General features: G+C 38.7%; 45 protein-coding genes and 1 pseudogene (1 of these 46 cut by a window edge). 21 read left to right on the top strand and 25 right to left on the bottom strand.

Translation table 11 applies throughout. The features are described 5' to 3' along the window. Positions 1 to 568, top strand: partial view of a hypothetical protein gene (locus ABMA79_RS04035; RefSeq protein WP_393090490.1) — the 3' end only. Its footprint begins 1,343 nt before the window's first position; the window shows 568 of its 1,911 coding nt (coding positions 1,344–1,911); its start codon lies off the left edge, out of view; its stop codon occupies positions 566 to 568. Between the two features lie 14 nt (positions 569 to 582). After that, a complete protein-coding gene (locus tag ABMA79_RS04030; protein WP_393090487.1) occupies positions 583 to 1,281 on the top strand; it encodes a M15 family metallopeptidase in 699 nt (232 codons plus the stop codon). On the opposite strand, the gene ABMA79_RS04025 is transcribed toward ABMA79_RS04030, so the two are convergent. Next, on the bottom strand, positions 1,265 to 1,726 hold the full coding sequence (locus ABMA79_RS04025) for an acyl-CoA thioesterase (RefSeq protein WP_393090484.1): 462 nt from the start codon (positions 1,724 to 1,726) through the stop codon (positions 1,265 to 1,267). The genes ABMA79_RS04030 and ABMA79_RS04025 overlap by 17 nt on opposite strands. 227 nt (positions 1,727 to 1,953) lie before the next feature. Between ABMA79_RS04025 and ABMA79_RS04020 the strand changes: the two genes are divergently transcribed. From ABMA79_RS04020 to ABMA79_RS04010, 3 genes are all read left to right on the top strand, one after another. After that, entirely contained in the window at positions 1,954 to 4,023 is a 2,070-nt protein-coding gene (locus tag ABMA79_RS04020; RefSeq protein ID WP_393090481.1) for a hypothetical protein, read from the top strand. A 242-nt stretch (positions 4,024 to 4,265) separates the two neighbouring features. Then, entirely contained in the window at positions 4,266 to 5,465 is a 1,200-nt protein-coding gene (locus ABMA79_RS04015) for a tetratricopeptide repeat protein (RefSeq protein WP_393090478.1), read from the top strand. Between the two features lie 23 nt (positions 5,466 to 5,488). Further along, a complete protein-coding gene (locus ABMA79_RS04010) occupies positions 5,489 to 6,256 on the top strand; it encodes a Nif3-like dinuclear metal center hexameric protein (protein WP_392856103.1) in 768 nt (255 codons plus the stop codon). A gap of 138 nt (positions 6,257 to 6,394) precedes the next feature. On the opposite strand, the gene ABMA79_RS04005 is transcribed toward ABMA79_RS04010, so the two are convergent. From ABMA79_RS04005 to ABMA79_RS03995, 3 genes are read right to left on the bottom strand one after another with little or no spacing between them, the layout of a single operon-like run. Further along, positions 6,395 to 6,886 (bottom strand): PaaI family thioesterase, encoded by a 492-nt coding sequence (locus ABMA79_RS04005; RefSeq protein ID WP_393090475.1) that lies wholly within the window; start codon positions 6,884 to 6,886, stop codon positions 6,395 to 6,397. Further along, entirely contained in the window at positions 6,886 to 7,692 is an 807-nt protein-coding gene (locus tag ABMA79_RS04000) for a pyrroline-5-carboxylate reductase family protein (protein ID WP_392856107.1), read from the bottom strand. The genes ABMA79_RS04005 and ABMA79_RS04000 overlap by 1 nt, the downstream gene beginning before the upstream one ends. After that, on the bottom strand, positions 7,692 to 11,798 hold the full coding sequence (locus tag ABMA79_RS03995; RefSeq protein WP_393090472.1) for a proline dehydrogenase family protein: 4,107 nt from the start codon (positions 11,796 to 11,798) through the stop codon (positions 7,692 to 7,694). Before ABMA79_RS03995 ends, ABMA79_RS04000 begins: the two co-directional genes overlap by 1 nt. A gap of 179 nt (positions 11,799 to 11,977) precedes the next feature. Between ABMA79_RS03995 and ABMA79_RS03990 the strand changes: the two genes are divergently transcribed. The 3 genes from ABMA79_RS03990 (at position 11,978) to ABMA79_RS03980 (ending at position 14,150) form a co-directional block, all read left to right on the top strand. Next, positions 11,978 to 12,337, top strand: coding sequence for a response regulator (locus ABMA79_RS03990; protein ID WP_392856111.1), 360 nt, complete (start codon positions 11,978 to 11,980; stop codon positions 12,335 to 12,337). Beyond that, positions 12,338 to 13,465, top strand: a complete 1,128-nt coding sequence (locus tag ABMA79_RS03985) for a hypothetical protein (protein ID WP_393090469.1) — start codon at positions 12,338 to 12,340, stop codon at positions 13,463 to 13,465. It begins immediately after the preceding gene. Positions 13,466 to 13,568: 103 nt separating this feature from the next. Further along, positions 13,569 to 14,150, top strand: a complete 582-nt coding sequence (locus ABMA79_RS03980) for a hypothetical protein (protein WP_393090466.1) — start codon at positions 13,569 to 13,571, stop codon at positions 14,148 to 14,150. A gap of 61 nt (positions 14,151 to 14,211) precedes the next feature. On the opposite strand, the gene ABMA79_RS03975 is transcribed toward ABMA79_RS03980, so the two are convergent. From ABMA79_RS03975 to ABMA79_RS03950, 6 genes and pseudogenes are all read right to left on the bottom strand, one after another. Continuing rightward, the gene (locus ABMA79_RS03975) at positions 14,212 to 16,350 is read right to left on the bottom strand and encodes a hypothetical protein (RefSeq protein WP_393090463.1); all 2,139 of its coding nucleotides are present in this window, start codon (positions 16,348 to 16,350) and stop codon (positions 14,212 to 14,214) included. 8 nt (positions 16,351 to 16,358) lie between these two features. After that, positions 16,359 to 17,072: a hypothetical protein gene (locus ABMA79_RS03970; protein WP_393090460.1), complete on the bottom strand. Its 714-nt coding sequence runs from the start codon at positions 17,070 to 17,072 to the stop codon at positions 16,359 to 16,361. A 249-nt stretch (positions 17,073 to 17,321) separates the two neighbouring features. Continuing rightward, on the bottom strand, positions 17,322 to 18,044 hold the full coding sequence (locus tag ABMA79_RS03965; protein ID WP_393090457.1) for a hypothetical protein: 723 nt from the start codon (positions 18,042 to 18,044) through the stop codon (positions 17,322 to 17,324). Between the two features lie 100 nt (positions 18,045 to 18,144). Continuing rightward, the gene (locus ABMA79_RS03960) at positions 18,145 to 20,076 is read right to left on the bottom strand and encodes an acetoacetate--CoA ligase (RefSeq protein WP_393090454.1); all 1,932 of its coding nucleotides are present in this window, start codon (positions 20,074 to 20,076) and stop codon (positions 18,145 to 18,147) included. Between the two features lie 30 nt (positions 20,077 to 20,106). Then, positions 20,107 to 21,621: pseudogene (locus ABMA79_RS03955) on the bottom strand (FumA C-terminus/TtdB family hydratase beta subunit). 358 nt (positions 21,622 to 21,979) lie between these two features. Then, positions 21,980 to 23,002 (bottom strand): C1 family peptidase, encoded by a 1,023-nt coding sequence (locus tag ABMA79_RS03950; RefSeq protein WP_393090451.1) that lies wholly within the window; start codon positions 23,000 to 23,002, stop codon positions 21,980 to 21,982. Between the two features lie 144 nt (positions 23,003 to 23,146). Here ABMA79_RS03950 and ABMA79_RS03945 point away from each other — a divergent pair, with 144 nt between their 5' ends. Further along, positions 23,147 to 25,192 (top strand): ATP-dependent helicase, encoded by a 2,046-nt coding sequence (locus ABMA79_RS03945; protein ID WP_392856126.1) that lies wholly within the window; start codon positions 23,147 to 23,149, stop codon positions 25,190 to 25,192. Here ABMA79_RS03945 and ABMA79_RS03940 read toward each other — a convergent pair. The 12 genes from ABMA79_RS03940 to ABMA79_RS03885 form a co-directional block, all read right to left on the bottom strand. Beyond that, positions 25,173 to 25,511, bottom strand: coding sequence for a hypothetical protein (locus ABMA79_RS03940; RefSeq protein ID WP_392856128.1), 339 nt, complete (start codon positions 25,509 to 25,511; stop codon positions 25,173 to 25,175). The two genes, ABMA79_RS03945 and ABMA79_RS03940, sit on opposite strands and share 20 nt — an antisense overlap. Beyond that, entirely contained in the window at positions 25,498 to 25,779 is a 282-nt protein-coding gene (locus tag ABMA79_RS03935) for a hypothetical protein (RefSeq protein ID WP_392856129.1), read from the bottom strand. The genes ABMA79_RS03940 and ABMA79_RS03935 overlap by 14 nt, the downstream gene beginning before the upstream one ends. An 85-nt stretch (positions 25,780 to 25,864) precedes the next feature. After that, on the bottom strand, positions 25,865 to 26,680 hold the full coding sequence (locus tag ABMA79_RS03930; protein WP_392856131.1) for an enoyl-CoA hydratase-related protein: 816 nt from the start codon (positions 26,678 to 26,680) through the stop codon (positions 25,865 to 25,867). Further along, a complete protein-coding gene (locus ABMA79_RS03925; protein ID WP_392856133.1) occupies positions 26,680 to 27,585 on the bottom strand; it encodes a hydroxymethylglutaryl-CoA lyase in 906 nt (301 codons plus the stop codon). The genes ABMA79_RS03930 and ABMA79_RS03925 overlap by 1 nt, the downstream gene beginning before the upstream one ends. A gap of 12 nt (positions 27,586 to 27,597) precedes the next feature. Then, on the bottom strand, positions 27,598 to 29,502 hold the full coding sequence (locus ABMA79_RS03920) for an acetyl/propionyl/methylcrotonyl-CoA carboxylase subunit alpha (protein WP_393090448.1): 1,905 nt from the start codon (positions 29,500 to 29,502) through the stop codon (positions 27,598 to 27,600). A gap of 5 nt (positions 29,503 to 29,507) precedes the next feature. Then, positions 29,508 to 30,299 (bottom strand): enoyl-CoA hydratase-related protein, encoded by a 792-nt coding sequence (locus ABMA79_RS03915; protein ID WP_393090445.1) that lies wholly within the window; start codon positions 30,297 to 30,299, stop codon positions 29,508 to 29,510. A 20-nt stretch (positions 30,300 to 30,319) separates the two neighbouring features. Next, positions 30,320 to 31,939 carry a carboxyl transferase domain-containing protein gene (locus ABMA79_RS03910; protein WP_392856140.1) on the bottom strand — a complete coding sequence of 540 codons (1,620 nt, stop codon included), beginning with the start codon at positions 31,937 to 31,939 and terminating at the stop codon, positions 30,320 to 30,322. Positions 31,940 to 32,051: 112 nt separating this feature from the next. Next, positions 32,052 to 34,703 carry a hypothetical protein gene (locus tag ABMA79_RS03905; protein ID WP_393090442.1) on the bottom strand — a complete coding sequence of 884 codons (2,652 nt, stop codon included), beginning with the start codon at positions 34,701 to 34,703 and terminating at the stop codon, positions 32,052 to 32,054. A gap of 350 nt (positions 34,704 to 35,053) precedes the next feature. Then, positions 35,054 to 38,059 (bottom strand): coiled-coil domain-containing protein, encoded by a 3,006-nt coding sequence (locus ABMA79_RS03900; RefSeq protein WP_393090439.1) that lies wholly within the window; start codon positions 38,057 to 38,059, stop codon positions 35,054 to 35,056. Between the two features lie 256 nt (positions 38,060 to 38,315). Continuing rightward, positions 38,316 to 39,653, bottom strand: a complete 1,338-nt coding sequence (locus ABMA79_RS03895; protein WP_393056098.1) for an MBL fold metallo-hydrolase — start codon at positions 39,651 to 39,653, stop codon at positions 38,316 to 38,318. Continuing rightward, positions 39,650 to 43,087, bottom strand: coding sequence for a thiamine pyrophosphate-dependent enzyme (locus ABMA79_RS03890; RefSeq protein ID WP_393090436.1), 3,438 nt, complete (start codon positions 43,085 to 43,087; stop codon positions 39,650 to 39,652). The genes ABMA79_RS03895 and ABMA79_RS03890 overlap by 4 nt, the downstream gene beginning before the upstream one ends. Before the next feature lie 70 nt (positions 43,088 to 43,157). Further along, positions 43,158 to 43,673 (bottom strand): energy transducer TonB, encoded by a 516-nt coding sequence (locus tag ABMA79_RS03885; RefSeq protein WP_392856151.1) that lies wholly within the window; start codon positions 43,671 to 43,673, stop codon positions 43,158 to 43,160. 94 nt (positions 43,674 to 43,767) lie between these two features. Between ABMA79_RS03885 and hppD the strand changes: the two genes are divergently transcribed. After that, complete coding sequence (gene hppD, locus ABMA79_RS03880) at positions 43,768 to 44,841, top strand: 4-hydroxyphenylpyruvate dioxygenase (RefSeq protein ID WP_392856154.1); 1,074 nt, start codon at positions 43,768 to 43,770, stop codon at positions 44,839 to 44,841. A 5-nt stretch (positions 44,842 to 44,846) separates the two neighbouring features. Here hppD and ABMA79_RS03875 read toward each other — a convergent pair whose 3' ends face one another. After that, a complete protein-coding gene (locus ABMA79_RS03875) occupies positions 44,847 to 45,206 on the bottom strand; it encodes a hypothetical protein (RefSeq protein ID WP_393090434.1) in 360 nt (119 codons plus the stop codon). A gap of 272 nt (positions 45,207 to 45,478) precedes the next feature. On the opposite strand from ABMA79_RS03875, the gene ABMA79_RS03870 reads away from it, so the two are divergent. The 8 genes from ABMA79_RS03870 to ABMA79_RS03835 are packed head-to-tail and all read left to right on the top strand — an operon-like array spanning position 45,479 to position 52,440. Next, a complete protein-coding gene (locus ABMA79_RS03870; RefSeq protein WP_392856158.1) occupies positions 45,479 to 45,790 on the top strand; it encodes an EthD family reductase in 312 nt (103 codons plus the stop codon). A gap of 14 nt (positions 45,791 to 45,804) precedes the next feature. After that, positions 45,805 to 46,584, top strand: coding sequence for an enoyl-CoA hydratase-related protein (locus ABMA79_RS03865; RefSeq protein WP_393090431.1), 780 nt, complete (start codon positions 45,805 to 45,807; stop codon positions 46,582 to 46,584). 1 nt (position 46,585) lies between these two features. Then, positions 46,586 to 47,374 (top strand): enoyl-CoA hydratase/isomerase family protein, encoded by a 789-nt coding sequence (locus ABMA79_RS03860; protein ID WP_393090428.1) that lies wholly within the window; start codon positions 46,586 to 46,588, stop codon positions 47,372 to 47,374. A gap of 25 nt (positions 47,375 to 47,399) precedes the next feature. Continuing rightward, positions 47,400 to 48,212 carry a Phenylacetic acid catabolic protein gene (locus ABMA79_RS03855; RefSeq protein ID WP_393090426.1) on the top strand — a complete coding sequence of 271 codons (813 nt, stop codon included), beginning with the start codon at positions 47,400 to 47,402 and terminating at the stop codon, positions 48,210 to 48,212. 4 nt (positions 48,213 to 48,216) lie between these two features. Then, positions 48,217 to 49,080 (top strand): 3-hydroxyacyl-CoA dehydrogenase NAD-binding domain-containing protein, encoded by an 864-nt coding sequence (locus ABMA79_RS03850; RefSeq protein WP_393090423.1) that lies wholly within the window; start codon positions 48,217 to 48,219, stop codon positions 49,078 to 49,080. After that, the gene (locus ABMA79_RS03845; protein WP_392856170.1) at positions 49,073 to 49,732 is read left to right on the top strand and encodes a 3-hydroxyacyl-CoA dehydrogenase family protein; all 660 of its coding nucleotides are present in this window, start codon (positions 49,073 to 49,075) and stop codon (positions 49,730 to 49,732) included. Before ABMA79_RS03850 ends, ABMA79_RS03845 begins: the two co-directional genes overlap by 8 nt. Then, positions 49,729 to 50,940: a thiolase family protein gene (locus tag ABMA79_RS03840; RefSeq protein WP_393090421.1), complete on the top strand. Its 1,212-nt coding sequence runs from the start codon at positions 49,729 to 49,731 to the stop codon at positions 50,938 to 50,940. The genes ABMA79_RS03845 and ABMA79_RS03840 overlap by 4 nt, the downstream gene beginning before the upstream one ends. Positions 50,941 to 50,949: 9 nt before the next feature. Further along, positions 50,950 to 52,440 (top strand): aldehyde dehydrogenase family protein, encoded by a 1,491-nt coding sequence (locus tag ABMA79_RS03835; RefSeq protein ID WP_392856175.1) that lies wholly within the window; start codon positions 50,950 to 50,952, stop codon positions 52,438 to 52,440. A gap of 44 nt (positions 52,441 to 52,484) precedes the next feature. Here ABMA79_RS03835 and ABMA79_RS03830 read toward each other — a convergent pair whose 3' ends face one another. After that, positions 52,485 to 53,666 carry a hypothetical protein gene (locus ABMA79_RS03830; protein ID WP_392856177.1) on the bottom strand — a complete coding sequence of 394 codons (1,182 nt, stop codon included), beginning with the start codon at positions 53,664 to 53,666 and terminating at the stop codon, positions 52,485 to 52,487. 134 nt (positions 53,667 to 53,800) lie between these two features. Here ABMA79_RS03830 and ABMA79_RS03825 point away from each other — a divergent pair, with 134 nt between their 5' ends. Then, positions 53,801 to 54,208, top strand: a complete 408-nt coding sequence (locus ABMA79_RS03825) for a DUF523 domain-containing protein (RefSeq protein WP_393090418.1) — start codon at positions 53,801 to 53,803, stop codon at positions 54,206 to 54,208. Between the two features lie 89 nt (positions 54,209 to 54,297). Further along, a complete protein-coding gene (locus tag ABMA79_RS03820; protein ID WP_392856179.1) occupies positions 54,298 to 54,642 on the top strand; it encodes a hypothetical protein in 345 nt (114 codons plus the stop codon). Positions 54,643 to 54,710: 68 nt separating this feature from the next. On the opposite strand, the gene ABMA79_RS03815 is transcribed toward ABMA79_RS03820, so the two are convergent. Next, a complete protein-coding gene (locus tag ABMA79_RS03815; protein WP_392856180.1) occupies positions 54,711 to 55,544 on the bottom strand; it encodes a flagellin in 834 nt (277 codons plus the stop codon). 287 nt (positions 55,545 to 55,831) lie between these two features. Here ABMA79_RS03815 and ABMA79_RS03810 point away from each other — a divergent pair. After that, positions 55,832 to 57,671: hypothetical protein (locus tag ABMA79_RS03810; RefSeq protein WP_393090415.1), on the top strand; the 1,840-nt coding region annotated here is incomplete at its 3' end.

Raw genomic sequence — 57,671 nt, 5'->3', positions numbered from 1 at the left:
GGCCATTAGAGCGGCAAATGCAGCAACTCAAGGAAACGGTGGAACTTACAATGCTTCAACAACTGATGCACAAGCGGCCATGGCGGCCAAGGCAATGGATGCAATAAAGAAGAAGCTAGAGAATCCATTTAAGAAGAACACAGGACTTGGGCTTAGCAAGATCAGTGATGAACTTGCAAAACAAGCTGGTAAATATGGTGACAATAACAATGTTTCAATCTTTAATGGAAGTGGTGCAAGTGAGGCCTTTGCTCGTCTAAGACCAACAGAGCCTTCTTTTCAAAATGCAGTTGAAAGTGTTTCAGCAAAACTTCCGGCGAAGGGACTTGCAGCACCGGCAAAGAAAACAGTTAGAAAAACAACAAATAACAACACTAATCGTTGGAAGTTTGATGACAGCTCAAGCTCACAAGTTTTAAGCTTTGGAGCAGGCGCAGGTGACGGTGACTCTAAAAAGAAATATGACTATGGTGATAACGATATTATCAAAGACAAGTCGGTTTCTATTTTCAAAGTGATCTCTCATCGTTACGTTCAGTCAGGACTGAAAAAATTATTCTCTGAATAATAATTGGAATTTATATGAGTAAGAAGATAGACAAGGAAGTTCTATTCGGTATGACCAAAGAACACCTCATTTATGATGAGAGTATCAATCGCTACTTCCACAAAGATTCATTTGAAGACTTTAAAAGATTTAAAGAAGATGCGCTAAAAGAAGGAATCGACTTCTATGTCACAAGCTCCTTTCGCTCATTTGATGACCAGTTAAGAATTTGGAATGAAAAGTGCGCCGGCAAACGCCCTATCTATGATCGCACGGGAAATGAACTAGATCACACAAAACTCTCCCCTTCAGAAATTGTAAGCGCTATTATCAACTGGTCGGCACTACCTGGAACTTCCCGTCACCACTGGGGAACAGAGCTTGATGTTGTCGATGGCAATAGTTGGCCTGAAGGCTATCATATTCAACTCGTACCAGAAGAGTTTTCAGAAGGTGGGCCATTTTTTGAATTTAATAAATGGTTGAATGCAAAGATTGAAGATAAGTGTAGCTATTCTTATTATAGGCCATATGTTGAGGATCTCGGTGGAGTTGCGCCAGAAGCATGGCATATAAGCTACAATAAGGTTTCATCTGAGTATCATCAAGAATATACTTACGATTTATTTTGTGAGCTACTGGAGCATCCGAAGATGAATGAGCTTACTTACTTGAAGGAAGTTAAAGCAAGCTCACAAGAAATTTATCACCACTTCTTTAAGCTTTTAAAGTAAGTCCTACGGCCTTTAGCCATTCAGGATCGTGGCCCATTAGTTTTCTTTCTTTAAGATCAAATAGACCTGCAGTCATTTTGAATTTAGTGTAAACCTTTCCACTATCATCAAACATTTCCTGCTCGTAAGTAAGAACCTTGCTATTCACAAAACTCGTGGCTTTTGAGCGAATCTTAACCATTTGTCTTAGGCGTAGTTCTGATTTAAAAGTGATATTTATATCTAAAACGACTGGCCCTCTTTTCTCACGCATAATGCGATCCATACCCCAACCATTCTTCGTGATCATATCCCAACGGGCCTGCTCAAAAATCGTCAGGTAGGTTGCATTATTCATATGGCCAAAAGTATCAAGATGAGTCTCTTGAACTTGAAACTCATAGATTGCTTCTTCAATATTAAAATCGTCGATCGTCAGTGCTCTTTTTGCTATTTGTGAAGTCATATGTCCTACCTCTAAGTTATTAAATTCCCTTAAATGGCCACAATCATGGGCATTCGTAAAATTTAATTTTACATGGCCGGCCCTCAAAAATGAACATATTTTTAAGGACTTATCTTGTGCAACACCCCTCAAATGCCTAAAACATGCTTAAATACTCAACTTTTCAAAGAAATTAACCGATTAGATCTTATAATTTAAGTAAGGAAAACCTAACTTTCGAGTCACTTATGAGCAAGAAAACAACTTTATTAAACACATTTACCTTAACTCTTCTCGCGGCTGCACCGCTTAGTATGAGCTACGCTGACACTGTGAATATTGAGTGTCTTGATGTAAATACTGGTCAGAGCTTGTCATTCGATATGCCAGCAAATGGTAGACAAGAAATACCACAGCCCGAGATTGATAGCTTCTGTATCCAAAAGCAGGCAGAGTTAAAAAAAGAAAGAGAGCTTGCCAATGGACTGGCCAATGATCCAGAACCTCCGCAAGATCCAGGGAGAGAATCTGACAATGGTTCGGATGATCCAAAGCATGCAAACTGGGATGCTTGTTTACAAGAAATGATGACTAAAGAGAATAAGTCACATATCGAGGCCTTTAAGGCTTGTGCAAAATCTGTTTCAAAACTTAGCTTCCAAAATGTTGAACCTGACTTTACAGGTAGTAGTGGTGCTATAAAGTGTCAGCGTGCTTTTAAAGTTTCGGGAAAAAATGGTAATGCAAATTGGCAGGATGTTGCCCAAGAAGTTTACCGCAATGGTAGCTCGTCATCTATTGACTACACTAAGGCCGTCGCTGTTTTCATTTATGCAGCTAACCCTGATGAAGTTGATGGTAATGCAATCTCAGCTGCCGTTAAGAATGTTACAGCATGTAACCAAGTTGCAGCTGCATTTGGTGAAAACTTTGCAGAAGATCGCCAATCTGAAGATCAATACTCTAACCCAGAAAAACTTACTTCAATTGATGGGCGTATCACTTGTAAGCTTTCAGGTCTTGAGACAATCGACTATGACGAATGTTCAAATCTAGTTCTAGCTCACAACGCTGCCCAACTTGGAAAGACTGCCAATGCAACTTTTCAACAATTTCAAGCGCAGGACTTTAGTAATAAACAACAAAATAAACTAATGAATATGGATGCGTCAGAAAACGTAACAACAACGGCCCTAAAATCACAAAAAGATGGGCTAGCAAAGCAACAATCAATGGCCGAAACACGTCGTACTATTGAAGTTGCAAGACTTGGTACAATCTTAACAATGACTTCAAGTATTCCAACAAGTGAAACTTATTTCGAGTCAAGTGAACTATGTACTAAGCCAGTTGAACAAGCATTATTAGGTATTCAAGGATATGTGACAAACGACGGTGGAGGAGGCTCAGTTGGTTCTCCAGCACAATTATGTCGTATCAATTTTAAAAAGTTTGCTATCTTAAAGAATGGTGGCGCTAAGAGAGCTGGTAACCAAATCGCAGCTGAAGCTGGGGTTGATGTGGCCAAAGAACAAATGGCCGTAAGCCAACTTGGAAAGCAACAAAAGATGATTTCAAATGCCATTGGTAAAATTGAAGGAATGGATACAATGGAACTTCCAGAGGACTTCTTTGAAAACCAAGATGTCTATATGGAGTTTTGCCAGGCCCACCCAACACATGCACAATGTCAGTCAGGTTGGGCAAATACAGTTAATGTTCCATCATTTGGGGACTACTCTGTCGGTGGCTTTGGTACAAACCAGGCCTATCAACATACAGAACAAGATCAGGCAGTAGCAGCAACGGCCGCAAGTACTGATGACCCAACATCAGCTGGTGTGGATACATCAACTGTTGTTAACAAAGCAAAAACAGGTGGTGGACTTAAAGGTAATTTTGGTCCAGTTGCAACAGTATCTGAAGGTGGACAACTTGCACAAGGTGCCGGAGGTGGAGGAAGCTCACCTGGCGGCGGTGGCGGTGGCGGAGGCTCATCGGCAGGTGGCGCAGGTCAACCGGAGGCCCTTTCTGGAAATGCGGGAAGTGGTTTAAAAGGTATCAGCTACGTTGGTGGCCGCGGTCCAAGCTTTGTCGGTGGACGAGGAACTGCTTCAGTTAAAAAGAAGAATAATGGTAACCCATTTAGCAATATGTTTAAGAAGAACCAAAACCGTAACCTAAGTTCACTTAACTTTAAGGGTAAGTCAGCAATTGGTTCAAAATCGGACAATATCTTCCAAAGAATCTCAACGGCATATGATAAGGCCAATGATGCTGGAAACCTTCTTAAGTACGAAACAAAAGCTCTTGAATAATGAACACTTAGAGCACACGAAAAAGAGATAAATTATAGACACTGGGGCCAATATTTTGGCCCCATCTTATTTTCACCTATCAAATATCAGACAGTTACAATTAAGAATTTTGGCACGTAATGTGTATATGTATAAAGTAACATGTCAACGACTTGTTGATGCGTCACAACGTAGACAAGATGAATCATAGAGTGCATATTTCAGGGACGAAATATGAATATTCAAGGGAAGAAATCACTAAGATGAATACTATTCAAGAAATTTTATTAAGCGAACTCACACAATCAAGAAGCTACCTAGATAGGATTCTACATGCTGTTTGTGAATTAAGCGAGACTCACTTCGATGCTAAGGCACGCCTTATTATTGAAGAGTTTAGTACTGAATACGATAAGTTAGTAAGTGAATTACTAATTCCATCTCACTTTGGTGATCTTAGTCTTCTCCACCAAAATAATTTTCGTCAAGGGCGTGAAAACTTAAGGCTCATGAATAACTTTATCGAAAGCTTTATTGCTCTCGCTCCAAAAAATGATGATGAAGTTGTTGGCGTTATCACTCGCCTCATCAACCTTTCATATAAGTACACAAGAGAACTTCACCTAATCTTAATCGAGCGCTCATCACTTGATGTTGCCACTCCGAGAATGGGGCTTTTAAAAGCAATCGATATTAAGGAAAAGAAAGAAGTCGTTGTTGCAAAAGAAATCATTAAGAAAGGTCCATTCACACTTATTGAAGGTGGACGAGTGGATGAAGATGATGAAGATATGGAGCACGAAGAAGACTTCACTCCTCCACTATACTTCCTAGAATCCCTTGAGATCCTAAATCTTGCTCACTCTAAAACGGCACCAATTCTTGGAATGAATGCAAAAAGAGAAGAAAAGTACGAGCAATATATTTCAGATGCCCATGTGCTAGTTTCTAAAAAAGACCTGGCCGGAGCACTGGAGTTATTTAATAAGGCCCGTGGCCATAAAGAAACAGCGGAAGTTCTAACTCTTATGGGTTGGGTAACTTCACAAATGGGAAATATTGAAGATGCGAAATCACTTTGCCTAAAGGCAATTGAAATCGATCCAGAATATGGTGCTCCTTATAATGATCTAGGAACACTTCTTTTAAATGAAGGTCATATCAATGAGTCAATCAAATGGTATGAGCTTGCAAAAAAAGCACCTAAGTACACAAATCGCGAATATCCATATATCAATGCAGGCCGCGCCTATATGCAGCTTAATAATTTTGATAAGGCCATGGAAGAATTCGAGGTTGCTCTAAAACTAGTCCCAGAAAATCAGGAACTACGCCACACAGTAAGTAAAATCCGCTCAAGTGTAACAAAACCAGAGAATACGGATAAGACTCGTGGATTTGAGAAGTTCAAAGTTGATTTCTCTGGCCGCCAAGGGGATAATGATAACCAACCAACACAATAATTTTAACGGTATGGATATCATTTATGACAAAAATCTCAGCAAGTGAGCTTGGAAAGTTCTTAGCAAAACACCTTAATACTTACGAGTATAACGACTACGGCCCAAATGGCTTACAAATCGAAGGCCGACCGGAGATTTCAAAAATAGCATTTGCTGTTTCAGCACAAAGAGACTCTATTGCAAAGGCCTGTGAATTTGGCGCAGATGCCATGATTGTTCACCATGGGCTTTTTTGGAAGTTCCACGGTGTCAGAACAATTACAGGAAGCTTCGCAAAGAGAGTAAAGCCTCTTATTCAAAATGATATCAATCTATTCGGCTACCACTTACCTCTTGATGCCCATCTTGAAGATGGAAATGCAGCAGGAATTGCCAAAGAGTTAGGCCTAAAAGATCTCAAACCATATGGAGACTACAAAGGAATGCCAACAGGTGTTCAAGGTAGCTTTGAAAAACCATTAAAACCAAAAGAACTAAAAGAACTATTAAAGAAAGTTCTAAATCACGAAATTATTCATAGTGAACCTAGTGATGATGAGATTTCATCAATGGGCATCATCACAGGTGGTGCAAATTCAGACTGGCGCTACTGTGTTCGCGAAGGACTTGATGCTTATCTTACAGGTGAAATGAGTGAGCATGACTGGCACGAGTCTCGTGAAGAAGGAATTCACTTCTTTGCAGGTGGCCACAATGCAACAGAAAGATTTGGTGTACTTGCCCTTAAGAAATTAATTGAAGAAACTTACGGGCTAGAGTGTATCTTTATCGATTCAGACAATCCAGCTTAAGCATCCGCGAAATTGTTTGCCCAATGGCAAACTATAGTTCGCGGTGCTAGCTCCCCACTCTTTAGCGAGAAAACTAATCGAGAGCGAGGGTCCAAGCCCGAGCGGTTCGCCTCAGGAGCCTAAGGCTCCAGCAGACTTTTATTTTCTCTTTAAACTTAAAGTGATCGTAAACTTTGCGACAGGTTCATCCCCAGATACATCAGGGCAAGTTGCAATGATATCCAGTGGAAGATTGTGACGCTCATCACTTGATAAAACTTTTTCAACAAAGGCATCAATCTCCTTACCTTGTGTACAAGTAAAGACCGTGTCACCTTCTGCTCTTTTTAAGAATTCAGCGTGAAACTCTTTGAAAGCAAGAGACACTCTCTTCCCCTTATCCATCGTCTTCTTCATTGCTGCAAATCCACCTGCAAGGTCGGCCCCACAAGCAAGAGCACCAAAGTACATACTATTTAAATGGTTTTTAGAACGACGTGAAAGTGGGATTTTAATGGCCGTTACTTCATCACTTAATTCAACAACTGTTGGCCTAAGCCAAAAAATCATTGGAACTTTTGTTAGGCCAAAAAGTCTTACAAAGGCCGTATTTCTTAAACCTTCTGGTAATTTATCTAAAACTTTCTTCATTACTTACTTCCTTTTAATTCAAGTGTTCTCTGGTATGCGCGCTCAATTGCACGATTAAACATCTCCTCCATCCCCGATTCTTTAAAAGATTCAAGGGCCTCATAAGTTACACCATTTTTTGATGTGACATTATTGCGAAGAGTTTCAGCATCAGAGTTTTGAGATAGCATGCGACCAGCACCTTCTATTGTACCTGCAACCATTTGATGTGCAAGGGCACCATCAATGCCGCGTGCTTTCATATCCTCAATTAAGATACGTGCAATTTCAAAGAAGTATGCGGGGCCTGAACCTGAAAAAGGAGTGATGGTATCAATATCGTCTTCATTTTCAAAAACTGTATTAATTCCACTTGTATTAAATGCCTGCCAAAAAGCGCCCCACTTATCTTGGTGAACAGTCTTTGTTTTATAAAGAGCATTAACTCCAAGGCCAACTTGCGCCGGCGTATTTGGCATAATTCGAATAATTTGATCAGTTGTTAGATACTCTGTTAATGCCTTAGCGTCACTTCCCGCAAGAAGTGAAACAATTGTTAAATATGGGTGCGTAAGAAAATCAATTTCTAGCGCGACTTGTTTTAACTGTTGCGGCTTAAAGCAGGCCCAGAGGTAATCAATATGAGTATTACGTAACTCTTCAAGATCCTTAACCCAAATCGCACCAAAATCATCAGCAAAGCTTTTTGCTTTATCTCCACTTGGAGTAAAAACTAAGAACTCACAATCTTGCGAGTTTTGGATGAAACCAGGGATTAAAGCGCGGGCCATATTGCCCGCTCCTAAGATTAAGTGACGATACTTCATTATGAGTCTAACTCCATCGGTGCTCCGTGCCTCATGATATTAACAGCGTAGCTTCGCTCACATGAGAACATATGGAATAGGTCAAAGTAAGACCCACTAATATAGTCTTCAAGTGGTGAAATAAATGACGTCATAACAAATTGCCCATTCTGCTCACCAACTGCACTATTGAATTCTTTTATTGATTCAAGATCACCATCACAGATAACCACATCAAAGTTCTCACTTAAAAGTGTGTGCATCTTTTCCTTGCTTACGTGGTAGCAATCGATATTCTTCTTAGAGAAACGATTCTTCTTTAAAATATCAATTAGGTAATTCCACCAACGATAAGCTTCAGCATTTGAACAAAGGATTGTAACACCTGTTCCAGTTGTTAAAGACATCAGTACCGCAAAGAATGTTTGCATATTAATTTCTTCATTTAAGCTTAAATAAAGAGCACGGTCTTTATTGCAATCAAAAACAGAGTAATTGATTTGTCCTGGGATATAGCGATTATCACGCCCCTTATTTAAGAACTCTAGATAATCAACCTCAAGCCACTTCTTAAGTTCCTTAAGAGCATGTCTCTGCTCTCCGAAAGTTCCTGGGAATAATGGGCCAAAGTTACTAATAATCTCATCTAGCGCTGAAAGCATTTTTTCACGTCTTACAAAGTGATCAGAAGAAGAACTACGAGATACAACTGGTTCATAATCACTTCCATCATCAAATTTCGAAGAATTCAGCTCTTGCGAACTATTACGAACAAAGAGGCTTCTTAGGTAGTCAGCACCACCGGCCTTAGGGCCTGTTCCAGACATTTTAAATCCACCAAAAGGCTCGATAGCAACACGAGCACCTGTGATCGGACGGTTGATATAATTATTTCCGATATACATCTCTTTCGTTAAGAAATCGATATCATCTTGAGATTGAGAGAAGACTCCACCAGTTAATCCGTACTCAACACTATTGAAGATATTTAATGCATCTTCATAATCATCATAAGCAACGATATGGATAACAGGAGCAAAGAGTTCACGTGATGCAAAACTATCTTTTTCTAAAGCACGTGACTTTGGAAGTTCAATAATTGTAGGTCCTACGCAATAACCTGGAAGATTTTCTTCTGAACGATTAACGTGAACCACTCCACCGTACTTCTTCGCTTCTTCACTAGCTTCTTTAACCTGAGCAATTAAACGATCTTTCTCTTCTTGACTCACAAGAGGATTGATAAAGCTAGCAAAGTCTGTAGCAGGCCCAACATAGATATCATTAGCAGCTTGCTTAAGACGAGCAACTAATTTGTCCTTTACTTCTTTATGAACAAGGACACGAGAAGCAGCAGAACACTTCTGCCCAGCATGAGCAAAAGCAGAGTAAAGAATTCCTGAAACTGTTTCATCAAGCTCAGCATTATTTGTGACGATCACAGCATTCTTTCCACCCATTTCAGTAATAACTCGAACTGGATAGCTCTTGCCTGTGTTGCGATTCTCATAAAGTCTCTTGGCACAAGTTTTAGCAATATGAACACCAACTGGTTTTGATCCCGTAAAGATCACACCAGCGATACGCTTATCTTCAATAAGCTTTTGCCCAACAGTCTCACCCACACCTGGAAGGTGAATTAGAGCATCCTTAGGTACACCTGCCTCATGGAATAAATTCACGAGTTCGCATGTAATGAGAGGTGTTTGCTCAGCAGGTTTTAGGATAACTGTAGATCCTGTTAAAAGTGCCGAGGCCGTCATTCCACATGGAATAGCAAGTGGGAAGTTCCAAGGTGCAATAATAGCAAATGGGCCACGGGCCTTGTACTCTTCGTTATCACCTACTTCTGCTAATTTTCTAATATAGAAGTTTAAGAAATCAATTGCTTCATCAACGTCCGCAAGAGCTTCGCCAATTGCCTTACCAGACTCATGCATAATAAGTGCAGAGTAGTAATTACGGCGAAGATACATGATCTCAGCAGCACGGGCCATAACAGCAGCTCTTTCTTGCCATGCAGACTTTGACCACTCACCTTCATAGAAAGACTCATCAATTGTAGCAATTGCTTTTTGCGTATCATCTAGGTTTGCAAAAGTTATTTTTCCAACGACACTCTTTCCATCAGACGGAGAAAGTACTGATTCCGACTCTCCTGCTAGAGAAAAGTCTGTTGCATAATCCTTTCCTGATTCAAATTTTTCAAACTCACTTCTAAAATACTTAAGCTCTTTTTCAAGATAAGTTTTTAGTGGAGGACAGTTACTAAATTGTCCGTGAACCTGAGTTAATGTTGAGTCTAAATTTAGAAGCCCTTCGCTTTGGTGTTTTTCAAAAATCTCATTCGGTGCCATAAGTTTTGCATTCTTCTTATGACTTCTCATGATTGTTAGGACTCCAACTTGAGAAGAGTTTTCCATAATACGACGAACAAGATAGGCCATTCCAACAATTAGAGATCCAATTGGAACGTAATTTCTTACGGCCCATCCCATCTTTGCCATCGCAGTCGATAGGGCCTCATAAGTCATATGTAGACACTGGTGCTCAATTTCATCAATGTCACTAAATTTCATTTCTCTTAGTGCTTCAGCGTATGCATGGTCTGCAAAGTTATGAGAAGCAATACAAAGCTTGATATGTGGAAATGCTTTATACATTTCATAGATCATTTGTCTGAAGTTAATATCTGTTTCTTCTTTATTTAAGAATTCAGGAGCATTGTGACCATGGGCCTCGGCCTCAACAGTCTCAGCATCCCAATAGGCTCCCTTAACAAGACGAACAGGCATAATCATGCCACGCTCTTTTGCCAGCTCGACAACATCTTGAAGGTGGTCGTAACAGTCACGTAGATATGCTTGTACAACAATACCTGTATCGGCATAGTCTTTTAGCTCTTCGGTTTCAAGAAGGGCCTTCTTATAAATTTCAAAAACGATATCACGATAGTGGTAATGTTCAGCATCGATATTGATAAAGACTTGCTGCTCTTTTGCAGTTTTTAGGATTTTAATAAGTCTTGGGGCAACTAACTTGTAAGTATAATCAAATGCCTCAGGTTTGAAGTCAGAACAAAGGGCCGAAACTTTAATTGAAACGTGCGCTCTTAAGATCCCCGCCTTATTGCGACTTCCAGGTGTAATGTGCATGCTAAAACCATTAACGAGTTTTAGAACTTCATTCATATAATTATCAGCTTCTGACTCTGAAACAACGAGTTCTCCAAGCTGGTCTAGAGTAACATCTCTTCCCGTATTAAAGATTGCTGCAAAATTCTTTTGTGCACTTTCAATTGTTTCACCAGCAATAAATCTCTTTGCCATAAAGCGAACTTTAAAACGCACGATATTAGCAAGTGCCTTAGCAGGAAAAATACGTACAATTAAAAGAACAAAGTAAAAGAGAACAACTAGTTGCGGTGGTAGTGGTTGACGATCTCCTTTCAGATCTAATCGTTTTGCTTTTTTAGAATCGAGAATAAGACGTCTTAGTGACTCTCTTAAAATACGCTTAACTTCCTTTCCCTCTTTATCGTGATCAAGAGATGGTAAGATTGCTAAGAATTTTAATAAGTGAATTCTAAGAAGTGCATAATTTGCAGTAAGACCTAGAGCAAAGTCAGAGATCTTTTCAAAGAAGACTGGTTTATAATCATTAAGAAATGTAAGAAGTTTCTTTGTGATTGTATCAGACATCTCACTTACAGACTGGTCCTCGATTTCATCGAGCTTCTTTAGTCCATAGCGATGACTAATGATATTACTTACACCAGGAAAGTCTGCAATCTTCACACTCATAACATTTGTTACGTGTGCTTTGAATTTCTTATAATCTTCACTTTCCTCTCCAACATAGTTATCAAGAAGAAAGATCTCATTGGCCATTTTTATATTACAAAGGCGTAGTACTTTTTCGTCCTTATCAATTCCTAATAAAAATTGAACACCTTCAAGACCTATTTGAAATTTGAATGAAGAATCAAACTCCGTCCAAAATAGTAAATCTTTTTTAATAGACTCTTTAATTTGCGAACCATCAAATAAAAGAGATTCAAAATGATCATAGTAATCTAAGCGAAATGAATCATTTAATTGTGCGCTTTTAACCACAGGTAACTTCACATTAACTCCAATTAAAGTGTGTTTCTCAACGAAAAGTTGATTTCTTTTGTCATTTAATTATCAGCGGGTATAATAAACTAAAGTGAAGGTTTAAAAAACAAAATTCACACATCTAACTCACAGCAATAAATAACTAAAAATTACTTTTGATATTAATTAAGATTTGAGAAAATATATTTATGAATGAAGAGATCCTATTTATCGATGACGATGAGAATATTGCTGAGCTCTTTGCTCTTACCCTAAGCCAAGAAGGCCATGAGACATTGGCCCTTAGCGGTGAAGTTGACGTGGAGCACTACTTCGACAATATTAGCGACAACCTCAAGGTAGTCATTGCCGATAAGAATATGCCAGTTATTAGTGGCGCAGAAGTTGTGCGTCGATTCGAGAATAGCTCGAAAGCAGGTACATTGAAGTATATCATCATCTCCGGTGACGAAGAGCTAGACAATGAGGAACTTCGAGACAAGGTTCACTTCATTAAAAAGCCTTTTAAAAAAGAAACTCTCTTCTCTGTGATTGAGGACATTATTTAAATGCGCATAATGGTTTGTCTATTTATATCACTCCTAGCAGTAAAGGTATCGGCCATCACCTATACGATGGATGACTTGCGTGTGCTCTATAAAGACAAATCTCATCGTGAATATATGAAGCACTTCCTAGATGTTAGGCCTTCTCAAAGAGATTTTGAATGGAAGAAGATGACGCGAGAGATGGCAACTTCGTATGTCGAAGATCTTATCAATAAAAATGAGATTAATAAGGCGCAGTTCTCAAAAATAACAAAGTACATTGAGAATAAGAATCTTAAGGCCTATGCCTTTTTCACTCTTGCCTACTCTAAATACGCTAGACTCTACTTTCAAAAGTGTTCAAACTGTCAAAAAGACTTAGATACTTATATTTCTCATTCGGCCCGCTATCCTGATATCGACTTTGATATCTATAAGGTGCTAGCAGCACCACTCCAGAGCAAGTATGACAACTTAGTCAAGGCACCTTTAAAAAGTAACGATTCAATCTACTACTGTCGCGAAGATCAGGGGCAGAAGGCCTTCCTACAAATTATTGTCAAAGAGATTTCTCGCACAGACACTAAGGCCTCAATCATCAACAAGGCCAAGGATATCTTTAATCCAGATTGTCTAAATGGTTTTGCCAAGGCCGACATTGAGTCACTTCTTAGGCCAAGTGATTATAATAGCGAAATCATTTTTCTAACATTCAATGCATTTGATAAAATTGATGAACAAACGAAATCTGTTTTCCTTACTAACTACCTTTTAACCAATCCAATCCCTGGGCCTGTGATGAATATGGCCTGGAATAAAATGGAAGAATTATCGGCCAATTATGACAGCAGAAAAAAAGTGTTGGACGATCTTCTTAAGTATCACCCTCTAAGAGGAGAGATCTTTCATCGCCGAAACGGTAAGGCCAGCACAAAAACGAAGGTTATTATCAAGAGGTTTGCTAAGAACTTTCCAGAATATATCGAAAGTTACGCTCAAACTTGCCTGAGCTTCTACGATGGTAAGAAGAAGTTTCCACGCGGAAATCCGGCCCGTTATTGCGATGATTTCATGGCAGAAGACGTTGCTGGCCAATGGTTAAGTGACGAAGTCCGTTTACGCTATTCTGGCGCTAAGAAAATCAAGTAGTTACATCCAGTACATTATACAACTCGCCGCACAAAGGCTTGCCTGATAAGCTCAACTATGGGAGGATGCCCGTATCAACAAATAATATTAGGGAATTAGGGAAATGAAAAAAACAATACTAGCATTACTACTTGCTCTACCAGTGTTTGCAAATACTGGGGATCATGGTCAAGAACCTACACCAAAGCCTTGTCTTGAGTTAACTCAAGAAAAACTAATAGGCCTAGAGAGTAAGCCGGCAAACGAGTTAGTATTTATCTCTAATAAATGTTCATACGCTGATTTTTCAAAAGAGCTAAAAGAAGGTCTGCAAAAAGCAATTCTTGGTGCCGATGACAGCAGACTACAACTACTTTTAAAAGACGAAAAGATCAATGTTATCATGGATACACTTGCCACAGATCACGTTGGTTCAACTCGTTTCTCATATGAAGACACAAAGAAGATTGAAGACTTCTACTCTTCAACTAAAGCTGATTCTCTAAAACAATCAGGAAACCTAGAGTCTTTTAGAGAAGAACAATCTGATGATTTCTACTTAGTACTATTTTTTAATGCTGAAAAAGATCGTCTAATTGTTATCTACAAGAGACTTACAGAGGCACCAGTTAGGCCAGAACCTACAGAGCCTTCTGGGCCAAATGATGGTTCATCAGACGACCTTCCTTCTGAAGAGGTTCAATAAATCAAAGGCCCTTGAAGTCATTTTAAGGGCATAAAGTTTCATAATATAAATTTGAATAGAATTATAGAATTAAAAATTTCTTGGCATAAAGACTCGCGGCCAAGTCAGCATTTTTGCGATTTCGATTTTCAACTCGGTAACCGATGAAGACACGCTTTCCAGCTTGAAAGCGATAAGCAGGAGTAAGCCTTACAAACTTATCCATATCACCTTTGTAGACAATAAATTCTTCACCAGGCTTTAAGTCTTTGGCGTTAATAAGAAGTGAGCCTAGGTCGATACTCTCAGCACCCCAAGAAACCTTAATCTTTTTAACCTCACCTTTTTCACTTGCAATACTTCTGCCCTTTTCATCTTTCTCATAGGCAAGGCCATTGAACATTTTTGAAATCTCAGATGCATCTGGGTGATTTGTAATCGAAGCCGGTAAAGTTGCTCCAGAACTTTGAAGATTATTTAAATCAATATTTGGTGCCGAACGCCCCGTGATATCAACTACTGTTGCCTTCTTCTCAGGTTGCGTAAATGTTGAACTTCCAGTTGAAGAAGACCCACCGCCACCTGTGGCAAAGTTTGATCCACCACCAGATCCAGTACTGGCAACATTTGCGATCGGATAATTAGCAGATCCGTTTGAACCTCTTCCTCTTCTACCTCTTTGGATTGGCTCAAGAGTTTCAGCATCATAACGTTGGTACTTATCTTGATTTTCACGTGCTATCTTTTCTCTTTCTCTTTTAAGTCTCTTCTTTTGTGCATCTAGAGCACTTGCAAGAGAGCTCCCCGCTTCTCTTAACGCCTTAACAGAAGCAACGATATCTTTTGTTGCCCTTGAAGCATTATTAGACTTTCCACGGCGTCCAAAAGTTAAAGCACGATTTTGACTCGGTCCCATGGACTGAGTTGAAGTATTCATAGCCGCCTGTTGCTCAGGCACGGCATCCATCATTTGTTGTTGAATTTGTTGCACTGACTGCTCTTGCGGAGCAGCTGTAGATTGAGCAGGAGCAGGTCTTGTCTTGTCGCTAGAGGCAAGACTTGTTGACACAGCTTCGGATTTTTCCGTTGCAAAGAACTGAGAAACTAGTGAGTCTTGTTGATTCACAGATGCCTGATTTCTTCCCGTTTTTACAATTTGAACGATATTATTGTAATCATCGTCATCAAGGTTTTTCTTAAAATACGCTAGATCATCGTCATTGATTTTACCTTCAATAACATCATTGGAAACTTGATTTCCAATAATTTCTTTTAAAAAAGTTATTTCCTCATTATTAACATTTTCACTAGCGATTAATCTTTTAAGAGCTACAATAGCTTTTTGAGTATCAACTTGGCAGCCTCTAACAGAGTATGGTGCTTCATCAATACAGACTTCTTTACATAAAGGAGACACTTCTTCGTCTTTCTTCTCATAAGCTAAGAATAGATTTGATAATGTATTATTATCGGTATTGATATCTTTTATTGGACGATCTTTTATTTTACAAAAGTAATTAAAAGAATCGACATTTTCTAATGTTGGTAAATCGAAATCAAAATTATCATATTCAACACCTGTTAATGATTCATTTTGACATAGACCAATAACTTGGTTCGTAAACTGTTCACACGATTTATCTAGTTCTGCCTGAACACTTGCTGTATTACCTTCAATTGAGCTCTTTCGAACAAAAGTGGACGAGCACGAATTTGAGCGAAAGTGATCAATTGTTTTCTTTCCACCACCTGAATTTACATTAAAGATTTCTAAGTAATCCGCAAACATTTCTTGTGAAAAATTTGTTCCCTCATATTCAGGAAACATTTCACTAATCATTTGCGCATCACAATTATTGACTAAGGTGTCATGAAGTTTACAATTAAGTGTAAGATCTGGATTATCATTTACTGCAATAGTTTCAGCAAGATCAAAAATAATACTTTTTAAAGCTTTCCCATTTTTCTGGCGAAACATCTTACGACTAACATCAAAGTCAGTGTCTTGATTTTTTGAAATACATTCACAATACGAATCAGAGTTTAATTCTAATCCGATTGAGTTCTTGCAAGACTCACCTACCTTTGCCTTCACTCCGCCAATGCTTTGTGAAATTTCCTCAATAGTGCTTGATTTAAAAATAGCGACAATTCCGCTTCGACACTCACTGTGAGCATTAAGAGAAAATAAGAATATTAAAATAATTCTAAATATTTTCAATGTCTATATCACCTTATCGATATCGGCATATTTGGTTCTTCTTTCTTTATCTGATTAAGTGATTTAACTGGATATAATTGATAGCGAGAAGACTTTAGTCTTTTCATTGCAGCTATATATTCATTCGAAGACTCAGATTTATTTTTATAATTCTTCTCTAAATATTCATAAACATGATACATTGGCCCCTCAAAGACTCGACCTTCTCTTTCAATTCGAATAAATGCATTTGGATCAAGCCCACCATATGGAGACTTCATAATATTTCCCATCGCATGACCAACATTTCCACCTTTAATCATATAGGCGAAGAAGTTCTCACGAAATGGCCAACAGTTCATAGATAAAACGTATCTAAAAAAGAAATCTTTATGATCACCATCTTTATAAGTCTTATCAATATGTTTCATAACTGAACGATAGGATGGATCGATTTCGTTCGGAACTGCATAGGCATCGCAAACCGTTCGTTTATCTGGCTTTAAAATTTCATCGATATTATCAGGAAATTTAGGATAATTAGGATTTGCTCCATGACTTCTTACGTTTTGTAACTCGACAATTTGTTCAATATTATTCGAGTTCTTAGAATCAAGAGTACTTGGAATAGCATTCTCTAAGCAATCGGGTGTTGCCTCATTTGCAGAGTCCTTTCCACTTGCAGCAAATATACTTAACTGCGTTGAAAGTGCTAAAATAGAAAATAAAATCAACTTCCTCATAAACTAATCCTTTGTGAACTAATCGGAAGCAAAATATTTGACTTTAGGGTTTAGTTCACAAAATTTCGCATAATTTCAATAACTTACTTGAGTGAACCTATTCACTAAGTAGTTGAAAACACGTCATTACCAGAGGTAACGCCTCAGCTATTATTATAAATGAACTAGAAATTAAGAACAAAGAGAGGCCGTAAGCACTTGATTGCTTATAAAGTAGGCCCCAATAAAATTTGGCAATAGAGATTGCCTCTACGGCATTGGTAGCGTGATTGGCATATCAGGTTCTTCTTTTTTAATCAGTTCTAGAGACTTTTTTGGAAACTTTGCAATATACCTAGGGTGTTTAAGTCGTTTCACAATAGGTAGATATTCAATTTTAAAGCGCTCAGATTTTGAGTAATTTTTTAGAAGATGATCATAGACAATATACATTGGCCCTTCAAACATCTTCCCTTCACGCCAGATACGAATAAAAGTATTTGGATCAGCTCCACCAAATAATGGGTGCATCATATCACCAAACAAGAGTCCGATACCTGCCCTAGCATTAGCATCATTACCAGACGTAAAGTAATCAAACATATTTTTAGAATAATGCCAGCAAGGAAGAACTAAAAGGTATTTGAAGAAAAAATCTGTATCATCGCCATCTTTGTATTTTTCAGTAATATTATCGCGAATGTCTTGAAAAAATGGATCAGTAGGATTGGCCTTAGCATAGAAATCACAAACAGTTCTTAAATCAGGACTTAGAATCTCTTTTATATTTCTAGGTAGCTTTGGATAGTTATAATCATAATTGATAATAGGCCCAATCGATTGAGACTTTGATGAAGCAAGTTTTCGAACATTCTTAACATTTACAGGGTCAAGTGTTTCGAAACTTCCGCCTAAACATTCAACAGAATTCGTGCTTTTAGCTTGAATAAAAGCACAATTAAGCGCAAGGAATAGGTAGATAAAATTTCGCATGACATGTTCCCTCTTTGAACTATCTATACTCATCGGGTGTTATCCCAATGGCCAAAGAAGAAACCCATGAATATCAAATAAAATCAATTGCCTAGAGAGCTTAGATATTTGAGAAATAATCTAATGTCTCAGGATTTGCCACGGCCTGAACATTATCAAGAGCACGGCCATTGATAAGACGACTTACGGCCATCTCCATCTTCTTTCCAGAGCGAGTATATGGAATTCCCTTAACTTGGATTACACGTCTTGGCATATGTCTTGGCGTCGTATTTTCGCGAATACGCGCTTTAATAAACTTACAGTCTTCTTTAGTTAGCTCGTGACCATCTTTAGTTACAACAAAGAGCCATACCTCAACATCGCCATCGACATTCTTTCCAACGCAAACTGAGTCTTCAATAAAGTCGATCGTCTCTGTTTGACGATAAATTTCGGCCGTACCGATTCGTACACCTCCAGGATTTAGAGTAGCATCAGAGCGGCCAAGAACCATAGCTCCACCACCTTCAGTGATCTTAATAAAGTCACCGTGGTGCCACACTCCCTTAAACTCCGAGAAGTATGCCTTATTGATACGCTCACCATCATCATCGTTTAAGAAGTAGATTGGGCGCGAAGGGAAACTTTGAAGACAAACTAACTCACCTTCTTCACCTGTTTCAACTTTCTTTCCTTGTGAATCAAAGCAGGTTACGTCCATACCAAGGCCCGCACACTGAAGCTCACCTCTAAAGACAGGAAGAATTGGGTTTCCTAAGAAGAAACAACCAATAATATCTGTTCCACCAGAGATGCTTGAGAGTTGAATGTCTTTTTTAAACTTCGAATATACATAGTCAAACTGCTCAGGTAGCAGCGGTGCTCCTGTTGAAAGAATTGTTTCAAGTGATGACATATCATACTTAGAAAGATCCATATTTGAATCTTCTAAGGCCTTTAAGAATTTTGGACTTGTCCCAAAAATATTAAGCTGTTCTTTTTCAATTAGTGAAACAAAATCGCCAAAAGTAGGATAACCAGGAGAGCCTTCATAGAGCACAACTGTTGATCCGAAATAAAGAGAAGAAACAAGCCAGTTCCACATCATCCACCCACAAGTCGTGAAGAAGAAGATTGATTTATCTTCTTTAAGATCTGAGTGAAGGCCAAGTTCCTTAATATGATTAACAAGTGTTCCACCAACACTATGAACAATACACTTAGGTTTTCCAGTTGTTCCAGACGAGTACATAATATAGAGAGGGTCGACAAATTCACACTCTGTATATTCGATCTCTTTATCGACTGGTTTTACAACTTCACTCCAGCTAACTCCCTTATGAATAGAGCTTGCATCAAACCCCTCACCTTTGAAGTCAACAACGATGACTTTCTCAATAGAGTCAACTGCCTGGACAACAGCATTAATCTTATCTGTTAAATCAAAGTACTTACCACCGTACTCGTAACCACTAACTGTTACAAGAATTTTAGGCCTTGATTGCCCAAAACGATCAATAACACCTTCGATACCAAAGTCACATGAAGTTGATGTAAAGACACCGCCAAGAGATGTTGTCGCTAACATTGAAACGACTGTTTCAGCGATATTTGGCATATAGCCAGCAAGAACATCACCCTTTGAAATATGAGGTGCGATAACTTCTTGAAGGCCAGCAACCGTATTTTTTAAGTCTTTATATGAAATTTTTTGAGCCTGGCCGTTTTCTCTAATGCTATTTAAAGCAATGGATACGTCACGGCCATTTTTTAGAAGGTTCTTTGCGAAGTTTAATTTTACCTTTGGAAACCATCCATAAGTATCAAAGCTTAAATCTGTGCACACTGGCTCTAAATCACCAGTATAATCAACGTCAAAGAACTTCACGAGTTCTTTCCAAAAGCTTTTAGGATTATCCACCGAGTACTTATGTAGCGAGTGATAAGACTTACAATCGAGTCCTTGGGACTTATTAATTTGTCTTATAAACTCCATCATATTTGATGACTGAATTCGCTCTCTACTTGGCGTATATAAAATCTTATTCACTTCTTCTAACCTCAAATTGCTTAGTTAAAACTAAACTAGTCCCTTTAGAATTTCAGCACTCTCCGCTTCAACTTTTGAGTGCAGAGAATTTCCATGAGCATCCATTGTCACAACAACAGGAAACTCATCAACAGTTAATTCCCAGATTGCTTCAGGTGAACCAAGATCACGCCAATAAACATTGTCTACAGACTTAATCTTTTCAGCTAAAACCTGTGCAGCGCCACCGATACCGTGGAAGTAAACACATCCATACTCTTTACAACCGTCAAGAGTCTTCTGTCCCATGCCACCTTTACCGATAACACCAAGGATACCGTGGTCGCGCATGACTTCCCACTGATACGGCTCTTCACGAATTGAAGTTGTCGGCCCCGCGGCCTTAACTTCGTATGTTCCATCTTCATTTTCAAGGACAACAGGTCCACAGTGATAGATAATCTGGTTATTTAAATCAACTGGTGGCTTTGTCCCTTCGTGAAGACGTTTGTGAACAGCATCGCGTCCCGTAAACATCTTTCCAGAGATTAAAACCATATCTCCAACTTTAAGTTCTCTAATTTGTTCTTTTGTAAATGGATAATCTAAACGTTTCATATACGCCTCTTAGTATAGCCAGTTTTTAATTTGGTTATTAGGTTTAAGTGCAATCCCCTGTCTTCTAAATGCCCAACACATGTAAGACACAGAAACAAAGAATGATGCTGGTAAACGGTTAAGGTCAGTAACTTTACAACCTAGAAGAGTTGTCTTACCACCAAATCCCATTGGCCCAATACCAAGTTTATTTGCAGTTTCAACAATATCAGCTTCAAGAGCAGCAAGTTCAGCTTTTGCGTTTGTATCATCTAGCTTTCTTAGGAACTGATCCTTAGCAGCGACGTGTCCTGTTCCTCTATCACCACCGATACATACACCAAGAACACCTGGCCCACATCCCTTACCTTGGGCTTTTTGAACACAATCAAGAATTGCTTTTCTTACACCATCAAGGTCACGTCCAGCGTTTAGCTCTGTATTTGGAAGAGAGTATTGAGCACCAACATTTTCACATCCCCCACCTTTAAGCATAAGCTTAACTTCTAGGTTCTTAGACTTGTGTTGCTCAAATTTGATAACAGGGTGTCCACCACCAACATTCATACAGTCATTCTTACCAGTTAGTGAGTCAACTGAGTTCTGTCTTAGGTAACCGATTTTAGTTGCTTCAAGAACGGCCTTTTCACATACCTTTCTGAATGCATCTTGATCAAAGTCTCTTGGATGATATACCTTGAATACGATTGTCCCTGTATCTTGGCAAAGTGGCTGAGACTTTTTCTCTGCCATCTTGATATTTGCTTGAATGATATTCATTGCGTATTCAGCAGTTGTATTCTTTTCTTCTCTGTGAAGAGCATCAAGAACAACTCGTTGAATATCGTCAGGAAGAACAGTTGAAGTAACTCTAATAAGTTCTAAAAGAGAGTCAAAAAGGTCCTTTGAAGGATTTACTTTTTTAGCTGCTTTCTTTGGTGCTACTTTCTTAGTCGCTTTCTTTGTAATTTTCTTAGCAACTTTTTTCTTAGTCGCTTTCTTTGCTACTTTCTTCGTAACTTTTTTGGCAACTTTTTTCTTAGTTGCTTTCTTTGCTACTTTCTTAGCAACTTTTTTCTTCGTTGCTTTCTTTGCTACTTTCTTCGTAACTTTTTTCTTAGTTACTTTCTTTGCTACTTTCTTAGCTACTTTTTTCTTAGTTGCTTTCTTTGCTACTTTTTTCTTAGCTACTTTTTTCTTAGCTACTTTTTTCTTAGCTACTTTTTTCTTTGTCGCTTTTTTAGCTACTTTTTTCTTTGTTACTTTTTTTGTCGCTTTTTTAGCAACTTTCTTCTTTGCTACTTTCTTCTTGGCCATGGCCATCTCCTTAATCTATATAGAAAAAATTTCCAAAATCATGTGCATATTTCTGAGTAATCATTCCATAACCTGGATAGCTTACTCCATCTAACTTAAATCTTTTTCCAAAGCCTTTAACACCCCAAGAGTTTTTAAAGTAATAAACACCTTTGTACTCAAACTCTTGCCACGAACCATCTTCCATCTGCATTCTTGTCTTAACGACAATATCGTCATCATAGCCAACAAGAATCATCGAATGGCCTCCGCCATTAGTTCGAGAAATTCGACGATCGCGAGTTCCTACTTCAGGATAGCCAACAATGCCGGCATACCATTTGGATTTATCTCGCTCTTGAATTTCATATGTTTCAGTTTTCTTAGAATTCCACGAACCATAGTATAATTTGGTCCCTAGAATAACTGACTTTCCATCACTTAACCATTTCTTAATTTTAGATAGGTCTTTCGACAAATAAGACTTCTTTCTTGAATATAGATCATTCACGAGAGTATCTCGTAAATAAATTGCCTCTTTTCTAATTGGAATAAAGTCCGGATCAATTTGAGCAATATCATAATCGACCATTTCAAATAAACGTGGATCACGTTGGCCAAGCAGGCATGACTTTAAGTATTTTGGTAACGCAACTAAGTGGCCACAGGCCTGTTTGGCCATTGTAATCTCTGGATAGTCTTCATCAAGTGAAGGCCACTTCTTACGAGAGTACGGCCATGTCTTCTCATGGACAACTCCCCAATCAAGAATGGCGCGCATATTTCTTGATGTTGTAGAGCCTTCAGTATTCTTATCCTTCATGATGAGATACTCCATCCACTGCTCTGATAAGTCGAGCTCAACAGGAAGAACTCCGTGTTTACGAATAAGTAAGTGCTCAACAATTCCAATTGCACTAAACATTGTGCATGTACCACGTGAGCCTTGAGACTTAACGGAAGTCTGGTGGCCAATTAATGCATGGATATCACTTCGACTGGGAAGCTCAGATGCTTGGGTATATAGCGCACCCAGTAGAATTACTAAATTCAATAAAATCGATCGTAGTTGTGTTGTGTTCATGCATGAAATTCTGAATCTTTAGCTCGGTTTTATCAAGATGCAATGCATTTAAAAAAGTAAGTCAGAATTGATAAAGCGATTGCCTAATCGCCTCTCTGGAGGCACATTATAGGCATGATTTCATTGGCAGGATTAAACGACAAACAACGCGCGGCGGCTGAGACCATCGAAGGCCCAGTACTGATTTTAGCAGGTGCTGGAAGTGGTAAAACACGTACTATCACGTACCGTATTGCGCATATGGTAGATAACCTGCATATTCCAGGTAAGCAGATCCTGGCCGTATCATTTACAAATAAGGCCGCAAAAGAAATGAAGGAAAGAGTCCACGGTCTCCTAGGGAAGAATAAGTCTCGAGGAATGACACTAGCGACATTTCACTCTCTTGGTCTAAAAATTCTTAAGAAAGAAATTACTCATCTTGGTTATCATAAGAATTTCTCTATTTATGATCAAACAGATCAGATGAGCATCATTCGTGAAGGACTTAGACTTTATCACGATAACAAAGGCTCTTTTAAAAAAGAAGTTATTCAATCAAAAATTGGTAAGCTCAAAAACGAAGGGATCACGCCTGAAGACTTTGCTGACTCACCTTTCTTTGACGGTGAGGATCCATACGATCACGCAGTCAATTTTCTCTACGAGTACTATCAAGAGAAGCTTAAGTTTTATAATGCTATCGATTTCGATGATATTCTTCTCCTTACAGTAAAACTATTTGATGAAAACCCTGAGATCGCTCTCGAGTACTCAAATGGTTTTAAGTACATCATGGTTGATGAGTATCAGGATACAAACCCACTTCAATTTAGACTGATTCGTCACTTAACATGTGCACACGATAACCTATGTGTAGTTGGTGATGACGACCAGGCCATCTATTCATTTAGAGGTGCCGATATTGCAAATATTATTGGATTTGAGAGAGACTTCTCCCGAGCAAAAATTATTAAGCTAGAGCAAAATTACCGCTCAGTTTCACCAATTCTAAAACTTGCTAACGCTGTTATTCAAGAAAATACAGATCGAAGAGATAAGACACTTTGGTCAGATAAACCAAGTGATCACAAACCAATTCTTTGGGAGCTTGAAGATACTGATCATGAAGCGGAAATCATTGTAGAGGATATTATCTCTCACCAGTCAAAAGGTGGACACCTTGGTGATATCGCAATCCTTTACCGCTCAAATACACAAGCTGCCCCAATTGAAGAACAGCTAAGACTTTCACAAGTTCCATATACAATTATTGGTGGTCAGAAATTTTACGAAAAGAAAGAAGTAAAAGATATCATGGCCTATCTTTCGGTTATTAAAAACCCGGCCGATCAGATGGCCCTTCGAAGAATTCTAAATGTTCCAAACCGTGGGATTGGAATGAAGACATTAGAAAAATTCTTAGAAGAAAGCGAGGCACACCAAATCGATCTTTTTAGTGCGATGAAAGGTGCACCAGAGCTTGCAGGACCAAGAGCTGAAAAAATATCTGCATTTGTTCAATTGATCGAAACAGCAAAGGGATACTTTGAAAGACAACCACTTAGTCAGGCCATAACAAGCCTTACTGAAGATTTAAAATATTTTGAATATATTGATAAATGTTATGATCAAGTTAAACAGGCCTCTAGAAGAAAGGACGATATTCACTTCTTCATTGAGTCAGCGGCCCGCTTTACAGAAAACTTTAAAGAGCAAGCAACCCTCAATAAATTCATGGAAAAGCTCATGTTACAGGACTCTCAAGACTCAAAAGATGATGAAGAGGATGATGATGTGAGAAAGAATGAAGTGACAATGATGACACTTCACTCATCTAAGGGCCTAGAGTTTAAGCAAGTTTATATGGTTGGAGTTGAAGAAGAAATTCTTCCTCACAAGAGAACAATTGTTAACGGCGAAGGTGACGCGGAGGAGCGTAGACTTTGTTACGTTGGAATTACACGTGCTCAAGAAAAGCTTATTATGACAGTTTGTAAGCAGAGAAAGATTTACGGAAATATGCTTGCGCGCCATCACTCTCGTTTTCTTTGCACAGATAAAGCTAAGAGCTTCTTTGTTAAGCAAGATCGCCAGAATTTTGGGCACCTTGAGTCGCAAGAAGAAGTGGATGCCTATAAGAAAGACTTCTTTTCAGGCCTTATGAATCTTCTAGATTAAAATCAATGATAACAGTATTTGAAGAATAACCAGGAATAAGGCTAATGAGTGCCTCAAAGAATCCCTGTTTAATTGTGACTCGCATTTTACTAACCATGCGACAATCATAGCTTCTTTGCCTAAAGATATCGCGAATTCTTCTCTCTTCAATTCCAAAACCAGAAATATTTTTTGAAACTTGATATTGAAGCTTCTCTTCAGAACTTGCCCACACTCCATTTCGAGAAGCACAGAATTGGCTATTAAGCTTTACGCCACTTGAAGCGCAAGAAGTAATCAATAACAATAAAGGGAGCATGATAAATTTAGTAAACTTCATACTCATTCTCTCCAATATCTGTTGCGGCCTTTACTTCAATTTGTTTTTTTGAAAAGAGTCCGAAGCTTAAAAATTTAATGAATTGATCTAGGGGTGACTCCAGCTCTTGAATTTCGATACGAGAGACATACTCACTTCGACGTCGAAAGAAATCATTTCCTAACTTCACATGGTGTTGTTTTGGAAGAGTTCCATAGAACATATTTTGAACTTCATGATTAGCTTTTAGTGTAATGGCCTCTCGGTTAGCATGTTTTGAAATATGCAATAGTCTTTCCCCTTCTCCACTATAGAGAGTACTAGAGCAAGACGAGAGAACTAAAACCATGAAGGCCAAAACGATAAGCTTAATACTAATTTCCTTTGAAGTCTGGATTTCTCTTTTCTTTTAGAGCTGATAATCCTTCAAAATGATCATTCGTTCGCTGAGCAATCCCTTGATAAGCACTCATAAGATTTAAGTGAGATTCAAGATCGTCATGTGCAGCACGTTTCATTGCAGTTTTTGTTAATTGAACCGCAACTGGAGCATTGGCCGAAATTTCATTTGCAAATGCACTAACCGCTAACTCAAGGTCTTCACCAGTTACAATATTATTAACGAGTCCCATTTGCATGGCCTCTTTAGCTGTATAGATACGACCTGTTAAGTACATTTCCATTGCCTTAGTGTAGCCAACTTTTCTCGTAAGGAAGTATGGGCCACCATCACCTGGAACAAGTGAGAGCTTACAGAAAGTCTCACCAAACTTAGCATCATCACTTGCCACTGCTAGATCACACATTGCCACAAGATCACAACCTGCCCCGATAGCACCACCGTGAACCATTGCTATAATTGGTTTTTGAAGTCTTTCAATGACTCTTGGAATATTTTGAATTCCTTTTGAATAACGATTTCTTAATTCAAATGATTCTCCAGCAAACATTCCCTTGCGAGCAACCATTGCCTTGATATCGCCACCAGCACAGAAGTTATCTCCCTCGCCTCTTAAAACAATTACACGAATATCAGGATCACCATCAGCGAATGTTAGAACTTCAGTAAGAGAAGCAATCATTTTATTTGTGATAGCGTTGGCCATCTTTGTATTATCAAGACTTACCCATAGGGCCGCATCTTTCTTTTCGATTTTTAAATGTTCAAATTCGTAGCCGTAAATAGACATTACTTTCTTCCTTTATAAGCTTGAAAAAACTTAGACGGTGCTGTGTGACCGATTTTAGAAATGATAAATGAACTAGCGTCATGAAGTTTATCCATATCCACACCAGTTTCATAACCGAGTTTATGTAAGAGATTAACAACATCATCTGTTGCAACGTTACCGCTTGCCCCTTTGGCATATGGACAACCGCCAAGACCTGCCGCAGATGAATCAAAAACTTCAATACCTTCTTCAAGAGAGGCATAGATATTTGCTAACGCCATACCTTCTGTATCGTGAAAATGCATGGCCATTTGTTTTAAATCAAAATGACTAGCAATGAGTTTCGTTATTCGTCTAACCTGGGCCGGGTTAGCAACACCAATCGTATCGCCTAAAGAGATCTCATAGCATCCAAGATCCAATAATCTTTGAATACCATCGAGAATGGCCTTATCTTCGATATCTTTTTCATATGGGCAGCCAAAGACAGTCGAGAGATACCCTCTAACTTTCATGCCTTCATTGAGTGCGGCCTTTGCCACTTCTACTTGTCTGGCATGGGCCTCCTCAATCGTTGCATTGATATTCTTCTGGTTAAAAGTACTAGATGTTGCCGTGAACATACTAACTTCTTTTACCCCAAGATCTTTTGCAACCTCAAGGCCTTTGAGATTTGGAACTAAGCAAGGTGTTGCAATTCCTTTTTCCTGCGTAAACTTTAGCACCTGTGGATAAAGATCCGCAGCATCCTTCATTTGAGGAATTTTATCTGGACGAACAAAGCTTGTTACTTCAATCGTTGATAAACCTGTTTCACTAAGAAGCCTGATAAACTCAAGCTTATCTTCCGTGGCCACAAAATTCTTTTCATTTTGCAATCCATCACGAGGTCCTACTTCAACAATCTTAATTTTCTTAGTCATAGTTAATCCGAGTTAGTTTAATTCTACGAGGTCAACTCCACCATCAATTGTTTGGCCTTCTTGAACAAGTATAGCATCAATCTTTCCATCACGAGATGCCTTAACTGTATGTTCCATTTTCATGGCCTCCATAACAACAAGAGCGTCACCAATCTTTACTTCTTGACCGGCCTCAACAAGAACCTTCAGGATCTTTCCAGGCATCGGAGAGCTCATTTCATGGGCCTCACCAGTTGCGGCCCCAGAACGTTTTGCAACACTTCTTTTAATTTCAACACGCTTACTATTTACAATATAGGCGTCTTTTTGAGTTAAAATATGAAATGGCACTTCATTAATCCAAAGAGCATCCTCTTCAATATCAACAGCACTTGTAAAGCCTTCAAAACGAACAACTAAAGTACTTACTCCAGAGAACTTGAAGAATGCTTCAAAAGTATTTTCACCAAATTCATAGACTCTCTTTTCTCCAGCATCTCCACTCATTCTAAATGAATCAAAAAGAATATCATCCTTTAAGAAGTCATGAGCAAGTGCCGCAGCGATTTCCTCAGCATAGACTTCAGCAGGAGCGAGATCCGCTTCATATGTTTTTACAAAGTGAGTATATGTATTTCCTGCTAAGAATGCTTCATGTTTTAAGATTCTTACAAGGTAATCATTATTAGTCGTTAGACCTTCAAATGGAAGGTGGTTAAGACCCGCAATCATAGTTCCAACAGCTTCGTTTCTTTCAGCTCCCCAAGTGATTACCTTTGCAATCATAGGGTCAAAGTTAACAGTGATTGAGTTTCCATTCTTATAACCAGTATCGAGACGTACACCATCAATAGCGTCTCCAATATACTCAAGACGGCCAATTGCTGGCATAAAGTCATTGTCAGGATCTTCAGCATAAATACGACATTCAATAGCATGTCCTACTTGCTTAATATCATCTTGAGTAAAATCAAATTTCTCACCACTGGCGGCCATAAGCTGTAGTTCAACAAGATCATAACCTGTAACCATTTCTGTTACAGGGTGCTCTACTTGTAGCCTAGTATTCATTTCTAAAAAGTAGAAATCCTCTCCATCAAGAATTAACTCAACAGTACCAGCACCATGATAATCAATTGCAGTAGTGATCTTTACAGCAGCATCAGTCATGCGCTTTCTTAATTCATCACTCAATGCCATTGAAGGAGTTTCTTCAATAATTTTCTGGTGACGTCTTTGGATAGAGCACTCTCTTTCAAAGAAGTGAAAGTGGTTTCCATGAGTATCACTCATCACCTGAATTTCAATGTGGCGAGGGCTTGTTATAAATTTTTCAATAAGTACAATATCAGAGCCAAAAGAGCTTAAGGCTTCACGCTTACAACTTTCAAGTTCAGCAAGGAAATCTTTTGAGTCGTTAACAACTCTCATTCCTTTACCACCTCCACCGGCAGATGCTTTAATAAGAACAGGGTATCCCATCTTATCAGCTTCAGACTTTAGAAGCTCTGGTTCTTGATTTTCACCATTATATCCAGGAATAACAGGGACACCGATTTCGATCATCTTGTCTTTTGATCCCTTCTTATCACCCATTAAAACGATATGTTCTGGAGTTGGGCCAATAAAGATAAGGCCTGCGTCTGTTACTTTTTGAGAAAAAGTAGCATTTTCCGAAAGGAATCCATAACCAGGGTGAATTGCATCACAACCACTCTCTTTAGCGATCTGAATAATCTTATCCATATTAAGATAAGTTTCACTAAGAAGTTTTCCTTCTAGGTAATAAGACTCATCAGCGAACTCTCTTTGAGGAAGATTTCTTTCTTCAAAAGTGTAAAGAGTTACAGTTTTCATACCAAGGTTACGACAAGTTTTAATAACTCTTAGTGCAATCTCGGCGCGATTGGCGATTAATACTTTTTCAATCTTCTTCATAAATATTATTTCCAGTTTGGTTTTCTTTTTTCAAGTAGTGCAGTCATTCCTTCCTGACCTTCATCAGAAATTCTCTGCTTAGCAATAACTTCACAAGTGTAATTCATCATCTCTTCATCATTTCCAAGACGCTCTTTCACACCAAAGATAAGCTTCTTTGCAACTCTTTGTGCATTTGGTGCTACCTTGATTAATTCTTTTGCCATACTAACGATATCTGCATCGTAGTAGCGATCAAGTGATACTTTATGAATTAGGCCAATCTCTAGAGCACGTTTTCCATCAAATTTTTCCCCTGTCAGGAATAAGTGGCGAGCATTTGACTCTCCAATCTTTGCCATAACAAATGGAGAGATAACAGCTGGTACTAGACCTAAATTAACTTCTGTTAATCCAAATTTGGCACTTTCACTTGCAATAACAAAGTCACAACAAGCAACAAGTCCAACACCACCACCAAGGGCAGCTCCGTTTACTCGACCTATCACTGGCTTAGAAAGATTATTAATTGCATGGAATAGTCCTGCTAACTTTTTCGAGTCAGCAATATTCTCCTCCATCGAGTAATCTTTCATTTTCTTCATCCAATTAAGATCTGCTCCTGCGCAGAATGATTTTCCAGCACCAGTGAGAATCACAACGCGTACGCTATCATCGTTTTCAAGTGCTAAGAATTCTTCCGTTAGAGCTGCAATCATTTCATCATTGAACGCATTATGTACTTCAGGGCGATTAAGTGTAATAAAACAAATCCCACTCTCTTCACCTGTTCTTATTTCTTTTGTAAATCCTGTCATAAAAAATCCTTTCTTATTTCCTACATTCTAAAGACACCAAACTTAGTTTCTTCAATTGGTGCTTGCTTACTTGCTTTTAGAGCTGCTCCTAAGATGTCACGAGTCTTGTGTGGCTCGATTACTCCATCATCCCACAGTCTAGCTGTTGAGTAATATGCACTTCCTTCATTTTCGTACTTATCTAGGATCGGCTGCTTAAACTTTGCCTCTTCCTCTGTACTCATTGGCTTTTCACCTTTGGCCTTAAGCCCATCTTGGCGAACAGTTGCAAGTACTCCAGCGGCCTGTTCTCCACCCATTACTGAGATACGAGCATTTGGCCACATCCATAAGAAACGTGGTGAATAAGCACGTCCACACATACCGTAGTTTCCTGCACCAAATGATCCACCAATCACAATAGTAAATTTAGGAACATTTACAGTTGAAACGGCCGTAACCATTTTAGCACCATGCTTTGCAATCCCTTCCGCTTCATATTTTGAACCAACCATGAATCCTGTAATATTTTGAAGGAAAACTAATGGAATATTTCTTTGACCACATAACTGAATAAAGTGAGAACCTTTAATTGCAGATTCAGAAAATAGAATTCCGTTGTTGGCAACAATTCCTACTCTCTCACCACAAATCTTTGCAAATCCACAAACCAGAGTTGGCCCATACTTTTCTTTAAATTCATGAAAGCGTGAACCATCCACAAGGCAAGCGATGATCTCACGAATATCAAATGGCTTCTTAGTGTCACGAGGAAGGATACCGTAGATATCTTCAGCGTCATACTTTGGCATTTCAAAGTTAAAGTCGTCCTCGTTTTGCACGAAGTTTGTATTTTCAACGATTGATCTCGTAATCGCTAGCGCATCCTCTTCATCCTCTGCAAAGTGATCAGCTACACCAGACTCACTCGTGTGAACTTTTGCTCCACCTAGTGTTTGGGCATCAACCTCTTCACCCGTAGCCGCTTTTACTAACGGAGGTCCACCTAAGAAGATCGTTCCATTATCTTTTACGATAATTGATTCGTCGGCCATGGCAGGAACATACGCTCCCCCAGCAGTACATGAACCAAGAACAACAGCAATTTGTGGAATCCCTTGAGCAGACATTTGTGCCTGATTAAAAAAGATTCTTCCAAAGTGTTCTTTGTCTGGGAATACTTCATCTTGCATTGGTAAGAAGGCCCCACCAGAATCAACAAGATAAATACAAGGTAGACGATTTTCTCGTGCCACTTCTTGCGCTCTTAGGTGCTTCTTAACAGTCATAGGAAAGTAAGTTCCACCCTTAACAGTGGCGTCGTTTGCAACAAACATACACCATACACCGTGTACTTTACCGATACCTGTTACGATACCAGCGCTTGGAATATCCATGCCGTACATACCATTAGCAGCTAATGAAGATAATTCAATAAATGGAGATCCTGCATCGAGGATCTTATCAATACGCTCACGTGGAAGTAGCTTTCCACGAGAATGGTGACGAGAAACAGACTTCTCCCCTCCACCCATATGAGCATGTTTAACTTTGTTTCTTAATTCTTCTACATTTGAAAAATGAAAATTGAAATTTTCTCTAAAGTCGTCACTAGAGCGATCAACTTTAGAAACGATAGGTAGCGTCCCTGAAATTGTCATAGAAATTGCCTCAAACTTATGTAATAAAACTGAGCAATTTTATCTATTTATCAGGGATTTTGACAAGGCAAGGCACGTTATAACGCGCCTCGCATCGGTTTATTCTAAGAAATTATTCTGATATTTCTGCTGCATTGAGAAATTTTGAGTAGATACTTTCCTCCGAACTTACTTCTGAAGGCTCAGAAGCTATAGAACGACCTGCGTTATCTAGCTTTTTAATTTGATCAAACTCTAATTGTGGCCCTTCTAATTCAGGTAGCATCGCAACTTCATATAGTGCATCCTTTGACTGAGATAGAATGACATTACCATTATCGTCGTGACCGATGAAATATGTTTGTCCGTCAGCTAGAACGACACGGTTGCTTCCTTTTGAAATAGCATCTGCAACAAGTTTTCGATCTTGTTTGCCAATACGATTATCTGAAACAGATAGGACATCAGATCTTGCACTACTTGATAAGCTTAGCCCAGATGCCATCTCTTGTGGACCAAGAGCACTTGCGGCCGCGGCCATGCCTGTAGAAGCAGAGGCCCCAATACTTGCACCACCACCTCCACGGCCACCACTCGCACCAGCAGAAGCTTGCGCCCTAACCTGAGAATGAGAACTTGCTGGCCCTGCATAACCTGAAGCATGGACTCCATTATACGAAGCATCGTCGTTAAAGACCTGCTCACTTGCAGGGGATCTTTCTCTTTTCTTTGAACTTTCTTCATTAACAGCAAGTGCATTTTTTGCAACATTAGCTAATTGTTCTTTAAGTTCTCGTAGTTGCTTTCTAAGCTCTTGTGCTTCAGTGTCATCGTTAACATTAGTAGCAAGTTGATTTTCAATTTTCTCAACTTGATTTTCGATTTCTCTTTCTACTCTTTCATGTTTTGTATCTGTAGCTGAAGAAATTGTATTCGTTTGTACCTGTGCAACTTGGGCCTGTCCCATTGTTGTCATTTGCGACTCTGGATTAATCCCAGCACCTTGAGTATTTGTATACTTCTTATTTAAGTACTCGGCCGTTTTTGAAAAAGCTCCATCATCCACTGAATCTGTTGCTACATTATCAATACCTGAACTTGCCTTAGCACCGTTATTAAAAGCATTTGCGAGTCCTCCTTTTTCATAAGACTCTCTAATTGAAGCAATTTGCTGTCCGTGACTTCCACGTACTTCATCAAAAACTAATGCTGGATCATAAGTCGAAGTAAAATTTCCGTAACCACTTGCTACAGTTTGAGAAATTTCTCCCTTATCAACAGCAGAACAGTAGTAGTTTGCCGTTTCAATATCGTTACCACCAAATAACTCATTCGCCTCAGTAAACTCAACGGCAGAAACACTTTTCATTACATCATCAAAATTTGAAGGGTTACAAGTATATTCTAACTCTTCAATTCGACTCTCACACTCACTAATGACTTCTTCTTTCAAATCAGTTAAGTGATTCATTAGAGAATCAAAAATAAAACTCTTAGTATCAACACCCTCATTTTTAATTTCTTTTAATGCCTTCGTTACTTGCTCAAAGTCATCAGCATCACGAACCATTGACTTCATAAATTTTGATCCAAAGAATGATACGTATTGAATTAGGAATTGATCCTCTTCCTCAGCAGTAAAAATCTGATCGGCATAATCAAGACGACCCTCTTTCCCATTTGTTTGATAGTAAAGTGATCGACTTAGTTTATCTGTCTTTGCAATCTCTCTTTCTCTAAAGCTATAAAACTCACGACTAAAAATCTTATTATTATAAACGTAGGCCTTAAGGTCATCTTTGTAATACTTAGAATATCCTTCTCCACCAATTCTTTGTTCATTGAAACGAACGATAAAGAGATCAATGAATTGATTTCTCTTACTACCACCCTTTCCATCAAGGGCCACATTTTCTGCTGCAATTTTTTCATCGAAGTATTCATCGATATCAGAATTAGACCTCGTAAACAACTGGTTAAGACGCTTCTTAGCTTCTCCTTCAGCATTTGTCTTCAAGAGGTTATCTAAATTATAGCCAATCTTCTTATCAATAGCATCTCTAACCTGAGGGCCAAAACAAGACTCAATCTTTTGACTAATTTTATCAATATCACTCTTTGTACATGTGAATCGATCAAAGTTTTTATCTCTAATAGATAGCTTATGACGGTAACGCTCTAGTCTGCCGGCATTGTCTCTAATAAGATCAAGTAGATTGTAAACTCGACTCGCAACGATGGCAGAATGAAACTTATTCTTATAAGCTTCATCTGAATTAGGTATTAATGACTGCTCTTGTGTAACAGAAGTTGTCACATTACTTACGCATTCACAGTATTGCTTAACTTCAATTTTCTCTTTAGCACCTTTATTAAGATCAACACTGTAGAGAGTATCTCGACATGCATTACCATATCTCGACATACTGATTTCCATTTTTGTCACTTGGTCAATTTGAGTATCTGCCGGAGAGGAGCTCTTACGATCTCCAACACAACCTGCCTTTGCTAGGGTCTTTTCCATATCGACAAATGGATCACTTGTCCCAAGAATACGATTTTTTCTAATTTCATTAAACGTATCTTCGTTTTGATCAACTTGTTCAAGAAGAAAGGTACCTGCATCAGCGATGACTGTATCGACTTCACTTAACATGAGTAGATTTTGATGGATGGGTGCTGCCACAGAGCCAGTGCCTATACCTGCACCGTAAATACCAACAGCTTGAGTTGTACTTTGTAGAGTAAATAATGTCGTTGTAATAAATATTTTAATTAATTTCATTTCCGTCCCGGATACCTGATCCATTTTGTCTATCGGTGGCATTAAGAATTCTCTTAAGTGACCAAAATTTGTTGTATCCCTTCCTTTCTTCAATATATTATGGACGCTAAAAATATATTTTCTAAATAGCTTTTTAAGACTTTAGATAGCAAGTGATCAAACTCACTGAATTCACGTGTACATTTGTTCAAAATCAAATAAATATCTTCGAATCAACAAAATACTCTTACGCCAATAATAGTCGTCGTTTCAACACTTTCTGTTTTCAAAAAAAGTTAAAAAAAAATGATAAAAAATAAAAAAAGGCCAGCATATGCTGGCCCTTTCTATAATTAAGAATGTGAATTTGATTATTCGTTAATTTCAGCAGCATCTAAGAATTTAGAGTAAATACTATCTTCACCTGGTGCTTTAGCTTCTTCACCTTCAGATGCAATTTCACGTTTTGGTCCATCTTCGGCCTTTGGTGTTGGCAATTGAGGACCTTCTTGTTCTGGCCCAGGTACACTTGCTAGAACTTCCTCTGCTGTTTCTGAAAGGATAACATTCCCTTCTTCATCATGCCCGATATAGTAAACTCGACCATCGGCCAGAACAACACTATTACTTCCTTCAGCAATGGCCTTAGCAACTAATCGCTGATCACTTTTTGCAATATTATCTCCGGCCACAGCTCCAGAGTTTGCACGTGAAGACGAAGAACCGGATGTTAGTCCAAGACCACCAGTTGCCCCAAGACGGTTTATTCCACTCACTCCTGAGCCCGCAGAAGAAATACTTCCTGCACCACTTGCACCTGAGTTAGTTGGTATATTAGAACCACCTGAAGCCTGCTGAACAGCTCTTGGAGAACCTGAGGCCGAAGCATCACGACGTCCTCCACCAAAACCACTATTGGCTGCAATATTAGACATTACTTTATTTCTTTGTGCTGCAATTCTCTTTTCTCTTTCAGGATCATCCGCAGGATCACTACTTTCGTTCTTTGATGTGATAGCAGAGTTAAGCTCCGCAATTTGTGCCTTCAGCGCAGCTAATTCGGCCTTAAGCTCAGCACTCTGACTTGCTTCATCAGTTGAAACTGCAGTTGAGCTTTGATTCTCTTCGATCTCTTTAGCAATCGCCTCTGCCTCATCCTCTACTCTTGATCTTACATCTTCAAGGGACTTTACAGAAGTCGTCGGATTTTGAATCATCGACTGTAGCGAGTTACTATCGATGACATTGGAGCTAGTGAAGCTTGAATTAGCGACAGCTGAGTTTGAACTATTGTAGCTTTCAAGAAATTGCGCAGCTTCATCAAAATTATAATCGCTTGAACTTCCATCATTTGCGACACCTGAGTCTTGTCCATTATTAATAATATCACCAGCAGTATTAGCTCTTTCAACAAAGCCTCCGAGGCCTCCATCTAATTTTGAATCGTCGTCACTCTTTACTTTATTAGTCGCAAGGCCAGTCGTTGGATCATATGAGCCTTTAATTTGCTCTAAGACTTTTTGTGAGTCCGAAACAACAGAGCTAGCAAGCTTGGCCGCATTCTCATTGGTAACACCCATATCTAGGGCAAGACAATACTTTCTTGAATTCAAAGAAACGTCTTCACTATTTGTATCATTAATCGCAACGAATTCTTCTAAAGAAAGAGAAGACATAATCTCTTTAGGACTACTGTTACAATCCTTTTCAAGGGCCTCAATTTTTTGACGACATGTTGCTCTTAATTCATCTTCGTGCTGATTTCTAATTACGTTATACATATCTCCCATCACTTTAGCGCCTTGATCATTTTTCGTTTCAAGAGCATTTAGAGCGTTTGAGATTTCAGATAGAGATGCCTTTGAAGAACCATCAAGTAGTCGTGGTAATGTTTGACTGGAAATTGATGTTGCAAATTGTAACATTAGCATATCTTCCTGAACTTGAGAGATATACATATTATCGACAAAAGAGCTTCCCCAACCATAACTTTTATTTTCTAAATTGGCCTTTGCTCTTAATGTTTTATCCGTTACATCAAGTTCCTGCTTTCTAAAATCTTGATAAGCTCCATACATAACAGGATCACTATAGATATACTTATTTAAGCGTGCCACATATGAACGAGGAAACCCTAAAGGTCCTCTTTTATGCTGGCTATATTCTAAGATAAAAATATTTGCGAATTCTTTTAGCTTTTCTTCATCAGTTGTGAACATCTGTCTTTGTCCACTAACATTTTTATCAATGTCTTCAAAGATTTGCTCGAAGCGATTCTTAGCGCGAGACTGTCTAGACGAGTTACCAAGAGCTGGAATCGTTGTCATAAAGTGTAGGCCAATCATATCATCCGAAGAATCAAGTTCCAGTTTCTTATCAATAGCATCACCAAGCCTTCCTGCAAAACAAGACTTAAGCTTATTACTTAGGTTTTCAATATTCTGCCCAGAGCAACTATACGGGTCATTCACATAGCTGTGCTTGTCAAATTCATCAAAACGAACTCTTGCGCTCTCTAAGAAGTCTTTAAATTCTTTGACTCTGTGAGCGACAACTTTTTCATAAATTTTATCAGAGAAGTTATCAATAACATCCTTCTGACCTAGCTCTTCTTCTTGTTCATCAGAATGAGTTATCTTATTTGCGCAATTACAGAATTTTTGAGGGTCAACTTTTGGTGTTATACTAAATGGATCTTCATCTATTGTTAAATAGTCATCAGAACAGCCTTTAAAACGGCTATCAAGCTTAAACATAAATGACTCAAGGAACTCACCATTCGTCCCTAGACGATTCTCAGAAATTGAATCATCACCAGTACAAGGCCTGTAGGCTTCATCAAAGCGAAAAGCAGTCGTATTATTCCAAGGATTGCCTCCAACGGCCACTGCAGAACTATGTGGATATTGTACTTTTTGCTTAAAAATGAAAGGAGAATTCGATAATCCCTTTAGTGATTTGTCACCATCGTCATAATTCAATTCGATTAGATTATCATAACTAAAGTCGTCCATTGGATCTTCAATACGACTCATAAGACCAGTTTGAAGGAAGCTTGCACTGTAAAACATCGGAGGAAATTTACTTCTAATTCCATCCCCACCTTCAAGCTCTCTAAGCTGTAGACGCTTAAGACGAATCGACTTCTCAAAATCATTATTCGTTTCAGCGATGTTATAGACTTGTTGAACAAGGACTTGTTGAACAGGGTCCACAGCATTGAATTGCCCACTTGCATTCACAACCGCATTACCAACCGCAGCGCCAAGCATGTCACCACTTTGATCAGCCACTCCACTAATAAGACCTGATTGTCCATTAGCAAAGCTTGAGTTAATCGTGAATAATAGGATAATCGATGATTTAACAACTTTCATTTCTTCCTCACATAGATTAATCTTCTTAATTTATCGGTTAATAAGTTTTATTTCTTTACTTAACCGACAATAAAGTTGACCACTCCCCTCTATCATTTTCACTTGAGAAAGGGTGTGAGTGAATAATTTTAATAAATTAGGTGCAAGATAATTTTTAGACCAACTTTAACTAGCTGATATCAAAGAATAATTTTCAATTGTAAAATTACTATTCACCAAAAACTGTGCAATTAATTGTGCCAATAAAATTTGCTTTTTAGCAAAGTCCTGGCCCAAACTCTTCCAATTTATTTAAGTGAGAGTCAATCGTCGCATAAGCATACTTGTGTAGTCTATCAGGAAGATCAGGATATATTGATTGAAAGATCTCTTCACGACTCTTGCCTTCTTCCAAGCAAGCACGGATTTGATTCTCTCTTTCAATTCGATGATCAAGAGTTTGCTTAATCTTATTGGTTCCCCCAAGGCAGATACCATGTGAAGGCATCACAACTTGTGGATTAAGATTAATGACATGATTTAGAGATTGAAAATATTCTCGCATATCTGAGCCTCGGCCACTAATTGTAACTGTTCCAATTGTTTGAATAAGATCAGATACAATCATCCATGAGCCGTCAGCACGAAGAAGTGAGCTCTGGCCAAAAGCATGCCCACCAGTTGTGACAAGCTTCACATCATGGCCACATGACGTTGTGATAATGTCACCGTCTTTATAAAATTTTACATCGTGGCCTTCAAAGTAGTCCTGTCCAAAGTCTTCAAGGAGATGCTCATAAGTTCCCTTAGACATGGAAAAAGGCAGGCTTAACTTTTTTGCCAACTCACGACTAAATTCGTGATGATCTGGATGGTGATGTGTTAGAAAAATTTCACTTAAGCGATGTTCTTTTAGCCCATAGATAAGTTTATCTAATTCTTTTTCATTCTTCGGAGAAGGATCAATAACAATTTTCTTTCCGTTATCATCTCCTATAACAAAGCAATTTGTACGATTTGCTGGAGGAAAAGTATGCGATAGAGGCATGTACTGACGTAGGCCAAATAAAGGCTCAATCATTGGAACTTGCTTCTCTCCGTCATATTTTAAATTAGCATCAAGGAAGTCGACAGAATTAATATCGCGATCAAGATCCTTTAAAATCGTAATCATAGGAGGAACAACTAAAAGATGTCCTTTCTTATATTCAGTAAATGCCTCGTGGCAATTCATCCACGTTGCATTGGCAATCTCCCCTTCATCAAAGTGAAAGGCTATTTCATCGAGGGCCTTCTTATCTTTAACAAAGACCTTGAAGTAGTAATTTTCAAAGCGATGTGGATTAAAGTCCGGTGTTACTGCTAATGCATATTGTTTCACATCGCTAATATGTTCAGACTTTAATAGCTCATCAATATTAATATGAAGCTCTTCTTGAATTTCTCTTTTAAGAGCAAATAGAAGATAGTCATCTCCACCATTGACAACATCCTCTTCATCAACTTTTCCCCCTGGAAAAGAAGAATAGCCAGGAAAAGCTCTTAGGTAGTTTTGTCTCTTCATGATAAGGACTTGGTCCTCACAGATAAATATTGCTGAAACTGATTGCTTCAATTGATCTCCAACTCTTTAAATACTCTTTGTGCATTATTGTAGCGAACTTCCCTGTAACCTTTAATATTATCAAGAAGTTTAAGAGCGTGATATTGACTATTTCTTGCCTCAATTTTTTGAATGCCATTAAATAGAAAGTTTCTAACTTTAGCACCAATCTCTCTTTCCTTCTCGTGCCATGCTGGAAGAAATGAGCGTAGTAATCTAAAGTGTCTCATAATTTTTAACTGCCAATCTTTTGGTGAAATATCAAATTCTATCTTCTTTCCAAAAATATCAAATGATGGGCGGTTAATTCTCTCTTTTGAATATGACTTTCCAAGGAAGCTATAGATCCCTTCTTCCATTTGTTTTAAAAATGGTGAAAGCATTAAGTGCGCAACCATAACTTCATCTTTTACGATAAAGGTCTTAGCAAGAACTCGTGTCGCAAGAACTCGATTCTCCTCGTTAACAATCGTTCCAATAGCTCTGGCACCTGAAATAAACTCAGTCGTCTCTTTTCCACGATTGTATATATACTGATCGTGAATTAGTTGAATTAAGTCCTTACGACTCATCCAATTAATATCAACGATGGCCTGATCAAGATGCTCTCTAAACTTATTAATAATATAATTAGAATTATGCCATGGAAGTAATGAAGCCTTAATAGACTCGATTGCGAGATCAAGCGGGTCCTTACTTTTGATAACAAGATTCTTATACTTAGCTTCAAAGGCTTCAGTACCAAGCGAGGCCATTTCTCGCCCAAGCTTAAACGAAGCAATATTATTTTCAACCTCTGCAGGCTTCATTGATTTTTTGAGTGCACCAAGTAAATCGTCTTCTCCAAAAGGAACAAGGCCTAATTGGAATGCGTAACCAAGAATCATACTTGAAGCATAAACGGCCTTTCCAAAGAAGAGATCACACCACTTCTTAAGTGGCACAAGAATAATTCGATCATCACCCTTGCTTCTGACTTTTTCAATAAGCTTTGCTCTTGTTAAGCTCTCTTCACTCTCCCCTTTATCAAGAAGAATTGAAAGAGGCACTTGATATGAATCATCAAAAATGGCAACAGCATTTTCAGTCTTTAGAAATCCAAGTTGCCCTATACCATCTAAAAGGTCAGGGCTTAAGAGTACATCAGATCCACCACGTGGAGTAACCGCTCCCATTGACTTATCTTTGTGGCAAATTGACATATGCCCAGTTACATTCCCATTTCTTTGAGCAAGGCCCTTTTGATCCATAAATTTAAAATCAAGATCATTACGGCCGGCCATTTCAACACATGCATTCGCAATAATTTTAGAGATTGTAGTAATCCCTGAACCACCAACACCTGTTACAACCATTCGCCAAGTGTCTCCACTAGCAATGGCATCAAATGTCTTCTTCGTTTCAAACTCTTTAAGATCGTATGTTAAGTGAGAAAGATCACTATCTCGATACATTGTCGGGTGATAACCCTTAACGACAACTTTCTCAAAACTAGGGCAGGCCTTCATTTTTGTACAATAACTATCGGCCACACAAATAGTAGGATCAATTGCCATCTTAGTTCCGTAAGCATCCATCACTTGAGTTAATCCAGGACAACCTGTCTCTTCAATACAAACGCGGCAATCTTCACAAGCAGAAGTATTAATTTGATAGAAAGTTTTCTCAGTTAAAGACCCTTTCTGTTTAATCTGAGTTCTCTCCTTTGCTCTTACCTTTGCTTGGTAAGTAAGAGAACATTCTTTATTAGAAATAATTACCTTCACACCTTTTTGAACAACAAATTCGCGCATAAGGTTTTGGTAAAAGTAGCGATCTGATGGATTGACTTCCTTAGCTACCTTAACGCCAAGGTTTTGAACGATATTTAACATATCTTGCTTTGGCCTCTTACTTCCCTCTACGTTAACTTGAGAAGCAGGAGTCATCTGGTGCCCAGTCATGGCCGTATTATCATTATCTAAAAGAATATAAGTAATATCGTGATCAGCTTGAACTGAATTTGAAATATCAGTAAGGCCTGAGTGGAAGAAAGTTGAGTCTCCCATAAGAACAACAGAAGGATTCTTTGTAAAAAGATCCATCCCAGCTCCAAGAGCACCACCTTGCCCCATTGCAGATAAGTTATGCATCTCTCCAAACGGAGGTAAGAATGAAAGCGAATAGCAACCAACATCACCGTGAGTGATAAGGTCAATATCTTGGGCCTTAAGCCAACGACGAAGATCTTTTAAAAGAGAAAGAGTCTCACGGTGTGGACAACCTGGACAAAAAGTCGGAAGTCTTTTTGGAAGAATCTCTCCGAAATTTCTTTCTTCGAATGCCAATGATTTACATTGGCCAATTTCAAGATAGTCTTTCAGTGCTTCAAGTTTTTCACTGATGATCTCATAACTAAGCCCACCAAATGCAGGAAAGCCTTCAGAGTCCTTAAAGTCTTTACCAACAATATCAAGAGTCAGGCCATGCTTCTGACAAAGAGAGCGAATTTCTCCTTCAAGAAAGCCTCTCTTTTCTTCAACCACAACAAGTTTCTTTAGGCCTTTTAAGTATGGGACTAATAAGTCATCAACTAGTGGGAATGAAGAGGCAACTTTATATAAAGAGAAGTGATCAAGATACTCACCTTCTTCTAAGCATTGTTTAAGTGTTTCAAAAATAACACCACTTGAGATAAAGCCAATATCTGCGTTCGATTTTCCAAAAACTTGGTCAAGGGCCATCTCTTTTAGAACGCTTTGTAGCTTAGGGAAACGCTCTTTAATCATGCTAACATCAGCAAGAAGCGAATTTGGTGGAACCATAACATTCTTTTGAAGATCAAAAGTTGAAGGATCGATATCAATCAATCCGGCCTCAATTGGAGCTTCATCGAAACACTCAACGCGTCCCCCACCTTCAGCTAAGAAAGTAGTTAAAAGCAGCCCCTGATAGAGACTTGTTTTTGATGAAATCTCTTTCGCTTTAGCAATCCAATCTTTTAACTCTTTCGGATTTGATGGTTCTAAAAAAGACATATGAAGATGCTTAAAAAGATACCTTGAGTCTGCTGCCGTTGAAGTAGACATTGACCAAGGGTCATCACCAACACAAATAACTGTTGCCGGATAAACTTCCTTTCCATCAACAATCTTTGGACGTGCAGGATTAGCAAAGTTACCAACAGATAGAGCGTCACTTGCTACATGAAGCCCCATTGACTTCATGGCCACAATACAATCACGTCCCGCTTGCTTTACACCGCTGGCCATCGCAGCAGCATTGGCCTCAGAGTTAGCAATCACAACACGGATGCCTTTATCGTGAAATTCTTTTTTCTTCTTATATAAGATATTAAAATAATCTGCTAACGGTGACCCTGGGTAACCAGTGTAAAGATTAAAACCAGCTTCAAGAGCACCTTGAATGATTAACTCATTCCCATTGAGAATTCTATATTGACTCATAATTCCTCTAAATTTAATTGAGGTGCAAGTATAGAATTTTTATTATGTTTTTTGACGAACCAAAGCGTCATTACTCAATAGTAAACACAATCTTTTTAGTATACGTATTTTGTCTCTTTTGAGGTTTGAATTGCCACTGTTTGGCAACGCTTAGAACTGCTTCATTAAAAGCTGTATAATCAGCTGACTTTAGGATCTTGGCATCGATAACCTTACCGTCAACACCCACCACGAGAGAGATTGTAACACTTCCTCCTATCGCAGACCTTCTGGCAGAACGTGGATAAATCGGCGCTTCAAAGTGTACGATTTGATTATCAAAGGTATTATTTGTCACAACCTGTTGCTGCTCAGATTTAACAGACTTCTTTTTGGCCTGAACACTTTTGCTGGGCTTTTGTTCAAGCTTCTTTTCTTTTATCTCTTCTTCATCTTTCTTACTAATAGCGTGTGCCTTAATTTGAATATCAATACCGATTCGCTCGCGCCTCATTTGCTGCTCACCCTTTCGAATATTTGAAAAGAAGATAACGGCATGAGTCACTAGACTTAGTGCAAAAAAGAAAAACCATAAACGATGCTTCATTCACATATCATAATGCATCTTGCTCCATTTGGGAAAAATCGTTAGTATCTTCCATACTCTATTCAAACAGCAAAATTTAAAGAAGGAAGTTTTTATGAACTCAAAAATTTCTCCAGAGAACCCACTTGGGGTTCTGGCCATTGACCACCTAGAATTCACATGTGACTCATTAGAGACGGCCACGAAAGAATTATTCTATACATTTGGTTTTTCTAAGACATATGAAAAGCAAAGTGAAAGCAAAGAGCTTTTCACTCAAGGGCAAGTTAGATTTCTTCTAACAGCACAAAAAGGTGGCCATGCAGAAAGTTATTTCAAGGACCACGGTGAAGGTGTTTCAACAATTTCATTCTTAGTAGAAGATTGTGAACACGCATATAAGACAGCAATGGAGCGTGGTGCAGAGTCACTACAAGAAGTTGTTATCACAGAAAATGAGCACGGTGTTTATAAGAGTGCTCGTATCAAAGGTTTTGGAGATGTTGCCAACGAGTTTATTGAAAGACCTCGCTCATTCTTCCGTCCAGAATTTACAAAACTTGATGAGGACCCAAAGGCACGTCCACTAGGCTCACGAGTTGCAAGAATTGACCACCTAACAAATAATGTTCCTAAGGGTGAAATGAAAAAATGGGTTGAGTTCTATGACCGTGTATACGGATTCAAGGTAACTCGTTACTTCGATATTAAAGGTTCAAAAACAGGACTTAACTCAGAAGTTGTTCAGCTTCCAAAGGGTGAAGTTATTATTCCAATCAATGAGCCAAAAGAAGCCGGTGGAAAGGACCAAATTCAAGAATTCCTTGATCGTCACAACGGTGCAGGTGTTCAGCATATTGCTCTAACTTGTGGAGATATTCTAACAACAGTAAAAGATTTAAGAGAAAGAGATATTAAATTTCTCGATATTCCTCACTCGTATTACGAAGGTATTTCAGGACGTGGGATTAATGTTACAGAAAGCCTAGAAGAGCTTGAAGACCGTCAACTTCTAGTTGATGGAGATGAAGAAGGATACCTAATCCAGAACTTCACTGATACATATGTTGGCCCGCTATTTTTTGAATTTATTCAAAGAAAGAATCACAATGGATTTGGGGAAGGAAACTTCCAGGCCCTCTTTGATGCCATTGAAAGAGATCAAATGGCCAGAGGATACCTGGACTAAACTAATTACTTAATACAACTGAAGATGCTTTGTTTTTGAAAAGATCTCGAAACAAAGCATCTTTTATCAATTGTCATATCTGACCAAGCCTTATAAGCACGATCGCGAATTGAATTGATCACTTCAACAAATCCTTCAAGGACTTCGTATTCTGACTTATCAGAACATTCAAAGAAGAAGTTCTCGCAAATAACTTCTTTAGAAATGATAATATCTTCTCGCTCTGTATTGATAACAATATGGGCCTCATGAAAAGGGCGAAAAGATTCAATTACGTGCGCACGCACATCTCTTGGTGAAACTTCTAAGGCAAATGACGCCTGAATTGCCATTGCTACTAGAATTACTTTGATTAATATTTTCATTTTCCACTCCGGGATTAATTTATTAGATGCGGCAATATAGACGAAAATCTAAAGGCAATGTTTATTATTGAAAGTATTTCACATGGCGTCATTAAAAACTGATATTTTCCATTAGATTAAACTAATATATGGTTTTCCTTTATCTAAACCACTGAAAATACGTCAAAAAATGACTCAACTAGCCTATTCAAAAGGCCCTTCATATCCCTACAATATTGGTTTAATTAACTAAAATTTAAACAATACGACACAACTTCAAAGAAAGGATACTTATGTACAAGTTAATCGCCATTTATAAAATTCCAAACGATATCGACGCATGGGAAAAGCACTATGCAGAAGTTCACACTCCACTTGTAAAGAAAGTTCCAAGCATGAAAGAGCTACGCTTAAACCGCATCACGGGAACTCCACGTGGAGCAAGTGACCTACACGTTATCGCAGAAATGGTATTTGAAAATAAAGACGACTTTAAAGCAGGTATGAGCTCTGAAGAAAATATGGCATGTGGAAAGGATCTATTTAATTTTGCTAAAGAGATCGTTTCAGTTCACTTCGCTAAAGAAGAAGTCATCACTCTTTAATAAGGAAAGTTTTAATGAGTAATATCCTTTGTGAATTTCCATATAACGGACACGAGCATATCGCCCTAGTGAAGCTTAATCGCCCTAAGGTTTTGAATGCTCTTTCAACAGATCTAATGAGAGAGTTAGTGGATAAATTTTTCGAACTTGATGATAACCCACAAGTTCGTGTCATCATTTTAACTGGTGATGACCGCGCATTTGCCGCTGGTGCTGATATTGCACAAATGGTTGAAGCAACTCCAATTGATCAAATCAATGATAATCGCTTTCGTTCTTGGCAACAACTTGCTCAAATCACAAAACCAATCATTGCGGCCGTAAATGGCTTCGCTCTTGGTGGTGGTTGTGAGTTAGCGATGCACTGTGATTTTATCATTGCAGGAGATAGCGCAAAATTTGGTCAACCAGAAATTAAAATTGGAACGACTCCAGGTGCTGGTGGAACTCAAAGACTAACACGTGCTCTTGGAAAATCGAAGGCCATGATGCTTGCCATGACAGGTGAAATGTTTGGGGCAAAAGAGGCCATGGATTGGGGACTCGTTGCAAAGGTTGTTCCTAGCACGACTCTACTTCAAGAAACTTTTGAGATGGCAAAGAATATCGCAAATAAAGCACCTGTTGCCATTAAGCTTATCAAAGAGTCTGTTAACAAGGCCTTTGAAATGAGCTTAAGCGATGGTGTTGATTTTGAAAGAAGAAATTTTTATCTCACATTTGCAAGTAGCGACCAAAAAGAAGGAATGCGTGCCTTCTTAGAAAAACGCTCACCAAAGTACAAAGGAAATTAGAATGTCTGAGTTTAAAAATATTATTATCGAAAAAGAAGCCTTCACAGGTGTTATCACAATTGACCGTGAAGAAGTTTACGGTGCTCTATCAAAAGAGGCGAAGTTAGAAATTATTTCTGCGATCCGCACACTAAATAGAGATAACGAAGTTGGCTGCATTATTCTTTCTTCTAAAGGCAAAGGATTTTGTACAGGCCAAGATCTAAATGATCGCACTGTACAAGCCGGTGAAAAACCAGTTGATCTTGGAGTCACTCTTGAAACAGAGTGGAACCCACTTGTAAATGCAATCAAAAACTCAAAGAAGCTTGTTATTGCAGCAGTTGAAGGCGTCGTTGCCGGGGCTGGCGTATCTGTTGCTCTTGCCTGTGACTTAGTTGTAGCAAGGCCTGGAATCAAGTTTGTTTCAGGTTTTTCAAAACTAGGTCTTTGTCCAGATGCTGGCTCAACTCATATGTTTACTCAAGCCCTAGGGCCAAAGAAAGCGATGGAGTACTTTCTCTTCAATGCTCCCCTAACTAGTGAGCAATTAGAGAGCGCAGGCCTTATTAATAAAGTCAGCGAAGAGGCATTAACTGATGCGAAAGCTTGGGCAGGGCAAATTAATGCCATGGCACCTCTTAGTGTAAAAGCAATTAAAGAAAATATTGGTGTTGCAATTGACAGCACTTCTAAAGAATCAATGGATCGCGAAACCGCATACCAGAGATTCTTAGGAAATAGTGAAGATTACAAAGAAGGCCTATCGGCATTCTTTGAGAAGAGACAAGCAAAGTTTTTAGGAAAATAATAAATATAAATTTCAGGGAGGCCATATGGCAGCAAGAGAATACACTCAAGAAGAATTACAATTATTTGAAGACATTCAAAATGGTAAGAAATTTGATAAGGGAGATGAATTACCTCCTCTATATAAGAAGGCCCTAAGAAACCTTCTATGGATGCAACACGATTCAGAATACTCTGGAGCGCTAGGATATGCACCATGGATTGAAAAGGCTCCAACGATGCAAGAAAAAGTTGTTGTTGCTCAAATCGTTAAAGATGAAATGAGACATGCTTCTGTTTGTTACAGACTTCTAAAAGGCCTTGGTGAAGATGTTGACTCACATATTGAAAAGTCAGAACTTGGATTCAAGATGCCAGAAGACGAAGCACAAATTGGATTCCAAAGATTAAAAGAAGATTACCGTGTAAATATCTTCTACTATGGTATTAACTTTTGGGAAGACTTCATTCTATTTAACTTCCTAATGGATAGGGCCGCAGGTCACCAGTTAGAAGATACTCTTGATTCAAGCTACCTTCCTTGGAAGAAAGGAATTGAAGGAATCTATAAAGAAGAAATCATGCACCTTGCACACGGAGATAAGTGGATCAAGATTCTTGCTGAAGGTGAAAATAAAGAATTTCTACAAGAAAGATTAAATATCTGGTGGCCACGTGTAATGAATGTCTTTGGTTCAACTAAAGGTCGCTCAAATGACCTATACGTAAAACTAGGTCTTAAAAAGAGAACAAATGCTGTTGTTCGCGATGTTTTTGTAAAAGAAGTAGAAGAGCTTTGTCAGCAAGCTGGACTTGTTCTTCCTGTTTACGACGAAGACGCACAACCACAAAGGCAATAATTTAATGAATATAAAAAGTGTACTAGTTATTGGTGCAGGAACTATGGGGCGAGGAATCGCCCAGTGGTTTTGCCAGCATGGTGCTAAGGTTGAACTAGTTGACCAACACCTAGAGATGGCCCAAGCAAGTGGTGATCTCATCCACTCTTCTTGGGATAAATTACAAAGCAAGGCCAAATTTGACGAAGCGGAAGTTGCTGCATTTAAGAACAATTTAAGCATCGTTGAAATGAAAGATCATCAGGTTGATCACGACCTTGTTATTGAAGCAATTGTCGAAAACCTTGATATCAAAAAACAAGTCTTTGCACGCCTTGATGAAGTTATGAAAGAAGAAACAATATTCTCTTCAAATACATCATCAATCCCAATCACAAAGATGGCAAAGGACCTATCAAAATCTCGTCGAGAGAAATTTCTAGGACTGCACTTCTTTAATCCAGCAACAATTATGAAGCTTGTGGAGATTATCGAAACACCTTGGAGTTCAAAAGATTGTGCTCACGCCCTTTATGATTGGTTTGAACGCTATGGAAAAAAACCTGCTCTATGTAAGGACTCTCCTGGCTTTATCGTTAATCGTGTGGCCAGAAATTTTTACGGCGAAAGTTTTCACCGCCTAGAAAATTATGACCAAGAGCAGATCGCAGAAATAGATCGTGTCATGAAAAATGTTGGTGGTTTTAGAATGGGGCCATTTGAATTAATGGACCTTATCGGAATTGATGTCAACTATGATGTCACGCAGTCTGTATGGGCCTCATACTATTATGAACCTCGCTTTAGGCCACATAAAATTCAAAGAGAAATGGTTGATAGTGGCCGTATTGGACGCAAAGTAAAAGAGGGGTTCTATCGTTATGAATAAAACAATTTTAGTAAGTGATAACCACCCTCTTTATAAGAATGTTCTTGGAAGTGAATTCCTTTCAATTGTCGTTGATCCTTATAGTATTAACACACTTGATGGTGTTGACTTCGATGAGACAGACTTCGTAATTGACCTAACGTGCTTTGATCGCAATTCAAAGATGGATCTCTACGAACATCTCGACATCGTCTTCGGAGGGCCAATCGTCTCAGATCTTACAGTAAACTGGGGTGAGTACCTTATCGGACAATACGAGAATGTACTTGGTGCAGTGGCGGCAGCTTTCTATTCGCCAAAGAGCTGCTTTGAATTCTATATGAAAGACGACGTTATTGAAGAAGCAACATTTGATGTTTTTAAAAAGCTTGGCTTTGACTTAGAAATCGTTAACCACATTGGTATTGGCTTTACTTATCCAAGAGTAATTTCTCAAATTATAAATGAAGCATACTTTGCTAAAGAAGAGGCCCTTGCCTCAAATGCTGATATTGATAAGGCAATGAAGTTTGGAGTAAATTACCCTCTTGGCCCATTTGAGTGGTCTGAGAAAATTGGCGTTGAAAAAATCTTACTTCTTCTTGAAGAGTTAAGAGAAATTACAGGTGATGCACGTTATCGTCCATCACGACTATTAAGGATGAATCTATGAGTTTAAATAATAGAGATGCATATATTGTATATGCCAAGCGAACTCCAATTGGAAAACTAGGAGGTAGTCTTGCTCACCTACGTGTCGATGACATGCTGGCCAACCTATTTCGTGACTTTTCTCAAAACTTTGATTTTGACATGAAAGAAATTGACGATGTGATCGTTGGTTGTGCAAATCAAGCAGGTGAAGATAACCGCAACCTTGCACGTATGGCCGCACTTCTTGGAGGTCTTCCTTTTGAGGTTCCAGGAGTAACTCTTAACCGTCTTTGTGCTTCTTCACTTGATGCTATTATCGATGGTTGGTCACGTATTAACTTAGGGATGGCAGATTGTCTTCTTATAGGTGGAGCAGAGAGTATGACAAGAGCACCTCTTGTGATCTCTAAAGGATCAACTCCATTTGGACGAGACTCGCAAATGTTTGACACAACTTTTGGTTGGCGATTTCCAAATAAGAAAATGGAAGAAATGTTTCCCCTATTAGGAATGGGACAAACGGCCGAAGAAGTTGTAGCAAAGCTTGGAATCTCTCGAGAGGATCAAGACCGTTTTGCACTGGCCTCTCACCAAAAAGCTTGTCAAGCATGGGAGAATGGAGACTTTAACGACGAAGTTCTACCTGTTGAAATCAAACTAAGAAAACAAACTTTAACAGTAGAAAAAGATGAAGGGCCTCGTCCTTCAACGACTTTAGAGGCATTAGCTGGTCTTCGAGCAGTCTTTAAAAAAGATGGATCAGTCACGGCCGGAAACTCGTCAATGATGAATGACGGTGCAGCTTGTGTTGCTCTAGTGAGTGAAGACTTCTTAAAGCGTCACAACCTAACTCCTCTAGTAAAGCTAACTGGTGCGGGAGTGAGAGGAATACATCCAAATATTATGGGACTAGGTCCTGTCGAGTCGACGAAGAGACTAATGGATAAGTTTGGAAAGAAGATTTCGGACTTTGATGTTGTCGAACTAAATGAAGCCTTCGCATCTCAATCACTTGGTTGTATTCGCGAACTAGGCCTTGATGAATCAAAAATTAATCTACGTGGTGGAGCGATCTCACTTGGACACCCTCTTGGATGTTCAGGAGCGAGAATTGTAACGACACTTACTCATATCATGAAAGACAATGCAAACCTTAAACAAGGTCTTGCATCAATGTGTGTCGGAGTTGGGCAAGGTGTTTCTTTAAGTGTAGAGAATTGTAAATAGGAGCAAGACATGAATGAAGTAAAATTATATATCAATGGAGAGATTAGGCCATCATCAACTGGTGAAATGGTTGATTCAATTGACCCTTCTAACGGTGAATTTGTCGCGAAGGTTCATATCCCTTCAACTGCAGACCTTGAAGAGGCAGTACAGTCAGCAAAGACGGCCTTTTACAATAAAGAGTGGCGTGACATGACTCCTGCTAAGCGAGGAGAAATTTTGTTAAAAGTTTCGGAGCTTTTGAAAGAGAGAAAAAGAGAGTTCATCGAACAAGAAATTAAAGACAGTGGATCGACTTTTAGAAAAGCCGCTGCAGACCTTCACAACACTGCAAGCTTCTTTAAAGTCATGAGTAAGGTTGCAACAAATTTCAAGTTTGAACAACTTGATGAAAAGGCCACAAGAGCTGGCTTTTCTAAGAACACTCGTCGCTATGAGCCGGTAGGTGTTTGTGCACAAATTATTCCATGGAACTTCCCTCTTGTTATGGCGGGATGGAAAATTGGGCCAATTCTAGCAACAGGTTGTACAACAGTTCTAAAATCAGCGATTGAAACTCCAGTAACAGCAATGATGCTTGCACAAGTTCTTATTGATGCTGGTGTGCCAAAAGGTGTTGTTAATATCGTAACTGGTGGGGCCAAAGAAGGGCAATACCTAGTTAATCACAAAGATATCTCTAAAGTTGCCTTTACTGGATCAACGGCCGTTGGACGTGAAATTCTAAAACAAAGTGCACAAGAGATTAAGAACACAACAATGGAACTTGGTGGAAAGTCTGCCAATATCGTTTTAGACGATGCTGATCTTGATATTGCGGTTGATGGTGCTTTATACGCATTCCTCTACCACTCAGGTCAAGCTTGTGACTCAGGTACTCGCCTGCTTGTTCAAGATGGGATTTATGATGAGTTCATGACAAAGTTTAAAGAGAGAATTGCTCAAATTGCTATTGGCCCAACGCCAGAGAAGACAACAGGATTTGGTCCGGTTGTTTCAGAAAAGCAATTTGATACAATCATGGGTTATATCAATAAGACAAAAGAAGAAGGTGCAAAGCTTATTTATGGTGGTGAACGTATCACTGATGGTGACTTTGCCAAGGGTTATTATATCCAACCAACAGCATTTGAAATCACTCCTGATAATACAATTTGGCATGAAGAAATTTTCGGTCCAGTTGTTGGAATCACAAAATTTTCAACGCAAGAAGAAGCAATCTCTTTAGCAAATAATTCAATTTACGGACTTGCAGGTGCTGTATGGTCAAAGAATGAAGAGCGTGCGCTTAATATTGCAAAAGAAGTTGAAGCTGGAACTGTATGGATTAATGAGTATCACCTACTTAATCCAGGAATGCCATTTGGAGGCTTTAAGCAATCTGGCGTTGGACGTGAAATGGGAGAAGAAGGTATCAAGGCCTACCTTGAAGTGAAACACCTATGGGAATCTGACTGCAATACTCGAGAAGGGAAAATGTGGTTTGATGCACTATTTTAGATAGATAATAAAAAAGGCCTTCGTCATGAAGGCCTTATTTTTTATTAGTATAATACTTTAAGAGCAATATCACCAAAGTCATCATAGATTGAGAATGATTTCTCTAAATGACTTTCTCTAAATACAATATCGAGATTGGCATCAATACAAGTCGTGATAAAGTCACGTCCATAAATCTCATAACTACGATTCAGGTAAGGTTGAAATTCACAAATCCTAACCCTTGGATACTGATAAGGAATACTTTCATAACTTAGAGCAAAGAACTCACGGTAGCGAATGTAATTATCACCAATTCCTGCAAGCCTTGAAAAAACATGATCAATTCGACGATTATTAAATCTAAATAAGTCAGCTAATTGCTTAGAGTGCTGTGCTGTACCAGGGCGATAAACAGGATCATTACAGTAGCTAGCTTCTTCACCGCCCTCATCATCAAGGTTAAATGTTTTTAAGATACATTTAATTGGTGTTGCTAGAGTAAGAGTAGAACCTTTTCTTCCGTGCATAAATCGTCTAAAGGTCTTATCTTCATTAATCGATCCATGAACAAGCCCAAGAACATCTCCTGTTCTTGTATCAACAACTCCACCACCCATTGAATCATCGCGGATATTACAATTCTTCATAGCAACTGCTGAAGAATCATCATTATTACTTGGAAAGAGAACATTATTATTTGTCTTTCGACAGTTATATCTCATGCGGTTAAGTTCATAACCAGTATTATCAAGCTTCTTCTTAATGAACCATAATTGGTAGTAACTAAAGTCACTCATCTTATTATCTGAAATTTCAGCATAATTTCCAGGAATCACTTCTTTAAATTTGATCGTAGTGAAATTTCCATTATAAGTTTTTTCTTCGTTGAATTGTGATTGGCCAGCAAGAATTTCACCACACTGATATACTCGGCCATTTGTTGTCTTTGCTGCAATAGAACTACATTTTGCCTCGGCCACGCAATGTGATGGAACAACCATATGCTGTTCATCGGCCATATAACCAGTACAGTATGTTGGGAACTCACCTGCGCTATTGATAAAGAGAATGAATGAGTCAGTACACTGTCCCTCTTCGAAACAGTCGAACTTAACCTTCGTTGAGGTCTCTAATTTCGAGGTCTGTCTCGTCACATTCTTTTTAGCACCATCATCTCCGCCAGGAGTTCCACATGAACATAGAACAAGAAGAGAGATAGTTATAAGTGTTAATGCCTTAAGCAAAGTCCGTCTCCAAAAACTTCATTTAGTCCGATTTTTTACCATAAATAGGATTTTCAATAATGATATTGTAATTTATTCAAGAATCCTCGACACATAGTGGCGAAATCGACGATTTTAACGTATTCTTGTTAAATATGATGATCGTAAGTGCATGCTTGGCCGGTAAGAAGTGTCGATATGACGGTGAGCACAAAAAACAACAACTTATAAGTGACCTCGTTGCTCAAGGCAAGGCCATCGCTGTATGCCCAGAAGAGCTTGGAGGACTTGCCACTCCTCGTCCACCAGCAGAAAATGTTGATGGAAAGCTCATTACAATTGACGGAGAAGACGTCAGTGTCAACTATGAACTAGGTGCCCAGAGATCTTTAGAGATAGCATTGGAAAATTCATGTACCAAGGCCCTCTTAAAATCAAAGTCACCAATGTGTGGAGCAGGTCTTGTCTACGATGGAAGTTTTGCTGGTAACCTCATCGAAGGTGATGGTGAGTTTACAAAGAAGCTAAAAGAGAACGGTATCCAAGTTCAAGCAATCGACTAATCCAAAGTTTTCATACATCTAACAAAGCTGTAACAACTCAATTACAAAATCAATTAAGATAGACCTACTAGAGCACTAGGAGGGTCTAGATGAATGAATTAGAACTAAAGAAATTTCAAGCAAGAAATTTACAAGGACGAATGAAGCACCTTAGTCATCAACTTGAATACTTAAAAGTTAATCCTGAAGACTGGGAGAATTTTCAATCAATCATTAATATGAAGTTTAATCATCTTATCAATGATTCAATTTCACTTGGAAGCGTTGAGGCGGCAAACTACCTTGCTCTCTTACAAAACCATTTAAATGAAAATTTTAATAGTGAGACGATCACAATCGTAAAAGATCAATTTGATGAAGTTCTTGATGCCTTGGATGGCCTTGGGGTTGAGCTTTTAATTAACTCAGAGATTCAATCAGAATTTACTCACTAGGTGGATGGCAAGTAAATAAGCCCCGCATTCGCGGGGCCATCCTTTTGCAGTAATTATTGTGGTTTTAATTAACCAATTAGTTTTAGAGCTGCAGCACCTTGAGAATTAGACTGAGCAAGTACTGAAGAACCAGCGTTAACAAGAATATCATTCTTAGCTTTCTTCGCTGTCTCAGCTGCGTAGTCAGTGTCTCTGATACGAGAGTTCGCTGCACTTAAGTTTTCTGAACTGATTTGTAGGTTGTTAATTGTAGAATTTAATCTATTTTGCTTAGCACCTAGCTCAGCTCTTTGTCCTGCAATACTTTCAATTGCAGTGTCTAGGTTTGCAAGTGCAGATTGAGCACCTTCTTTTGATCCAACTTCTAGATCAGCAACACCTAGGTTTTCAAGAGAAGAATTCAGAACATTCGTATCAAATTGAATTCTATCTTGGAAATCATCATTATTAATACCGATTTGGATATCAAACTTATCACCAGTTCCAGTTAGAAGTTTCTTTCCGTTAAACTCAGTAACTTCTGAAATTCTTTGGATCTCTTGCTTAAGGTTTTGATATTCAAGATCTGTAAACTGTCTCTCAGTGTCACCTACTGTGTCCGATGCAGCTTGTACAGATAGTTCTCTTAGTCTTACTAAGATGTTTGATACTTCATTCAGACCACCTTCTGCGATTTGAATCATTGAAATACCGTCACTCGCGTTTCTTTCTGCTTGATTAGTTGATCTAATTTGCCCTTTTAATTTCTCAGAAATTGCTAGACCTGCAGCATCGTCAGCTGAACGTACAATTCTTGTACCAGATGATAGTTTTTCTAATGACTTTGATTGAGCTGAATTTGATTGACCTAATGATCTTTGTGCAGCTAAAGACGTTACATTTGTGTTAATACGCATACCCATTGTGATACCTCCGTGATCTATTTCCCCCCCGTACTCAGGGTTGTCCCGACCATTGGAACAATGAGCATACTGCTCTTGTGAATTTTATTAACTTTTTAATTAAGTCTTCTGACCTAACATGAATCTTCTCGGAGGTGAAAATGAAAGCTTTAGGAAAATATTAAATTATTTTATATTTTTTTTTACATTTTCTAAAATTTAGAAAGCGTTCCAAAATCCCTAATTTTTTTAGACTCTATAATGATAAGTTTATAAATAAAATAAATAATTCACCGATAATGACCTATATGGAAGAAGGGAAACCACTCATATTTCTCGAGCCTCTTACAGAAACTGTAAAGAAGCTCAAGGAAACGATAGAAGCATCTGCGGAAGCAGAAGGTATCGAAATCTATGAAGTTGAAAGTCCCGAGGAATATAATCAACTAATTCCCACGATTGGCCAATCACTCACTATTGCCAGTAGTCCTAAGAAGACCGCCCAATGTATTCAGCCCCTAAGAAAATTCATTCATAAGAATAATGTTAAGGTGCTTTTAATTAACTCAAAATCTATCCCTCCTAAGACTTTAGAGAAGTTTAGAAAGATTGGCCTTACTGAATATATTCAAGAACCTGTTCCCGCAAAAACATTAGAATATAAAGTAAACCTTATTCTAAGGTCTCTAAAGAAAGCCGAAGAAGCCGCAGAAATGGAGCTTAAAAGTGGAGAGGAAAAGGCCCTTGCTCCTGAAAATAATTATGAAGATAAGAAAGAGGCCGAACGAAATAGCAACGGTGGTCACCTAAAGGGCAATGTCGCAAAGTCTGCAGCTCAAAAAGATAATAAAGATGTCTTTGATGATAGTACCTATGCAGACTATAGCGATGGGGAGGAGATTGAAGAGCGAGGAATGTCACTAAAGGACTTAAGTGCTCATCAAAAACAAAATAACCAGGCCCCAGGTCACCTAAAAGGTTCAGTTGATAAGAACAATAAGGAAGGTGCCTCTCCAGAGATTAATTTTGAAGAGGATCTCTTTAAAAGTCTGGAGCAACAATCTAGTAAATCAAATAAAGACCTTGGTGGAAACCTGAAAGGTCAAACGTCCCCTACTTTAGATGACGTAGAAAAAAATAAAGATGATTTTGGAGATGACCTTCTTAAAAGTCTCGATAATGTAAAAAAGAGTTCACAAAAATCTGATGAACTCGGTGGCCAACTAAAAGGAAGCCTCGCTCCCACATTAGAAGATGTTGAAGATGATGAAACAGAAGAGGACCTTTTTAAAAGCCTTGATAGCGTAAAGAAATCATCAAATAAAGCAGATGATCTCGGTGGTGCTCTTCAAGGAAATGTCTCTCCAACATTAGATGATATTGAAGATGATAAAGATGCGGACGAGGACCTTTTTGCAAGTCTCGACAAGGTTAAGAAATCCACAAATAAAGCGGGTGATCCAGGAGGATCACTTGAAGGTAGCGTCTCCCCTACATTAGATGATGTGGATAATGAGAAGAGCGCTGATGAGGACCTCTTTGCAAGCCTTGATAATGTAAAAAAATCTAACTTTAATGAAAAGAGGAATGCCCCGAGTTTAAAAGGCAAGATTGATCCAACACTGGATGATATTGACGATGATGACGATGGTTTTGATGACGACCTCCTAAAGACATTGGATGAGCTACAATCCAATCAAGGGATCGCTAGGCCAGGAGAGAGACTAAGCTCTAGAGGCCCAGTAAATGATGAGCTCATTGATAATGAAAAGGGCCTAGAAAGACAGCATAAAGAAGGCGCTGAAGCAGCTGGTGCAAGAAAAGGGGCAGCACAAGAAAAAGACAATAAGAAAAGTGGCGATGAGGATCTCTTCGCTTCCCTTGATGCTCACTCGAAAGAGAAGAATAAAAGATATGATAATGTTCACAATCTTGACCTCAATAGAGGAAATGAAGAGGAACAAGATGAAGAGACAAAGGCCGGCGGCCCGAGTATTGAATATGAGAAAAAAGGTGATCTCGGAGAGCAGACTATCGACTATAGTAAACTCGACAAGCAGCCTGAGTATGATGGCGGCACTAAGGAAGAGCTTGAAATTAAGTTCGCCGAGGGCGACGATCCCCTAGCGGCCAAGAAGAAAGAAGAGG

This window comes from Halobacteriovorax sp. HFRX-2_2 (genome assembly GCF_043196705.1).
Classification (GTDB): Bacteria; Bdellovibrionota; Bacteriovoracia; order Bacteriovoracales; family Bacteriovoracaceae; genus Halobacteriovorax_A.
Note: the sequence above shows the minus strand (reverse complement) of the source record. Positions and strands in the feature narration are given on the sequence as shown.

Bases quoted from the DNA above. Each gene is read 5' to 3' on its own strand.
- ABMA79_RS04025 (WP_393090484.1), bottom strand. From the start codon at position 1,726: ATGACTTCACAAATAGCAAAAAGAGCACTGACGATCGACGATTTTAAT.
- ABMA79_RS03815 (WP_392856180.1), bottom strand. From the start codon at position 55,544: ATGGGTATGCGTATTAACACAAATGTAACGTCTTTAGCTGCACAAAGA.
- ABMA79_RS03820 (WP_392856179.1), top strand. From the start codon at position 54,298: ATGAATGAATTAGAACTAAAGAAATTTCAAGCAAGAAATTTACAAGGA.
- hppD (WP_392856154.1), top strand. From the start codon at position 43,768: ATGAACTCAAAAATTTCTCCAGAGAACCCACTTGGGGTTCTGGCCATT.
- ABMA79_RS03965 (WP_393090457.1), bottom strand. From the start codon at position 18,044: ATGCGAAATTTTATCTACCTATTCCTTGCGCTTAATTGTGCTTTTATT.
- ABMA79_RS03825 (WP_393090418.1), top strand. From the start codon at position 53,801: ATGATGATCGTAAGTGCATGCTTGGCCGGTAAGAAGTGTCGATATGAC.
- ABMA79_RS03980 (WP_393090466.1), top strand. From the start codon at position 13,569: ATGAAAAAAACAATACTAGCATTACTACTTGCTCTACCAGTGTTTGCA.
- ABMA79_RS03865 (WP_393090431.1), top strand. From the start codon at position 45,805: ATGAGTAATATCCTTTGTGAATTTCCATATAACGGACACGAGCATATC.
- ABMA79_RS03930 (WP_392856131.1), bottom strand. From the start codon at position 26,680: ATGTCTATTTACGGCTACGAATTTGAACATTTAAAAATCGAAAAGAAA.
- ABMA79_RS03945 (WP_392856126.1), top strand. From the start codon at position 23,147: ATGATTTCATTGGCAGGATTAAACGACAAACAACGCGCGGCGGCTGAG.
- ABMA79_RS03990 (WP_392856111.1), top strand. From the start codon at position 11,978: ATGAATGAAGAGATCCTATTTATCGATGACGATGAGAATATTGCTGAG.
- ABMA79_RS04000 (WP_392856107.1), bottom strand. From the start codon at position 7,692: ATGAAGTATCGTCACTTAATCTTAGGAGCGGGCAATATGGCCCGCGCT.
- ABMA79_RS03915 (WP_393090445.1), bottom strand. From the start codon at position 30,299: ATGACAGGATTTACAAAAGAAATAAGAACAGGTGAAGAGAGTGGGATT.
- ABMA79_RS03890 (WP_393090436.1), bottom strand. From the start codon at position 43,087: ATGAGTCAATATAGAATTCTCAATGGGAATGAGTTAATCATTCAAGGT.
- ABMA79_RS04020 (WP_393090481.1), top strand. From the start codon at position 1,954: ATGAGCAAGAAAACAACTTTATTAAACACATTTACCTTAACTCTTCTC.
- ABMA79_RS03870 (WP_392856158.1), top strand. From the start codon at position 45,479: ATGTACAAGTTAATCGCCATTTATAAAATTCCAAACGATATCGACGCA.
- ABMA79_RS04030 (WP_393090487.1), top strand. From the start codon at position 583: ATGAGTAAGAAGATAGACAAGGAAGTTCTATTCGGTATGACCAAAGAA.
- ABMA79_RS03875 (WP_393090434.1), bottom strand. From the start codon at position 45,206: ATGAAAATATTAATCAAAGTAATTCTAGTAGCAATGGCAATTCAGGCG.
- ABMA79_RS03840 (WP_393090421.1), top strand. From the start codon at position 49,729: ATGAGTTTAAATAATAGAGATGCATATATTGTATATGCCAAGCGAACT.
- ABMA79_RS03855 (WP_393090426.1), top strand. From the start codon at position 47,400: ATGGCAGCAAGAGAATACACTCAAGAAGAATTACAATTATTTGAAGAC.
- ABMA79_RS03885 (WP_392856151.1), bottom strand. From the start codon at position 43,673: ATGAAGCATCGTTTATGGTTTTTCTTTTTTGCACTAAGTCTAGTGACT.
- ABMA79_RS03850 (WP_393090423.1), top strand. From the start codon at position 48,217: ATGAATATAAAAAGTGTACTAGTTATTGGTGCAGGAACTATGGGGCGA.
- ABMA79_RS03835 (WP_392856175.1), top strand. From the start codon at position 50,950: ATGAATGAAGTAAAATTATATATCAATGGAGAGATTAGGCCATCATCA.
- ABMA79_RS04010 (WP_392856103.1), top strand. From the start codon at position 5,489: ATGACAAAAATCTCAGCAAGTGAGCTTGGAAAGTTCTTAGCAAAACAC.
- ABMA79_RS03910 (WP_392856140.1), bottom strand. From the start codon at position 31,939: ATGACAATTTCAGGGACGCTACCTATCGTTTCTAAAGTTGATCGCTCT.
- ABMA79_RS04005 (WP_393090475.1), bottom strand. From the start codon at position 6,886: ATGAAGAAAGTTTTAGATAAATTACCAGAAGGTTTAAGAAATACGGCC.
- ABMA79_RS03860 (WP_393090428.1), top strand. From the start codon at position 46,586: ATGTCTGAGTTTAAAAATATTATTATCGAAAAAGAAGCCTTCACAGGT.
- ABMA79_RS03970 (WP_393090460.1), bottom strand. From the start codon at position 17,072: ATGAGGAAGTTGATTTTATTTTCTATTTTAGCACTTTCAACGCAGTTA.
- ABMA79_RS03905 (WP_393090442.1), bottom strand. From the start codon at position 34,703: ATGAAATTAATTAAAATATTTATTACAACGACATTATTTACTCTACAA.
- ABMA79_RS03920 (WP_393090448.1), bottom strand. From the start codon at position 29,502: ATGAAGAAGATTGAAAAAGTATTAATCGCCAATCGCGCCGAGATTGCA.
- ABMA79_RS03985 (WP_393090469.1), top strand. From the start codon at position 12,338: ATGCGCATAATGGTTTGTCTATTTATATCACTCCTAGCAGTAAAGGTA.
- ABMA79_RS03925 (WP_392856133.1), bottom strand. From the start codon at position 27,585: ATGACTAAGAAAATTAAGATTGTTGAAGTAGGACCTCGTGATGGATTG.
- ABMA79_RS03940 (WP_392856128.1), bottom strand. From the start codon at position 25,511: ATGAAGTTTACTAAATTTATCATGCTCCCTTTATTGTTATTGATTACT.
- ABMA79_RS03845 (WP_392856170.1), top strand. From the start codon at position 49,073: ATGAATAAAACAATTTTAGTAAGTGATAACCACCCTCTTTATAAGAAT.
- ABMA79_RS04015 (WP_393090478.1), top strand. From the start codon at position 4,266: ATGAATACTATTCAAGAAATTTTATTAAGCGAACTCACACAATCAAGA.
- ABMA79_RS03900 (WP_393090439.1), bottom strand. From the start codon at position 38,059: ATGAAAGTTGTTAAATCATCGATTATCCTATTATTCACGATTAACTCA.